The organism is Bacillus sp. YKCMOAS1 (assembly GCF_030268125.1).
In the GTDB taxonomy this organism is placed as follows: Bacteria; Bacillota; Bacilli; order Bacillales; family Bacillaceae; genus Bacillus; species Bacillus safensis.
Window position 1 is genome coordinate 1 of sequence record NZ_BSEI01000001.1, and the last position, 54,485, is coordinate 54,485.

Annotated in this window: 65 protein-coding genes, 1 tRNA gene, 1 rRNA gene, 2 pseudogenes and 1 riboswitch (1 of these 70 running past the window's edge); of the genes and pseudogenes, 10 read left to right on the forward strand and 59 right to left on the reverse strand. The window is 40.9% G+C overall.

The features are described from left to right. Positions 1–80 (reverse strand): 16S ribosomal RNA (locus QSJ46_RS00005); the annotation flags it as partial. A 436-nt stretch (positions 81–516) separates the two neighbouring features. After that, positions 517–618, forward strand: a riboswitch (TPP riboswitch). 96 nt (positions 619–714) lie between these two features. Here QSJ46_RS00005 and thiT point away from each other — a divergent pair. Beyond that, on the forward strand, positions 715–1,290 hold the full coding sequence (gene thiT, locus QSJ46_RS00010) for an energy-coupled thiamine transporter ThiT (protein ID WP_039180928.1): 576 nt from the start codon (positions 715–717) through the stop codon (positions 1,288–1,290). A 240-nt stretch (positions 1,291–1,530) separates the two neighbouring features. On the opposite strand, the gene QSJ46_RS00015 is transcribed toward thiT, so the two are convergent. The 3 genes from QSJ46_RS00015 to QSJ46_RS00025 form a co-directional block, all read right to left on the reverse strand. Further along, entirely contained in the window at positions 1,531–2,085 is a 555-nt protein-coding gene (locus QSJ46_RS00015; protein ID WP_047204081.1) for a GNAT family N-acetyltransferase, read from the reverse strand. A gap of 156 nt (positions 2,086–2,241) precedes the next feature. Further along, on the reverse strand, positions 2,242–3,789 hold the full coding sequence (locus QSJ46_RS00020) for a flotillin lipid rafts scaffold protein FloT (RefSeq protein WP_047204080.1): 1,548 nt from the start codon (positions 3,787–3,789) through the stop codon (positions 2,242–2,244). A gap of 11 nt (positions 3,790–3,800) precedes the next feature. Then, the gene (locus QSJ46_RS00025) at positions 3,801–4,331 is read right to left on the reverse strand and encodes an NfeD family membrane protein (RefSeq protein ID WP_047204079.1); all 531 of its coding nucleotides are present in this window, start codon (positions 4,329–4,331) and stop codon (positions 3,801–3,803) included. Positions 4,332–4,538: 207 nt separating this feature from the next. On the opposite strand from QSJ46_RS00025, the gene QSJ46_RS00030 reads away from it, so the two are divergent. Further along, positions 4,539–5,018 (forward strand): DinB family protein, encoded by a 480-nt coding sequence (locus QSJ46_RS00030; RefSeq protein ID WP_180272435.1) that lies wholly within the window; start codon positions 4,539–4,541, stop codon positions 5,016–5,018. Positions 5,019–5,058: 40 nt separating this feature from the next. On the opposite strand, the gene QSJ46_RS00035 is transcribed toward QSJ46_RS00030, so the two are convergent. Together QSJ46_RS00035 and betB are read right to left on the reverse strand one after the other, a co-directional pair. After that, positions 5,059–6,267, reverse strand: a complete 1,209-nt coding sequence (locus tag QSJ46_RS00035; RefSeq protein WP_285604113.1) for a choline dehydrogenase — start codon at positions 6,265–6,267, stop codon at positions 5,059–5,061. 27 nt (positions 6,268–6,294) lie between these two features. Further along, a complete protein-coding gene (betB, locus tag QSJ46_RS00040) occupies positions 6,295–7,764 on the reverse strand; it encodes a betaine-aldehyde dehydrogenase (RefSeq protein ID WP_285604114.1) in 1,470 nt (489 codons plus the stop codon). Positions 7,765–7,971: 207 nt separating this feature from the next. Here betB and cudC point away from each other — a divergent pair, with 207 nt between their 5' ends. After that, positions 7,972–8,529 carry a transcriptional regulator GbsR gene (gene cudC / locus QSJ46_RS00045; RefSeq protein WP_047204076.1) on the forward strand — a complete coding sequence of 186 codons (558 nt, stop codon included), beginning with the start codon at positions 7,972–7,974 and terminating at the stop codon, positions 8,527–8,529. Positions 8,530–8,601: 72 nt separating this feature from the next. Then, a tRNA-Ala gene (locus QSJ46_RS00050) sits at positions 8,602–8,674 on the forward strand. Between the two features lie 53 nt (positions 8,675–8,727). Here the strand turns inward: QSJ46_RS00050 and QSJ46_RS00055 are convergent. The 20 genes from QSJ46_RS00055 to QSJ46_RS00150 all read right to left on the reverse strand — a co-directional run bounded on the left by QSJ46_RS00055 (position 8,728) and on the right by QSJ46_RS00150 (position 22,993). Further along, complete coding sequence (locus QSJ46_RS00055) at positions 8,728–8,910, reverse strand: hypothetical protein (protein ID WP_285604115.1); 183 nt, start codon at positions 8,908–8,910, stop codon at positions 8,728–8,730. Positions 8,911–9,026: 116 nt separating this feature from the next. After that, positions 9,027–9,830, reverse strand: coding sequence for a peptidoglycan recognition protein family protein (locus QSJ46_RS00060; protein WP_047204001.1), 804 nt, complete (start codon positions 9,828–9,830; stop codon positions 9,027–9,029). A 19-nt stretch (positions 9,831–9,849) separates the two neighbouring features. Then, the gene (locus QSJ46_RS00065; protein WP_019743388.1) at positions 9,850–10,113 is read right to left on the reverse strand and encodes a phage holin; all 264 of its coding nucleotides are present in this window, start codon (positions 10,111–10,113) and stop codon (positions 9,850–9,852) included. 11 nt (positions 10,114–10,124) lie between these two features. Further along, on the reverse strand, positions 10,125–10,337 hold the full coding sequence (locus tag QSJ46_RS00070; protein WP_039180953.1) for a BhlA/UviB family holin-like peptide: 213 nt from the start codon (positions 10,335–10,337) through the stop codon (positions 10,125–10,127). A gap of 36 nt (positions 10,338–10,373) precedes the next feature. Then, positions 10,374–10,517, reverse strand: a complete 144-nt coding sequence (locus QSJ46_RS00075) for an XkdX family protein (protein WP_039180954.1) — start codon at positions 10,515–10,517, stop codon at positions 10,374–10,376. Next, positions 10,514–10,834: a hypothetical protein gene (locus QSJ46_RS00080; protein ID WP_285604116.1), complete on the reverse strand. Its 321-nt coding sequence runs from the start codon at positions 10,832–10,834 to the stop codon at positions 10,514–10,516. The genes QSJ46_RS00075 and QSJ46_RS00080 overlap by 4 nt, the downstream gene beginning before the upstream one ends. Positions 10,835–10,847: 13 nt before the next feature. Next, positions 10,848–11,963, reverse strand: a complete 1,116-nt coding sequence (locus QSJ46_RS00085) for a hypothetical protein (protein WP_285604117.1) — start codon at positions 11,961–11,963, stop codon at positions 10,848–10,850. 7 nt (positions 11,964–11,970) lie between these two features. Continuing rightward, positions 11,971–12,144, reverse strand: a complete 174-nt coding sequence (locus QSJ46_RS00090) for an XkdX family protein (RefSeq protein ID WP_285604118.1) — start codon at positions 12,142–12,144, stop codon at positions 11,971–11,973. Beyond that, entirely contained in the window at positions 12,141–12,470 is a 330-nt protein-coding gene (locus tag QSJ46_RS00095; protein WP_285604119.1) for an XkdW family protein, read from the reverse strand. The genes QSJ46_RS00090 and QSJ46_RS00095 overlap by 4 nt, the downstream gene beginning before the upstream one ends. A gap of 10 nt (positions 12,471–12,480) precedes the next feature. Beyond that, positions 12,481–13,359: a hypothetical protein gene (locus QSJ46_RS00100; protein WP_099663589.1), complete on the reverse strand. Its 879-nt coding sequence runs from the start codon at positions 13,357–13,359 to the stop codon at positions 12,481–12,483. 15 nt (positions 13,360–13,374) lie between these two features. Next, a complete protein-coding gene (locus QSJ46_RS00105; protein ID WP_047203992.1) occupies positions 13,375–13,758 on the reverse strand; it encodes a phage tail-collar fiber domain-containing protein in 384 nt (127 codons plus the stop codon). A gap of 11 nt (positions 13,759–13,769) precedes the next feature. Then, positions 13,770–14,693: a YmfQ family protein gene (locus QSJ46_RS00110; protein ID WP_285604120.1), complete on the reverse strand. Its 924-nt coding sequence runs from the start codon at positions 14,691–14,693 to the stop codon at positions 13,770–13,772. After that, positions 14,677–15,726, reverse strand: a complete 1,050-nt coding sequence (locus QSJ46_RS00115) for a baseplate J/gp47 family protein (protein WP_285604121.1) — start codon at positions 15,724–15,726, stop codon at positions 14,677–14,679. Before QSJ46_RS00115 ends, QSJ46_RS00110 begins: the two co-directional genes overlap by 17 nt. Further along, entirely contained in the window at positions 15,719–16,141 is a 423-nt protein-coding gene (locus QSJ46_RS00120; RefSeq protein WP_047203989.1) for a DUF2634 domain-containing protein, read from the reverse strand. Before QSJ46_RS00120 ends, QSJ46_RS00115 begins: the two co-directional genes overlap by 8 nt. 14 nt (positions 16,142–16,155) lie before the next feature. Beyond that, on the reverse strand, positions 16,156–16,422 hold the full coding sequence (locus tag QSJ46_RS00125; protein ID WP_047203988.1) for a DUF2577 family protein: 267 nt from the start codon (positions 16,420–16,422) through the stop codon (positions 16,156–16,158). Further along, entirely contained in the window at positions 16,419–17,429 is a 1,011-nt protein-coding gene (locus QSJ46_RS00130) for an XkdQ/YqbQ family protein (RefSeq protein ID WP_047203987.1), read from the reverse strand. The genes QSJ46_RS00125 and QSJ46_RS00130 overlap by 4 nt, the downstream gene beginning before the upstream one ends. An 11-nt stretch (positions 17,430–17,440) precedes the next feature. After that, complete coding sequence (locus QSJ46_RS00135; RefSeq protein ID WP_058838044.1) at positions 17,441–18,109, reverse strand: LysM peptidoglycan-binding domain-containing protein; 669 nt, start codon at positions 18,107–18,109, stop codon at positions 17,441–17,443. Beyond that, complete coding sequence (locus tag QSJ46_RS00140; protein WP_285604122.1) at positions 18,102–22,373, reverse strand: transglycosylase SLT domain-containing protein; 4,272 nt, start codon at positions 22,371–22,373, stop codon at positions 18,102–18,104. Before QSJ46_RS00140 ends, QSJ46_RS00135 begins: the two co-directional genes overlap by 8 nt. Further along, positions 22,374–22,511, reverse strand: coding sequence for a hypothetical protein (locus QSJ46_RS00145; RefSeq protein WP_095285871.1), 138 nt, complete (start codon positions 22,509–22,511; stop codon positions 22,374–22,376). A 41-nt stretch (positions 22,512–22,552) separates the two neighbouring features. Further along, positions 22,553–22,993 carry a phage tail assembly chaperone gene (locus tag QSJ46_RS00150; RefSeq protein ID WP_039180982.1) on the reverse strand — a complete coding sequence of 147 codons (441 nt, stop codon included), beginning with the start codon at positions 22,991–22,993 and terminating at the stop codon, positions 22,553–22,555. Positions 22,994–23,178: 185 nt separating this feature from the next. Here QSJ46_RS00150 and QSJ46_RS00155 point away from each other — a divergent pair, with 185 nt between their 5' ends. Then, a complete protein-coding gene (locus QSJ46_RS00155) occupies positions 23,179–23,235 on the forward strand; it encodes a putative holin-like toxin (RefSeq protein ID WP_231730857.1) in 57 nt (18 codons plus the stop codon). Between the two features lie 275 nt (positions 23,236–23,510). Here QSJ46_RS00155 and QSJ46_RS00160 read toward each other — a convergent pair whose 3' ends face one another. From QSJ46_RS00160 to QSJ46_RS00245, 18 genes are all read right to left on the reverse strand, one after another. After that, complete coding sequence (locus QSJ46_RS00160; RefSeq protein ID WP_024423257.1) at positions 23,511–23,954, reverse strand: phage tail tube protein; 444 nt, start codon at positions 23,952–23,954, stop codon at positions 23,511–23,513. A 1-nt stretch (position 23,955) separates the two neighbouring features. Beyond that, positions 23,956–25,302, reverse strand: a complete 1,347-nt coding sequence (locus QSJ46_RS00165) for a phage tail sheath family protein (RefSeq protein ID WP_285604123.1) — start codon at positions 25,300–25,302, stop codon at positions 23,956–23,958. A gap of 3 nt (positions 25,303–25,305) precedes the next feature. After that, positions 25,306–25,518: a YqzN/YkzM domain-containing protein gene (locus QSJ46_RS00170; protein WP_285604124.1), complete on the reverse strand. Its 213-nt coding sequence runs from the start codon at positions 25,516–25,518 to the stop codon at positions 25,306–25,308. Continuing rightward, on the reverse strand, positions 25,505–25,960 hold the full coding sequence (locus tag QSJ46_RS00175; RefSeq protein WP_285604125.1) for a phage tail terminator family protein: 456 nt from the start codon (positions 25,958–25,960) through the stop codon (positions 25,505–25,507). The genes QSJ46_RS00170 and QSJ46_RS00175 overlap by 14 nt, the downstream gene beginning before the upstream one ends. 4 nt (positions 25,961–25,964) lie before the next feature. Next, positions 25,965–26,462 (reverse strand): HK97 gp10 family phage protein, encoded by a 498-nt coding sequence (locus QSJ46_RS00180; RefSeq protein ID WP_285604126.1) that lies wholly within the window; start codon positions 26,460–26,462, stop codon positions 25,965–25,967. Next, positions 26,459–26,815, reverse strand: coding sequence for a YqbH/XkdH family protein (locus QSJ46_RS00185; RefSeq protein ID WP_285604127.1), 357 nt, complete (start codon positions 26,813–26,815; stop codon positions 26,459–26,461). The genes QSJ46_RS00180 and QSJ46_RS00185 overlap by 4 nt, the downstream gene beginning before the upstream one ends. Further along, a complete protein-coding gene (gene yqbG / locus QSJ46_RS00190; RefSeq protein ID WP_039181000.1) occupies positions 26,812–27,195 on the reverse strand; it encodes a protein YqbG in 384 nt (127 codons plus the stop codon). The genes QSJ46_RS00185 and yqbG overlap by 4 nt, the downstream gene beginning before the upstream one ends. Positions 27,196–27,208: 13 nt before the next feature. Next, positions 27,209–28,132: a phage major capsid protein gene (locus QSJ46_RS00195; protein WP_224929371.1), complete on the reverse strand. Its 924-nt coding sequence runs from the start codon at positions 28,130–28,132 to the stop codon at positions 27,209–27,211. 22 nt (positions 28,133–28,154) lie between these two features. Continuing rightward, positions 28,155–29,243, reverse strand: coding sequence for an XkdF-like putative serine protease domain-containing protein (locus QSJ46_RS00200; RefSeq protein ID WP_047203981.1), 1,089 nt, complete (start codon positions 29,241–29,243; stop codon positions 28,155–28,157). Positions 29,244–29,281: 38 nt separating this feature from the next. After that, a complete protein-coding gene (locus QSJ46_RS00205) occupies positions 29,282–30,739 on the reverse strand; it encodes a phage portal protein (protein ID WP_107163136.1) in 1,458 nt (485 codons plus the stop codon). Beyond that, positions 30,736–32,037: a PBSX family phage terminase large subunit gene (locus tag QSJ46_RS00210; protein ID WP_224929938.1), complete on the reverse strand. Its 1,302-nt coding sequence runs from the start codon at positions 32,035–32,037 to the stop codon at positions 30,736–30,738. The genes QSJ46_RS00205 and QSJ46_RS00210 overlap by 4 nt, the downstream gene beginning before the upstream one ends. An 8-nt stretch (positions 32,038–32,045) precedes the next feature. Then, on the reverse strand, positions 32,046–32,690 hold the full coding sequence (terS, locus tag QSJ46_RS00215) for a phage terminase small subunit (RefSeq protein ID WP_285604128.1): 645 nt from the start codon (positions 32,688–32,690) through the stop codon (positions 32,046–32,048). Between the two features lie 151 nt (positions 32,691–32,841). Next, a complete protein-coding gene (locus tag QSJ46_RS00220) occupies positions 32,842–33,360 on the reverse strand; it encodes a sigma-70 family RNA polymerase sigma factor (RefSeq protein WP_039181011.1) in 519 nt (172 codons plus the stop codon). 126 nt (positions 33,361–33,486) lie between these two features. Continuing rightward, positions 33,487–33,639: an XtrA/YqaO family protein gene (locus tag QSJ46_RS00225; RefSeq protein ID WP_371412189.1), complete on the reverse strand. Its 153-nt coding sequence runs from the start codon at positions 33,637–33,639 to the stop codon at positions 33,487–33,489. 50 nt (positions 33,640–33,689) lie between these two features. After that, complete coding sequence (locus QSJ46_RS00230) at positions 33,690–34,091, reverse strand: RusA family crossover junction endodeoxyribonuclease (RefSeq protein WP_041088550.1); 402 nt, start codon at positions 34,089–34,091, stop codon at positions 33,690–33,692. Between the two features lie 50 nt (positions 34,092–34,141). Next, complete coding sequence (locus QSJ46_RS00235; protein ID WP_107163135.1) at positions 34,142–34,381, reverse strand: hypothetical protein; 240 nt, start codon at positions 34,379–34,381, stop codon at positions 34,142–34,144. Beyond that, on the reverse strand, positions 34,359–34,511 hold the full coding sequence (locus QSJ46_RS00240) for a hypothetical protein (protein WP_181286102.1): 153 nt from the start codon (positions 34,509–34,511) through the stop codon (positions 34,359–34,361). Before QSJ46_RS00240 ends, QSJ46_RS00235 begins: the two co-directional genes overlap by 23 nt. Continuing rightward, on the reverse strand, positions 34,508–34,771 hold the full coding sequence (locus QSJ46_RS00245; protein WP_047203975.1) for a helix-turn-helix transcriptional regulator: 264 nt from the start codon (positions 34,769–34,771) through the stop codon (positions 34,508–34,510). Before QSJ46_RS00245 ends, QSJ46_RS00240 begins: the two co-directional genes overlap by 4 nt. A gap of 159 nt (positions 34,772–34,930) precedes the next feature. Between QSJ46_RS00245 and QSJ46_RS00250 the strand changes: the two genes are divergently transcribed. The 3 genes from QSJ46_RS00250 to bioB all read left to right on the forward strand — a co-directional run bounded on the left by QSJ46_RS00250 (position 34,931) and on the right by bioB (position 37,044). Then, positions 34,931–35,308, forward strand: coding sequence for a helix-turn-helix domain-containing protein (locus tag QSJ46_RS00250; RefSeq protein ID WP_269773574.1), 378 nt, complete (start codon positions 34,931–34,933; stop codon positions 35,306–35,308). 237 nt (positions 35,309–35,545) lie between these two features. After that, positions 35,546–35,896 (forward strand): hypothetical protein, encoded by a 351-nt coding sequence (locus tag QSJ46_RS00255; RefSeq protein WP_047203973.1) that lies wholly within the window; start codon positions 35,546–35,548, stop codon positions 35,894–35,896. 152 nt (positions 35,897–36,048) lie between these two features. Next, the gene (gene bioB, locus QSJ46_RS00260; protein ID WP_047203972.1) at positions 36,049–37,044 is read left to right on the forward strand and encodes a biotin synthase BioB; all 996 of its coding nucleotides are present in this window, start codon (positions 36,049–36,051) and stop codon (positions 37,042–37,044) included. A gap of 34 nt (positions 37,045–37,078) precedes the next feature. Here the strand turns inward: bioB and QSJ46_RS00265 are convergent, their stop codons facing one another. The 4 genes from QSJ46_RS00265 to QSJ46_RS00280 form a co-directional block, all read right to left on the reverse strand. Continuing rightward, complete coding sequence (locus QSJ46_RS00265) at positions 37,079–37,552, reverse strand: hypothetical protein (protein WP_024423274.1); 474 nt, start codon at positions 37,550–37,552, stop codon at positions 37,079–37,081. A 371-nt stretch (positions 37,553–37,923) separates the two neighbouring features. Next, on the reverse strand, positions 37,924–38,757 hold the full coding sequence (locus QSJ46_RS00270; RefSeq protein ID WP_039183288.1) for an undecaprenyl-diphosphate phosphatase: 834 nt from the start codon (positions 38,755–38,757) through the stop codon (positions 37,924–37,926). 127 nt (positions 38,758–38,884) lie between these two features. Next, complete coding sequence (locus tag QSJ46_RS00275) at positions 38,885–40,027, reverse strand: AI-2E family transporter (RefSeq protein WP_041088540.1); 1,143 nt, start codon at positions 40,025–40,027, stop codon at positions 38,885–38,887. Positions 40,028–40,100: 73 nt separating this feature from the next. Beyond that, positions 40,101–40,484, reverse strand: a complete 384-nt coding sequence (locus tag QSJ46_RS00280; protein WP_047203971.1) for a DoxX family protein — start codon at positions 40,482–40,484, stop codon at positions 40,101–40,103. A 197-nt stretch (positions 40,485–40,681) separates the two neighbouring features. Between QSJ46_RS00280 and QSJ46_RS00285 the strand changes: the two genes are divergently transcribed. Continuing rightward, entirely contained in the window at positions 40,682–41,674 is a 993-nt protein-coding gene (locus QSJ46_RS00285; RefSeq protein ID WP_285604129.1) for a Gfo/Idh/MocA family protein, read from the forward strand. 73 nt (positions 41,675–41,747) lie between these two features. On the opposite strand, the gene QSJ46_RS00290 is transcribed toward QSJ46_RS00285, so the two are convergent. The 7 genes and pseudogenes from QSJ46_RS00290 to QSJ46_RS19635 form a co-directional block, all read right to left on the reverse strand. Continuing rightward, complete coding sequence (locus QSJ46_RS00290) at positions 41,748–42,272, reverse strand: type 1 glutamine amidotransferase domain-containing protein (protein ID WP_285604130.1); 525 nt, start codon at positions 42,270–42,272, stop codon at positions 41,748–41,750. Between the two features lie 90 nt (positions 42,273–42,362). Then, entirely contained in the window at positions 42,363–44,351 is a 1,989-nt protein-coding gene (locus QSJ46_RS00295) for a methyl-accepting chemotaxis protein (RefSeq protein WP_285604131.1), read from the reverse strand. A gap of 164 nt (positions 44,352–44,515) precedes the next feature. Further along, positions 44,516–46,492 (reverse strand): methyl-accepting chemotaxis protein, encoded by a 1,977-nt coding sequence (locus QSJ46_RS00300; protein WP_224929383.1) that lies wholly within the window; start codon positions 46,490–46,492, stop codon positions 44,516–44,518. Between the two features lie 173 nt (positions 46,493–46,665). Further along, positions 46,666–47,616, reverse strand: coding sequence for a methyl-accepting chemotaxis protein (locus tag QSJ46_RS19620; RefSeq protein WP_390273529.1), 951 nt, complete (start codon positions 47,614–47,616; stop codon positions 46,666–46,668). Further along, positions 47,611–48,657 (reverse strand): annotated as a pseudogene (locus QSJ46_RS19625) (HAMP domain-containing protein); the annotation flags it as partial. The gene QSJ46_RS19620 and the pseudogene QSJ46_RS19625, both read right to left, overlap by 6 nt. 125 nt (positions 48,658–48,782) lie before the next feature. Next, positions 48,783–49,733: a methyl-accepting chemotaxis protein gene (locus QSJ46_RS19630; RefSeq protein ID WP_390892038.1), complete on the reverse strand. Its 951-nt coding sequence runs from the start codon at positions 49,731–49,733 to the stop codon at positions 48,783–48,785. Beyond that, a pseudogene (locus QSJ46_RS19635) lies at positions 49,725–50,855 on the reverse strand (cache domain-containing protein); the annotation flags it as partial. The gene QSJ46_RS19630 and the pseudogene QSJ46_RS19635, both read right to left, overlap by 9 nt. A gap of 100 nt (positions 50,856–50,955) precedes the next feature. Between QSJ46_RS19635 and QSJ46_RS00315 the strand changes: the two are divergent. After that, positions 50,956–51,696: a protein-glutamine gamma-glutamyltransferase gene (locus QSJ46_RS00315; RefSeq protein ID WP_034282523.1), complete on the forward strand. Its 741-nt coding sequence runs from the start codon at positions 50,956–50,958 to the stop codon at positions 51,694–51,696. A gap of 21 nt (positions 51,697–51,717) precedes the next feature. Here the strand turns inward: QSJ46_RS00315 and QSJ46_RS00320 are convergent, their stop codons facing one another. From QSJ46_RS00320 to QSJ46_RS00335, 4 genes are all read right to left on the reverse strand, one after another. Continuing rightward, a complete protein-coding gene (locus tag QSJ46_RS00320; protein WP_047203931.1) occupies positions 51,718–51,966 on the reverse strand; it encodes a hypothetical protein in 249 nt (82 codons plus the stop codon). Positions 51,967–51,990: 24 nt separating this feature from the next. After that, positions 51,991–53,022 (reverse strand): NAD(P)H-dependent flavin oxidoreductase, encoded by a 1,032-nt coding sequence (locus QSJ46_RS00325; protein ID WP_047203930.1) that lies wholly within the window; start codon positions 53,020–53,022, stop codon positions 51,991–51,993. Positions 53,023–53,038: 16 nt separating this feature from the next. After that, complete coding sequence (locus QSJ46_RS00330; RefSeq protein ID WP_039181060.1) at positions 53,039–53,440, reverse strand: secondary thiamine-phosphate synthase enzyme YjbQ; 402 nt, start codon at positions 53,438–53,440, stop codon at positions 53,039–53,041. Between the two features lie 112 nt (positions 53,441–53,552). Beyond that, positions 53,553–54,485 carry the 3' portion of a hemolysin family protein gene (locus QSJ46_RS00335; protein ID WP_285604132.1) on the reverse strand. 360 nt of this gene lie beyond the right edge of the window, so the window shows 933 of its 1,293 coding nt (coding positions 361–1,293); the start codon falls outside the window, past its right edge; the stop codon is at positions 53,553–53,555.

Below are 54,485 nucleotides of genomic sequence, written 5' to 3' on the forward strand. Positions count from 1 at the left end.
CTCCCTTCTGTCCGCTCGACTTGCATGTATTAGGCACGCCGCCAGCGTTCGTCCTGAGCCAGGATCAAACTCTCCGAGGTATGCAGGATGCATATCACACATGCGTTGCTACACGATGTAGCGAACTTAGCATGTGATCATTTCCTGCCTCGTCAGCGTTTGACTGACTACCTATGAAGTATCATAGGATTTTTTATAAAAACTCGAATTAACAGGTACGTTTTGTCTTGTTTAGTTTTCAAAGATCATCTTCGCCGTCTCTCAGAGGCGACTTTATTAATATAACATTCTATCAAGATAAAGTCAACAACTTTTTTCTTAATGTTATTTATCAACCGCGCTGTTTCAGCGGCGAATACAAATATAACACCTTTTGAGAGAAGAAACAAGTATTTTTTCTAAATAATTTATTTTTCCTTATCTCTTCCTATATATTGATACAAATGCTGCTCATCTCGGGAATTGTCTATTGTTGATCCTGCAGGTCTTTAGTATATTTATAATAGATTGAAACTAAATAACCGCAGGGGGAGCTTTGTGCTGAGAGTGAACATTCGTTGTTCTGACCCTTTGAACCTGTCAGTTAATACTGAAGTAGGAATGTGGAATCACTTGGATACATGGTGTATTCAAATCGATATGTTTTTCTATGAATAACATACTCATCCTTACACGGTCTCTCCTTGCTCAATTCATGAAAAAGGAGATTTTTTTATGCAGCAATCAAATCAATTGGTACGACTGATGGAAATCGCGATTATGACTTCACTTGCACTTGTATTAGATTACTTATCAGGTCTCTTTTTAAGAATGCCGAATGGCGGATCTCTTGCGCTGATTATGATTCCCGTCATTCTCATGTCTATTAGATGGGGGATATCTACCGGATTTATCATCGGTGTGTTAATCGCAGGTCTTCAGCTGATGAATAGCCCGATCATCGCTACACCTGTTCAAGGATTCCTCGATTACTTCGTTGCATCTGTTGTCATTTCTTTAAGCGGCTTGTTTTCTGGATTGATCAAAAAAGCTATTCAGGATCAAAAGCGAAAGCAGCAATTTTTCTATATTACCTTAGCTGTTTTTGTTGCTAGTTTCTTCAGGCTACTGACGTTCTTTATTTCTGGCGTCGTTTTCTTTTCTCAATATGCACCGAAAGGAACACCAGGATGGGTCTACTCTTTAATTTATAACAGCACATATATGGTTCCTTCATTTATTATTTGCAGTATTGTTCTTTGTATACTTATCCCAAGTGCATCCCGTTTGGTTTTTCCTCATCAAAAATAACCGGCTGATGACAGCTGGTTATTTTTTTATGCATAATTTGCTGCTCTATGGAATCTATTAATAATAGAAGATTTCATGCTGGAGGTACGACAATGAACCCTTACTCCATTATGCTTTGCTGTTATTTTCTCAGTCTTGCTTATTTTTTGGCAGGTTTCTATGAAGCTTTAAAAATAGCAGGCGTGAAAGGAAAAGTAGAAGCTTCACCGTTTATTTCTTATATGTTGCTTGCTGTACTTTTCACTTTTTTCTCTCATTATTACTGGAAGCTGACGATTTAATTCGTTTTACATGGTTATTCAATCTAGACAACTCCCATCCATACCCTATTTCATTATGGTTCTCGCCAGCCAGCTCGAACTGGCTGGTAACGACAAAACTAGGTTGAAGCTTTTGATAAAATTGTTTCGCCGAATTTTGTTCAAACACCCATAGCAGCATATTCTGATAACCCTTTTCTATTAAATATTCCACTCCTTTTTCCATTAGAGCAATACCCGCCCCTGATTTCTGTTTCTGTTGGAATAAATAGATGGCATATAGCTCTCCATCATATGTAGAATAGCGTTCGTCACGTTGTTTTCCAAAAGTGGCAAAACCAAATACGCCATCCTCATCTTCTGCGACAAACGTGCCTTCAAGCGATCTTTTTCTCCAGCTCTCTTCCCGATCTTCAATGGTTAAACCATCTAAATACTCCTGCGAAATAATCCCTTGATAGGTCGTCTGCCAGCTTTTCACATGAATCTCGGCGATTTTTGGAATATCTTGATGCACAGCATGTCTCACCTTCATCCGCTCCACTCCTTTTAGCTTTTTCCACCTTATCTTCATTATGATAAATTCCTATTACATAGAATTCAATGACAGCCTTTTGTCAGCACATCTTTCAATGGTTAAACCTTCTTCTATAAAAAAGTGACACCTTCTGGTGGAAGGTGTCTTTTGATTTTATTGTTCTATTTGATGATCAGCTTTTTCAATTTTCCTTGGTTGTTTGATTTCATTTGTCAGTTCTTGAATGCTTTGCTTCACATTGCCTTTGCCAGAAAAGTTCTCAATAATTTCTTTCACATCAATTCCAGAGGATGCTTTCAGACTCTCTTGAAGACTAGACATGAGATTTGTGGCATAGCCTGTAACTTTATTGGCACCGCTGCCTTCACCGTTACCGCCTGTATCCACAACAGTAATTTTATCAATGTTAGAAAGTGGTGCAGATACTTGCTTCGCATATTCAGGAAGCATTTTGACAATCATATCAAGGATCGCTGCCTGACCATACTGTTCGAATGCTTCCGCAATTTTCTCTTTCGCTTCGGCTTCTGCAAGTCCTTTTAGTCGAATGACTTCTGCTTCTGTTTCCCCTTTCGCACGATCCGCTTCCGCTTTGGCAAGCCCGTCAATACGAACTTTCTCAGCTTCTGCTTTTGCCATTGCTTCAATGCTATATTTCTTCGCATCTGCTTCAGCAAGACGTTTCGCTTTTTCTGCCGCAGCCGACTGCTCAACAGCATAACGGTCCGCATCTGCTTTCTTTTTCACTTCAGAATCGTATTGACGTTCACGACGCTGAATCTCTTTTTCTTCTAATTCAATTTGTTTCTGACGCTCAATGATTTTGACTTGCATTTCTTGTTCAGTTACGTGCTGACGGTTACGAGCTGTTTCTAAATCGTACGCTTGGTCAGCACTTGCTTTTGCCGTATCCTGTTCACGTCTGAATTCTGCTCTTTTCAGTTCATTAATCTTTTCTGCTTCAGCGATTTCAGTAGCGCGCTCAAGCTCAGATTTCTTCGCATCTTTATCTGCTTCGGCACGTTTGATCCGTGTTTCTTTATCTGCTTCAGCTGTTGCAATATCTGCATCTCGTTTTACTTGGGCAATTCTTGGTTTACCTAGAGATTCTAAATAGCCATTTTTATCACGAACATCTTTGATCGTAAACGAAACAATGACTAGACCCATTTTCGCTAAATCTTGAGAAGCAACTCGTTGTACTTCTTGTGAAAATTTCTCTCTATTTTTATAAATCTCTTCAACTGTCATTGACCCTAAGATGGAACGAAGGTGACCTTCTAATACTTCTCTCGCTTCGTTTTCACGGTCTTCTTTTGTTTTACCTAAAAATTGCTCTGCAGCAGTAGCAATTTCTTCAATCGATCCACCAATTTTTATGATGGCCGTTCCATCCGCCATGACCGGTACACCTTGTTCGGTATAGACTTCAGGGGTTGAAACATCTAGCTTGCTAGATAGTAAGCTGAGCGGCTCTGCTTGTTGAAAGACTGGAAGGACAAAGGTACCACCGCCTCTTACAATCTTAATCTTGTTTCCACCTTCGTCCACGTGGACATTTTTACTTCCTAGATAACTTCCTGTGACGATTAATGCTTCATCTGGACCTGCTGTCCGGTATTTAGAAACAAATACACCAATAAGTGCAATAAGAATGACAAGCACAATTCCAATGATCACTAAAATAGTTGTTCCTGGCATAGAATTCCCTCCTAAATTTCTTCATTTGGTATAACAGATAAGACGCCTTTGTTCACTTCGACAACTAGCACACGGGTTCCATATGGAATCTCCTCTTGGTCGAAACTGACAGCTGGCTTTGAGATTTTCCCGCTATTACTGATTAACAGCACTTCTCCAAACCCGTCTTTTGGAACAGATACAATGATCTCCCCAGTTCTTCCTTTTAAATCGGCCTCCGTATAAGAGAGAGATTCTTCAGCAGAGGAAAGCGGGACTAATACAAATACATTCAAACAGGTCACAAGGATCACTGCGAGGATGGCAGATAATAGTGCGCCAAGTCCACTTCCTACAATTGCTGTTTTTTCAGAGATAAACCCTCCAGCCGAGAAAAAGGTAAGAAATGCGAGGATCAATGTTGGTTGAAGGAATGGAACAGGGATCGCTTCAAACCATCCATCAAATACATCGCCGAAAAAGACGAAAACAAGTGTCAGGATTCCTGATATCATCAATATGTATAAATACAGCGTCTGAAGAGGCAGCCCAAACACATCCATCTTCCTCACCCTTTCTTCATGAAATAAACATCTTTTATTTCATTTAGACCACACTCACCTCCAATGTATTCCTTGTAACAGGTAATACGAACCACTTTTGTAAAGGTTTCATATTTCATCACAATTCTTCAAAGGGATTTTCGGATAGCTCAAGAATGATTGTCATGTACCCTTATGTTAAAATTTGATCTTGAGGTGATGAAGAAAATGAGTTTATTACATGAAGCAAGACAAGAATTGTGGCACGAGCTGCAAGGTTTGAGCGAAGAACAATTGAACCAAAAATTATCTGATGATACTTGGAGTATTCAAGAGGTAGCAGATCATTTAAAGAAAATGGACCTAGTTGCAGCAAAACATCTAGCTGCTGAGGGAAAAAAAGCACCGATCAAAGAATATGAACCAAAGCCGGTGGAAATGGCAGAGGACCGTTCGAAAAAAGCCACTGCGCCTAGTATTGTTGCGCCTGAGCACAAGCATGTGACACCTACACATTTAAAGGATGAGCTCGATACAGCTCGTGAGCAGCTCAATCAAATTTTATCAACATTTACTGAGGAAGATTTCAAACGCGTCATTGCACACCCTGTGTTTAAAGAGCTATCCCTTAAGCAATATCTTGATTTTATCGGCGCACATGAAAAACGCCATATTCATCAAATCAAAGAAATTAAAGAACAACTATAAAACATAAAAAGGACTCCCTTTAGGGAGCCTTTTTTCATTGTTACACTGTTTTAGGTGTTAACTCAAAGCAGCGCGCATAAATCCATTTGTACGCTTTTTCGTTTAGATCTCTTGGGTTTCCAACTGTTTGCGGATCTTTCATCGCTTCTTTAGATAAACGGTCAATCATATCTTTTGATACACCTTGTTCTTCTAATGAAGGAATTTCTAAATCTTCTACTAAATCATACATCCAGTTTACGGCTGCTTTGGCTGCTTCCTCTGTTGTCATTCTGCTTGTATCAATCCCAAACGCTTGTGCAATTCGTGCGAATTTTTCCGGATACCCTTTCCAGTTATACTCCATCACTGGTCCCATCATCGCTGCAACACACTGACCGTGCGCGACAGGAATAATGCCTCCGAGTGTTTGACTCATCGCATGTGCAGCGCCAGCTGATTCACTTCCATAAGAAAGCCCGGCAAGCATCGCAGCTTGTGCCATTCCATATCTGGCTTCTAAGTCCTCGCCATCAGCAAAAGCACGGCGAATATAATGAGCTGCATATTCAATTGCCATGAGCGCTACCGCATCTGTAATCGGCTGAGCAAATTTCATCGTATAGCATTCAATCGCGTGAGCAAGTGCGTCAATTCCAGTCATTGCTGTCACATGAGGCGGCATGGATACATGAAGCTCTGGGTCAATCACTGTAAGATGAGCTGCAATGAGAGGACCACCTGTATTGAATTTGAATTCTCTTTCTTCATCAGTAATGACTGCCCATTGTGTCACTTCTGAACCTGTACCAGCTGTTGTCGGAATAGTAGTTAAAGGCGGGATTCTGTTTTCAAGCGGTTTTTTCCCCTCTGCCGCTTCGTAATCAAGGACTGAACCTTCATGAGTCGCCTCTACTCCGATTGCCTTTGCTGTATCCATTGAGCTACCGCCGCCTACTGCGATTAATCCATTACAGCCTTCTTTTTCATATAAAGCAGATCCTTCGTTCACTAGACGGACTGGCGGATTTGGCTCTACTTTATTAAATAGAACAACATCAATTTGTGCTTCTTTTAATGAAGCAATTACGGGGTCCACCACGCCCGCTTGATAAATCCCGGGGTCTGTTACAAGTAATACCTTTGAAACGCCGTATGCTTTTACTTCTTCCCCGACATGTTTCACTGCACCAATGCCGTGTTTGATGACAGTCGGAATTTCAAATGTATGGAATTTCTGCATGCTTTCAATTTTCATATTTAGTGTCATATAGAATCTCCTCCAAATGCGTAATTTTTATTTAAACCAATGAACTGCTTCAGGTTTTGTATTTCGATATAAATGCTTCAGCTCGGTATATTCCTCAAGTCCCGTGCGTCCTAATTCACGCCCAATGCCTGATTGCTTATAGCCACCCCAAGGTGCTTGAGCGAAATAAGGATGGAAGTCATTGATCCAAACCGTGCCTAATCTTAATTGCCGAGCCACTCTTTCGGCTTTGCTGATATCAGAAGACCACACAGCTCCTGCTAATCCATAAATCGTATCATTTGCCAGCTTGATGACTTCTTCCTCTGTACGGAAGGACTCAACTGTCAGGACAGGTCCAAAGACTTCTTCCTGCACAATCCGCATATCTGACGTGCAGCCTGAGAAAATGGTCGGCAAGTAGAAGAACCCATTTTGCAGTTCCTCTGCGTCAGGTCTTTTTCCACCTGTCTCTAACTTAGCGCCTTCTTCTAAACCGATGCTGACGTATTTTTCTACTTTTTCTCGATGCTCAGCTGAGATGAGCGGCCCGCTCTGGGTGTCTTCATCAAAGCCGTTGCCTAGCTTGATTTTTTTCGTACGCTTCACCAGTTCTTCTAAAAATTCATCATGAATGGATTCTTCCACCAGCAAACGTGACCCTGCTGAACACACTTGCCCTGCATGGAAAAACACAGCATTCATTGCCTGGTCAACCGCTACGTCTAAATCAGCATCTTGAAACACAATATTCGGATTCTTTCCGCCAAGCTCAAGGGCTATTTTTTTCACATTAGCGCTGGCTCCCTGCATAATTTTCTTACCTGTTTCAATACCGCCTGTAAATGAAATCAGATCTACTTGATCATTCACAGCAAGCTCATCCCCAACCGTTGCCCCAGGTCCAAGCACTAGGTTTGCAACGCCTGCCGGAACACCCGCTTCTTCCATGAGTTTAAATACTTTAATTGTGGTGAGTGGTGTGATTTCACTTGGCTTTAAAACAATTGTATTTCCCCCCGCAAGAGCCGGCGCGATTTTCCAGCTTGCTTGAAGCAATGGATAGTTCCAAGGAGTGATTTGTCCGCATACACCGACAGGCTCTCTGATTAATTCACTTTTCGAGTTTGGAATTGGCGATGCAATGATTTCCCCGCCATCTTTATCAGCCAATCCTGCGTAATATTGGAACACGTTCGCAATATCATCCATATCTGCCTTGCTTTCCTCTAATGTTTTGCCTGTATCAAGTGATTCCAATTTGGCTAGTTCATCAAGATCACGTCTAATCAATTCAGCTATCTTAAACACAATATTTCCTCTTTCAAGTCCAGGAAGATTTGCCCAGTCCCCTTGATCGAAGGCTTTTCTCGCTGCTTTAATGGCTAGCTGCGCGTCATTTCTAGATCCTTCGCTGACTGTCGCGATCACTTCTTGATTGAACGGATTGATGATATCCCGCGTGTCGGTACTTTTAGCGCCAACCCATTGTCCGTCTATAAATAGTGTTTGACTCATAGAAGGAACCTCCTCTGATTCTCTTTGGTAAGTTTGTTAAATAAAAATTTAACGTTTTGAACATAATTAACTTATCATGTTCAAATTTTTCTGTCAAAGGGGAGATATGCTTCATTTATTTTGACTTTTTGTATTCTTTCGTTAACATATAGTCCATAAAGATTTTTTTGAACGGATTGAATTCTCTTAATAGAAAGCAGGGACAAAATGAAAAAGCAGGAACAGCCGCAAGCAGAAGATCGTATTTTAGCTGCTAAAGATCTAGTCATTGATTCCATAGCTGAAACGATGGATCTCTATGGCATTACACGAAGTGCAGGTATTCTATATGGGACGATGTATTTAAACGAGGAAATGACACTCGATGAAATGCGTGAAGAGCTGCAAATGAGTAAGCCGAGTATGAGTACGGGTGTGAAAAAGCTGCAAGACATGAATATTGTCAAAAAGACGTTTCACAGAGGCCGAAGAAAACACAGCTTTGTTGCGGAAAAAGACTTTTTTAAGTTTTTCACGAACTTCTTTCCTCAAAAATGGGAACGAGAGGTCGAGGTCAATTTAACGGCAATCGAAGAAGCGCAAGAGCAGCTTCAAGAGGTGGCGCATGATGATCAGCTGGAGGAACATGTAAGAGAGGAAGCGCAGCAGCTCATTGAGCAGCTTGAAAGCTCAAAAGCCTATTATGACTGGTTGAGACGATTAGCCCATTCTGTTCATTCTGGCGAAATTTTTGACTATATTCCGATTGAGCAGAAGGAAAATTAGACGTTGTGTTTACGTTTTACAGCTTGAATTTCACAGGAGGATTGATTATAATAAATTATGTCGTCATACCTCGGGGCATTAGCTCAGCTGGGAGAGCGCTACGCTGGCAGCGTAGAGGTCAGCGGTTCGATCCCGCTATGCTCCATACGAAAAACCATTCTTGAGAAATCAAGGATGGTTTTTTTATGTACATATCTCTTATGCTTGTTCTTTGTTTTTTCGTATTCTTAATAAAATTATGATGCGGTATGTAATCACAGAAAGATAAGTTAAGATGAGAATGATTGTATAGGACACAGGAAAACCGCTCGTCATTCCGTGATAAATGAAATAGATGAGTAGCACTGACAGCATGATGATCTGGAACAGTTCTTTTTTCATTTTTCCCTCCTCTCATGATAGTGATTTGGTTGATTATATCACATATGATGTGATTTTTTGTTAGCTATCAGCAAGGAAGCATTTCCTCACTTGCTGATAGCTCTTTTTAAAGATCGTCACTTCTTCAGCAATTGTTCGATTTTGTTCTTCGTCTTCGGTCCGTAAATTCCGTCTGCAGCTAAGCCGTTCATAAGCTGAAACCGTTTGACCGCATTTGCCGTTTTTGGTCCATAATAGCCGTCAATCCCGTTGTTTTTTGCCCCTTTGTCTGGGTAAAAATAGAGGGATGATAAGGCTTTTTGCACGGCAGTGACTTGAGGGCCTTTTGTTAAGGGCTTGGTTACTTTTAAAATGCCAGATGGCAGGTTTGACGATTTCTGTTTGGAAACGGGTGCTTTGTGGCTCAAGCTTTCTGCCTGAACTGGTTTTCTTGTGCTTTTGCTGCCGGTATGCGCTGTGGCTATGCCAGCTTTAAACTGATCCCATCGTCCGAGAAGTTTCCTTGGACACTCTTTCCCGCTCCAATGTTTATGAGGCACTACATTTGATAAAGGAATCCCCAAATCTCCTATCAGCTTGCGAATGAGCCATTGGGCATTTTCGACTGCTTGTTCAAAGTTACCGTCTGCATTTTCACAAATTTCAATTCCAATTGACTTCATATTGCCGGTGCCTCTGCCATCCCCTGCGTGCCAGCCGTTTTCGTTTAACGGTAAATGCTGATAAATCACCTGATCATCAACAGTGTAATGCCAGCTGACACCGGTACTTGAACGTGCAACAAACGCTGCATGACTGGCAGCATTAGCACCTTTTGCACTATTTGACGTATTATGCACTGTAATATAGAGCGGCTTCATTGTGTTTCCTGGTCTGTTGCGATGTTGTTTTGGGATCAATGCTTGAATGATTTTCACCATGTCGTTTCTCCTTCAAGTATTATTTTGTTAGCCCTCTTTGTTTCAGAGCATCTTTTTGTAATTGGCCTTTGTAGGTCACATAATTGTTTTTAAACCAAGCTATTACCGCTGTGACCATAGTGAAAATCGTAGAACCTGCCACATAAAGTGCTTCACCTGCGGTTTGTACTTGCTCCTCACTAATCGGTAGCACCGTTTGTCCAAACATGACAAGCGTTTGATTGATCAGAGCAATAAAAAGAAGCACTGTGCGAATTACAGTGCCTTTGTCGAATGTTTTCATGATTTTTCCTCCTATTTTAAATTTCGTTCTATTTTGTCGAGTTTGTCGATCACGACGTCATACTTTTCACTAAACTTTGCTAACACATCATTTTGTGCCTCGATTTGTGCATTGAGTTTATTTTCTCGTTCTTTTGTTGTGTTGAGAACATAAAACAGAATCCAGCAAAAGAGAACAGCAAATGGGCCTTGTGTCATTAAGTTTTGAATGACATCTACTTCCATTGGAATCACCTTCTTTCCGGCAAAAAAATAAAGCCATTAGGCTTCGTATATTTCTCCAGTTATATCTTGATAGTCGTCTGCCGAGATCCAGCCGATGCTTACATAAAATGCAATGTCCTCTGGGCCGTAACACTGCCAGTCCCAAAATTGTTTGATATCTGCTACAGTTGGAAACATCATTCTGATTCAGCTCCTTTAAAGATAGCAAATAGCTGTGTTAATTGTTTTGATAATAAAGCATTTTGTTTCTTTAAAAGTTCTATATCACTTGGCGGGAGAGGAGCTGATTTTAAGCTATCTATATACTCTTGTGTCGCTGATTCATACCATTGTTGTTTTTCCACATCAAAAGCTGCTTTATAAAAAGAAGGATTATTGGGTGGAGCGATTGTTGTGCATTGATCTGGAATGACATAATTACCTTCATCATCCCTTTCGAACACTTCGATAGGTCTGACCAATTCATTTTGATGATTGTATTCATAGGCTTGTATCATCTTTATCACTTCCTTAATTTAATGGGACGACTGTGTCTAAATAGTAGCCAGTTACTGCACTGTTATTCACTGCATGTAAACCGGTTAATTTTAGCTCTCCTGTCTTATATATATATAATTTACTATGACCCGTTGTACCTGATACTGGTACTGATACTACTATGCCTTTATCAGGCAATCCAGTAATTGGAATTTTCCCGCAGATAACTTCTCTATTTGCTACTAGATGACCTCTCAACAATAATAAGTTTCCCCATTTAGCATATTGAACCGGTCTGTCACCAATAGAAGAACCATTGTCTAATGTGACATTTAGCCACTGAACATTTTCAAAATCAGCATCAGATATTAATCTTCGCCAGCCCTGCCAGCCTAAATTTAAATCTAGATAATTTGTAAAGACGTTATTACGATAATCTACAGCAATCACCCATCCAAAAGTCCCTTTGTTATTATTATCGGCAGATGTAAAGTGATAAAAACCACGTGCCGATAAAGCTGAAGGATTGTCCTGTACCCCAGATGGAGAATAAAATGTGCCAAATGTTTTTCCAGTTTGAGTAATTTTATCGAACAAACTCTCTGTAGCTCCTACAGATACACGAACTCCACCCGTATCATTTGTAATTTTGATTAGCTGACTGCCATTCCATTTATTTAAATCTTCTTTACTCGGAAGTGGTGTCCAAGTAATAGTCGTATGACCAGAATTGTAATAAAAACTGTAAGCATTCCCTGCTATGTCTACCGCAAAGCCTGCCCCAATATTATTTTGACCTACTATTTGCATACCTCTCAGTGAAGTATTTGACGATGATGGAGAATCTTGGACTCCAGAAGCTGCGTAAAATGTACATGTTCCTTTATCCTTAATTGCATCAAATATTTTTGAATCTGGTGAAACATTGATAAGCTGCATACCGTTATCTGCAGTTATTTTATAGATTTGTGAGTCATTCCATTTTTTCTTTTCTTCTTCAGACGCATGTACTCTCCCATCATTTGTATGTTTTAAGAGCTGCTCTAATAGTCCAGTATCATTTTCAAGTAGTACTTTGACCATGTCATTAAACAGATCTGCATGCGCTTTATCATTCACTTCAAAAGCTTTTGGTTCTTTTATTTCCATTCGACTTTCACTCCCTTGCCTTGAAATTTGATTCAATCTCTTGCAGCTGCTCTAAAGTGAGTATCCTTTGCTCGTATCCTGCATTTAGATCTTCCATAGAACAATCACCTAATTCAACTGCTTCTTTGACCAATTCAGGTGTCACCCATTGGAAATATAATGCCATGACCCAATAATTCATGTTTCACCCTCTCCTTTACTGAAAAGGATCTCATTTTTTAGCGCTTCTAGTTCGTTTGTTAGAAGATCACATTTGTGTTCAAGCTGTTTCCTCATCAACTTTTCTTTTGCTACTTCTTGTGCTAGATAATCTAGTGGAAGAGGTGGTTGATACCTCGGATTGGCTTGTGATTCTTCCCACCATTTTTTTAATTCTTCTGCCGTTGGCTTTGGCACGTCTAGATGCCACTCACTTATATATGAACCGTCGCCGTCATTTCTCAGTTCAAAATCCTTTTGCGGATCCGCATCAGGGTATTTATACTTAATAGCTTCATATAAAATCATCAGAACCCTCCTATACTCTCGGGAAATTTCGGCCGCCTACTTCTGTAATGTCAAAATAGTTGTACCAGCCTGAGTTATCTGATATATAACGACTAACGTCTCCGTCATATCCTGCATACATATAAATTTCTAAATAATCCCCTTTATTAGCCGGTACATTGGCAGAACCATAAAGTCCCATACTAAAACTCAACGTATCAGATGGGCTTGTCGGACTTTGTCTTTGATGTGAAATATTTTTATATCTTTTTCCATTTAAATAGATCGATAATTCAAAGTTTGCATACCGTTGAAAGCTTTCAATATACACACCTGCATTCACTGAATACATTCCGTTTTCAGGACAGATGAAGCGATTATTTTTGATATCAAAATTGTTATGACTGTCTTTTATCTTTCGATTAAAAAGGACTTTTTGATACTCTCCTTTGGTTAATAACTGCTTCCCAGTTGTACCTATATTGGCATGACAGAACCCAGAGAGCTTATGCCAGTCGGTCCAACCGGATCCAGTCCACCAGTGACGACACCACGTACCTGTGCTATCAAAATAACTTCCTGCTTCGTTTCCAGTCCCATAGTAATATTGAATAAATCGAAAGTTACTATATTTTTCATTTTTCACAAAGCCGAATCTTGTAGGGTATCCCGTATCATTGGCTTGACCAATATCCATAAATGTAATCCCTATTGGATATTCCTCGCCGCTGATTGTCGCATCTTGAATGGCTTGATCCCCTGTTAGCTTGAAGAAGCTTTCATTTGTGATCCCTGCAATTTGTTTACTCAGCGCATGATCATTCTCTACAAGTGTGTCGACCATCTGGTTAAACAAGTTGGCATGGGCTTTGTCAGTGGTTTCAAACGGTAAAGGTGATTTTATGTCCACTTCATTTCCCCTCCATTAATAAATATCATCAATCTCAAAAACGAATTCAATGTCGCCGTCTTTTTGTTTGTCTGTCATAGTGCGGATGGCGGTGAATTTGCCGTCTTCGTCGACAAGTGCTAGTTCGTTGATCACTTCTCCTGCCAGTTCTCCTTCAGCGATCGTGCAGGTGTAGCGGATTTTTGCTGGCTCCATGAAGGTAAATGAATCAATATTTTTTTGGACTAGTTCCTTTTTAAGTGCTTGTTCGGTACCGTCGAGAGAGATCGGTTTTCCATCCTTCGTTCCCCCATTTCCAAATGCCATTTTGACGACTTTTGTGAGTTTTGTTCCTTCTGCTCTTGCCTTTGCCATTTGTTGTCGTGCATACAGTGTTGTTACGGTTAATTGATCAGCCATTGTGATCCTCCTTATAGCTCTATTTTTTTAGAAGTTGCTGCGAGCATTTTTGATCCATCCAGCGGAACAGATCCATCAAGAATCCAGTAACGATCCTTGATTAGTAAGCTTCCACCCTGCTCAGTTTGGACATGTACTGGCAGACGGAACGTCACCTTCTTTTTGGTTTGATGCTGAAGCTGATTTTTTGTGCGTAAAGTCAATGCCGTTCCTTGCTTCGTTTCATGTACCGCTCCAGTCATGACATAGTTCATGCGATGTGCTGTTTCTGACTGATGTTGAAGCCGCATTCTCATGTTTAATGAATGTCTAAAACGAGCAGGCACATCCGTTGTACCTCGTGTTCCACTGAGATAAAACGTACCATTTAAGACAAATTCACCATTGAGTAAAATCGGGATATGATCGAAAAAACCCACCCTGCTGCGCAGTGTGAGCCTCACGTGATGATCATTTTTTTCATGTACGTCAGTATGATGAAAAGCAGTGAACGTATAAGCCAAGTGAGCAGGCTTTAACGTTTCAAGAATTTCTACAATATATCTCGTGTTTTGCAGATCATCTAGATTCACACGTAAGGCGAAGTGATAACGATTGGTTGTGAGACGGATGACAGCACTTGGATTTTTGAGAAAGCGATTCACTGATTTCTCTAATGAAAGATACGTGATTGGCGGAATATTTGACATCATATTGAGTAAGCGTGCTCTGCGCAGTTCAATTGAATCATCTGATTCCCGCTGCACCTTCAGCATTCTTTCCCATCTGTTCAATCCCCATGTCGCTGTTAAAGGAAAGAACTGATCCGTTAAGTCGAAAATAGATTCGTCCAATTGCTCAAATTCCGGTGCCTCTGTCTTGAGCAGGTGATCCACTTCATAAATTTCTGTAAAATATGGCGGCAAATAGTTTTTCATTTCATCCTGTTTGCTCAATAACCTTCACCTGCCTAAGACGCGGAATCTCAATGTCCTGTAATACTAAGTTTTTCGACTCTCCATTCAATAACACATCTGCATAATCTGACACACTTTCTGAATGATACAGAATATCATTTAAGGCGGACATTCGAATGGTACTCTTTTCAAATGCGATTGATTTCAACAACGTCTTGACCTTTTCTTCTATTTCTTTCTGAGCTCCTTCAAGGGTCCAGTCCATTTGAAGTTCGACAGCCACTTCTATGTCGATATCCAGCCATTTGGCGCTTTCAACGGTTGCTTTTGAGCCTATAGGCGCTTGTCCTTCTCCTTCACCTGGCTCTGGGTCGATATATTCCTGTACCCTTTTGACAAGAAGGTCTGATGCAACATCTAGATTGCCATCTGTGATAACAATTTTGACCGTCCCTTCTCCGTTCCAAAGCGGGAACACCTTCGCTCTGCCAACACCGGCTACTTCCTCAGCCCATTTTTTATAATGCGCCCTGTTGGCACTGACAGCCTCTCGCCTCGCACGTATTAAATATCGATCGTATAATGAAGCGTCATCTTCCTCCTCTTGACCAGGTATGACCAGTTCTTTCATCGTAATCGATTCAAGTCCTGGAATTGTATCAAGTGACAGCAGCGGCTGATCTGTTAATTGAACATTGCCTGCTTTACCAGGTGTCTCACATTCTAGCGTGCCATCCTTCGAATACTGGAAATAAACGTCTTCAATAAAAAAACGTGAGCCATCTGGAATATTGATATTCTCTGGCTGAATGGCCGCTGACCAAACCGCTTTAGTGGCTGGTTTTCTTTCAATTCCTACTTCAGCAGCCCGCCGATCTAGAAACTCTCCTCGTGCTGTATCTGCAAAGACCAGCTCAAACACTTGATCAAGCCAAATATAGGATTGGGCCAGTTCAGCAGCAGCAGGTGCCAAGGCATTCCAAATCACGCTATTTTCTCTTTTATCTATATCATCTGGCAGTCTGTCCAGCATTCTTTCCATTAATGCTTCGTACGTCTGTTCCTCAAACATCGCCCTCCATCACCTCCTCTATTTCTATTGTTCCCTCATCTGTGACAATAGCTAATTTGACATGAAACGATTCATTTTGCTTTGTGACCTCTAACTCTTCAATATGATCAATCCGCTCGTCAACGAGCAGTGCCTCCTCTAGCAGCCTTGGAATCTCCATTTCTTTGTATTCATCCGTGGCTTCTGTATCCGTCAACAGCTCCTGAATTTCTGTTCCAATGTCGTGGCTGTAGATAGGATGTGCGTACCGCTCTGTCCTAAGTGTCATATAAATAAATTGCCGGATTGCTTCAATACCTGAAATGGTTTCGCCTGTCAGTCTGCCAGTTTCAAAATCTATTCGATACGTCGTCGAGGTTTCGACCTCTTCGTCTTCTTCTATTTCCTCGATTTCTTCCTCTGGTGAAAGTGCCACGTTCATCACCTCCCTTACAATTTGTCGATGATGTAAAAGGACTGCCCTCCTGCCATTGCAAGCACCATAATACTGTCTCCTCTTTTCAGCTCATCATCCTCACCCTTATTTAAGCGCTTCGGCCAAATCAGTAATTCTTCTGGAATGGTCAGCTTACGATTCTCATTTAATCGGATGCTCAGCGGGGAAACTGCCGTGACTTCTCCAATGACAAGATCGATTGGAGATTCTGCGTCTACTGCATTCACTGCCAATCGTTTAATTGCTTCACTTAATCTCACGCTTGATCACCCTTTGGCATTGAATTTTTCTCAACAACATCAATGGTCATGGTGTGTTTCACCCCACTAAATTCATGTTTGTCTTGATCGATCCAGTAAGTTTTTTTTACGTTGATTTCGGGAATTTTCAAATAGATTGGGAGACCGCTTTGCAGCTCAGGAATTCCTAGCGCTTGGATGCTTTTGACTTCTTGTTTGACGCCTTTTTTCTCTGCCAGCCGTACTTTGGCTCTTTTTTGCAGCTGCGGCTGGTTGATTTGCCCCGTGACTGTCTCAACATGCTGTAAAATACCATATTTATTCTGACCGGCTTTATCCTGTTCAATCACAACAATCTCGGATTTACTGCCTTTTTTCTTATTTTTCCCCTGTTCATCAGCAGACGTACGCATCTTGACACGAGTGGCTGTCTCTTCAATAGAGGTACTGTATTGATAGCTAATGAGATTGATGCCTGATTCAATGACCCATACGTCCTCTGGATCAGGCCAGGCTCTCAGCCCCATCTTGCCTTTAGCAGAATAGATTTGATAGTTTCTTCCCGTCTGCCGCTTCGTTTCTTTTAATGCTTTCAATATCATGTCATACAGGCTCGTATCATTTTTAAAGACTAGTGATTTGATGACATGTCCTGTATTGGCGATGGAGGTCATTGGAATTTGAAAGTCAGCTCCAATCCGCCTTAAGATTTGATCTGCTCTTTGATTTGAAAAAACATAGACATCTTGGTTTTTCACCAAATATTGAAGCATATCGTATGCGGTAAAGGTCATCTTCCCTTCAACAGGTGTCCGGGAAAAAACGATGCCTCTAAAAAGCTCTTTTCCTTTCCATTTAAAAAGAACCGTGTCCCCTTCCGAGACACGGTAATAAGTTTGACTGCCTTGCTTTGTGATAATATTTGCCTGAATTGAGCGAGGGGCTTGATACCTTTGCCCCTGAAGTGTCACACTCTCTGTGACAAGCTCATACATGGTGCCGCTTCTGATGGCAAAAAGCTCGATCAATGCCAGCCCCCCTATTGTGGTATTTTTAACCTTTGTCCAGGGAAAATCCAATGCCCCGGCTGCTTAATATTACGTCTGCTACGTTTAATCATCGCTAATTTATTGGCATTCCAAATACGCCGCCATTTTGTACTGTCGCCATAAAACCTGCCAGAAATGGCCCATAGCGTATCCCCTTTTTTGACGGTGTACATTTTTGGTGGTGTTTTTGAAGGCCGTTTCTTTTTCGTTTGTTTTGCTTTTTTCTTTCGTTTGATTTTCCTAGGCGATGCGGTTTTATATTCTTTTAACTCGATCGTAAATTCACGATCTCCAATATCATATGACCCTTCCTTGTGGGTGAAGCTTTCAATGCTGCACGTCATGTTGATTTTTGTCCCAGTTACAATCAATCGCACGGATTTCTTAGAACGCATCATTCGTTCAATTTTCGCAATTGCATTCTCTGGTGATGGAATGCCTTTATATTCAGCAATCGGCGAATATTTCTTAGGAAATAATGAGGTGAATGATACTTGTTTAGCCGATGGTACGTCAATAAAAGTCAGTTCTCCAAAAGAGGCAACCTTCACTGTTTCATTTTGTACGTTATTTGTGATTTCGAGTTCGGATGGAAGGACAGGGAATCGCAACTTGTCCTTTCCTTGGGAAATCCACAATTGATATACTGATTTACCCATCGATCACGACCCCCTTCGTTCCTGTATGAAGCTCTACTTCCAGTTCATCTACAAGCATTTGTTTAATTTTTTCGACTAGCGATTGCTGATCTTGTCCATTATGGAAATGCTGATCGCCATTGAATTGAATTGTAATTTGTTTATTACCTGACGATGTTGTACTGCCAGCAGACTGAGCTGAGGTGACTTGCTGCATCTGTGCTTCTGGTAAAGGAGCAGATGCATTTGATGGATCATATACTTGCATCCCAAGTGCCTTGGCTGCCTGAGTCAATAAATACCTTCCGCGAATGCCTCTTTCCTCGGGAATAATCCATTCACGTTTATTTCCTTCACCGACTCTAGCCACTTGCTCTTGAGTAATCAATCCACCATTTGCGTAGCCTTTATAAGGACCGCCTCTTCTCATACTTCGTAATCCCGGCGTATTGAAGACTGTTCCATATCTGCCCTTAATGTAGTTAATGGCTGCTACGGCATTATGAATTGGGTTCCAAATGTCATTCATGCCCTTGCCTTTATTGGCGTTAAACGTCGTTCCAATGGTTTGCATTAAGCCTTTAGAAGGTGTTCCCTTTTTGGCGTTGGAATCCCATAAGTTGATCGCTCTCGGATTTCCACGTGACTCATGCTGCGCGATGGTCATCAGACCTGGAAGCCAGCTCATAGATGTGCCAGTTGCCATGATGGCCGCCATGAGCCATTGTTTAATATTAAGCCCTGAAGCTCCCATACCGCTGAAGGCACCGATTAATGAACCAGCCTGATTTTCAGCAAACTTTTTCACATCAACTGAGTCGAGCCCTTTGACGACACCAATTGATGCAAATTTCCCAAGACTCATCATGACGCGTGAAGGGGAATGAATGTCTAATTCCTCTCTAAACGCCTGTTCTACTTTCTTCGCCATTTCTTTGGCCGCTTGCGTGACTTCGCTTCCTTTGGAACGCATACCGCTGTTAAAGGCGTCAATCATTCCAGATCCCCAGCCTGGTGATTCTTGTTTTGCTTGCAGGAATGGTTGTTTGATGTGTTGATCTACGTATTGGCTCGTGCCAATTGATGTGGCATTTTGGCCTGCTGCAAAACCACTAACCGTTCCAGAACCCCAAGTTGGTGATGCGGTCATGACTTGTTGGTATGGTGTTTTTACACGACTTTGCAAGAAGCTGGCTGTACCTGTTGGTGTCATCTGCTGACCATTTGCAAAGGCTGAAACCGATTGTTGACCATACTTTCCTGAGTCTGATGTCAATTGACCAAAAGGCTGCTGAATATTCTTTTGTTTCCATTGATCAAGGGAGATTACTTTACGATTTAACCCTTGTTCAAAATCGTCATTAAATTGCTCGCCAATGCTAGAGGCCTGAATGTCCCCAGTCATCGAGACCGATCCGTCTATTGAACCGACAGAAGATGATGCAGCTACTGCTGTAGGAGCAGGGGAGCTTGACACTGAATTTCCTGCCGCTCCGCTCGGTACAACAGACATTCCAAATTGAGAAGCGGCCTGTGCCAGCAGCATCTTTCCGCGTCCTCGGTTATTTTGAGTTGGAATAACAAATTCGTTACCTGCTTCACCGACCCATGATAAGGTTGGCTGGGTGATATAGCCGCCTGTGGCGTTATTTGCTGCTTTCTCAGACGATTTCAAACCTGTTTTTTCTTCACCTTTTTTAATAAAGATATTAAGAAGATTCCCACCAATATTTTTAGCCGTATCAAATACATTTCCTACAACGCCAAAGATACCTTCCCATGTTTTCTTTAAAGTATCAGCATGCTTTTTCAAAGGATTAAATACTTTCTCTTGGAACCATGAACTCACTTTTTTCCAGATACCCTTGATCGTTTCCCATGCTTCATTAAATTTTTCCCAAACGAATTCAATTGCTGGCTTGGCATATTTTTGATAGGGTTGCCATACATTTTCATCAAACCAAGTTGAAACTTTCTCCCAGGTAGTTTTAATCCAGTTCCATGTATTTTGAAACAAATTCCACACAAATGTAATGGCTGGCAGGGCATATGTCTTAAACGGCGTCCAAACGTATTCATTAAACCACTCAGAGAATGCCCCCCATTTCTCTTGAATCCAGTTCCATGTATTTTGAAACAGATTCCATATAAACATAATTGCAGGTATTGCATATGTTTTAAAGGGCGTCCAAACGTATTCATTAAACCACTCAGAAAAAACACCCCATGTCTCCTGAATCCAGTTCCATGTTTCAACAAATTTATTCCATACCCAGCCAATTGCTTCAATCGCATATTGACCGAATGGGTCCCAAACATTTGTTAAAAACCATTCAGAGAATACACCCCATGTTTCCTGAATCCAATTCCATGTGTCAACAAGTTTATTCCATACCCAGCCAATTGCTTCTACTGCATATTGGCCAAATGGTTCCCAAACATAATCCATGAACCATTTAGATGCTACTGCCCAAATATTTTTGATAATTGTCCAAGCAACATCAAATACACCAACTACAAAATTGATAATCGGGACTGAAAAATTATAAATAGGCAGCCAAACTTTTTCCATGAACCAAGAAGAAAGCTGTCCCCATTTTTCAGTGATCCAATTCCATGTCTCACCGAAGAACGATGTAATAGGAATTAAAACATTATTATTGATCCAGCTCGAAACTTTGTTCCAGATATCTTTAATCCACTTAACTGCATTTTCAGCACCTTTGACAATGTCATCCCATTTTTTCTTCAAGGTTCCATCATCAAACATTTTACCGATCCATTTCCCTAAGCTTTCGCCTAAAATACTACCTAAGATTCCACCAATTGCTGTGCCAATACCTGGTGCAATCATTGTTCCTATCGCGGCACCACCCATACCACCAGCGACGCCCCCGCCGAATCCTCCTACTTTTTCGCCTACATTTTCTTTTGTTGTGCCGATTAATTCTGTTGCACTAAGCAAAGGCCCAAGTATGGGTACTTTTTTTAATAGCTTACCTGCTCCTTTACCTAAATTTTTAAATGTATCTCCTAAGCCTTTTAACTTATCGGTATCTTTGAACATCCCAGCGAGTCCGGCGATAGCCATAACACCTGGAATTTTTTTGGTTAGACCACCTAATTTAGTTGGAGGCTTTCTATTCTTTTCCACCCTTGAAGTTCCTGTTGGATTATTCGGTTGGTTTTTGGGTCCATTTCTATTATCTGTTCGGGCAGTTCCCGTTGGATTTAAACCTTTTGCACAGCAAGAACAGCAGCTTACTCTAAATAGACCTTTTTCATTTTGCGTTTGGTCTGAGTTCTGGTTACCCGGTTGCCCTGATGATGAAGCATTATCATTAGATCCACCCGAGTCATTCGTTTGATTTTTTGGACCAAGGACCCAATCTAATCCTTTGTTAACCCATTTATCTAAATACTCCTCAGGATTGATTTTAATCTTCTCACTAATTCGTCCGATCACTTCTTGCTTGTATTCGTCGATTTTTGTTTCAATCCAAGGTAGCGCCTTCTCATCCCAAAATTTTCTAGGACTCAATTTTTCCTTCAGTTTATCGGTAACGTCACCTGCATATTTTTCAATTTCTTTTATTGCTTTGTTTTTCAAATTTCCCAACCAGCTCTGTTTGTTTTCATTCGTTTTTGTAGCAGCTATTTCATTAGGTTGCTTTTTTACTTTCTTTTCTTTCACAACAGACTCTGCCTGATCTCGTTTTTTCAACTTACTTTTTGCATTGTCTTGAACAGACACTCTGATTTCGTGTTTGGACATCGTCAAGCTTTTGAGTGTCTTTTTGATTCGTTGAATTGCTGCGGTGGCTTGGTCAACCATGTTTAATCTCATATAGTACGTTCTGTTGATGAGCTGAAGGATTGATTTTTTGATTGATGATATTTTACCTGATAATTGATCGTTCAATTTAAACGTCATCATAATGGGACTTCTCCCCACTTGTCTCAAACGATCTATGCTGGTTTTAATGACATCCAGTCCCTTTGCTTGAATGGATATGACCATATGATTCGGTAACATATTTAACTGATTTTTCAATAATTTTAGATCACGATAGATTCCCTGATCCAGCGTCATGGAAACAGCTGAAATTTTCCGGAGCGATAAAGTGAGATTTCTCAGCTTCTTTTCATCCATTTCTAGGCTTATTTTCATCGGTTTTCTAAATGGTTTGAGCTGCTTCTCAAACGTTTGAAACCGTTTTTGAATGCGTAATAGCTTTTTCGACACCCGGTCTTCTAATTCAAATCGCGCTGTAAGTTTCGCCATTTACTTACCTCCTTTCTTTGCTTCTTTTTCTAACATGTCTAGTTTGTAGCTGATCAGTCCGAAAAGGAACGCTTTGAATGGTCTTGGTGATTCGTATAAATCAAGGAGTTCAGATGGGGAGTAGTGAAGTTCGTGCATCGCGTAATATAAAAACACGGCTTCTTTATCCCCATCTTTTATTAGTTTTTTGCTGCTTCTTCTAAATCTTCAATTTCATCTTCGAATCCGTTGATTTCGATTGCTTTGTTTAACCAGTTCGCATATTCACCGCCGACTGACAGGACACGTTTTGCTACTTCAACTGGATCTTGTGTGCTGTAGGCTTCTCTTAATTCCTTTGAACGGAAATCTGGGTAAATCGTCGATTCAATTGCAATACGTGCGTAGAAGCGCTGGCTGTCTAAGTCTTTCACACGTCCTCTGCCTTTGATATTTTTGAAGGTTGTGTTTTCTTTTTCCAGTTCATCAATACGTTCAGTTGTAATAGCTTTAAAGACAAAAGGAATGACATTCCCTTTTTTATCAACAAAACGCTTAGAAATCGGTACTTTGACTTCTTCCGCTTCTACTGTTTGTCCTGGCATAAAAAATGAAAGATCAAATGTTTGTTTTTCACTCATGTTTAAAAACTCCCTTTGTTATGTTTTTTTGAATGCAAAAAAGCACATCCATTTTTTGAATGTGCTTTCCAATCTTTTCATGTATAATTTTAATTGTACAATTGAATGGCTTGCTCAAGGGCGTCTGGCTCATCCCCGATAGGAAGGGGGTGATGCATATGTCAACATTTGAAGCGATTTCCCTCATGTTTTTATTCGGGATGTTTATCCTTACTTTGTTGACGTATATAAACAAAAAATAGACTCCCCTTGAGCTTTGGACGGTTAAAGGGAAGTCTATCCTAAAAACTATCTAAATTGATTAGCCAGCCCCTTTGAGGGCCTCATTGTACATTGCCGGGATGTTAGAGCATCCTGGCTTTTTTTATTGTATGCAAATGGCTTTGCATGTAAACATATTTTAATGAATCGAATACAAGACGTTACCAGACGAAATTAAGACGGCTGTATTACAACTGCATTATAGCATATTCAGTTTTTATTTTGCTAATTAATTAGCTGATTTCCTCCACTTTTCTTAGAAAGTATTCTTCAGCTTCTCAGGAAGATCAAAGTCTTCAAACGTGAAAGGAACTTCTTCTTCAAGCGCCTCTGAATCAACATCCAATCCAGCGATTTTAGCTGAATCAAAGTTGACATCAAATAATGTCACACGCTCAGTGCCACGGCCTGATGATTTATCGTCAATGACAGCTTGAAGAGTGAAATATGGATCTTCTCCTTTTTTCACGTAATTGAGCATCAATTGAACGAAACGGGACGTAACTTTATAGAAGGTTGCCGTTCCTGTTCCGTTTGCTCCCGTTGTTTTATGACCAGTCATTCGGCGGCCCATGACGTTCACTTCTGATTTGTTTTTCTCCACGTTTGCTTCGAAGGTTTTGATAAATGCAAGCTCCTCACCTTCTAAGAAAAGACGACCTTCTTTACCTGAAATAGTATTTTGTGCTTTAAAAGCCATCTTACTTCACCTCCACATTGAAATAGAATTTTTCTGCTGCATCTACTGGTTGAACCGCTAAATCGATGATAAATCCATCACGATCTTCATTGAGGCCGATCACGATATCTGTTTCTGAGTTAAAGCCTGTAATGCCGCTGCCATCTTGAAGCTGTGTGAGATACTGGGTAATCAGTGTTTTCACAAGCTGCACACCATCATCTGATGCTGGAATGTCATTGCCATTGGCTTTGCGTAATTTGATCAGATTTTTTAATTCGAAAGTTAAATCATTGTTGATCGCATCAAGCACACGAATGATTTTGTTTTTCGCCATTTGCTGGTTCTTTTCAGTTGTGAAGCTTGTCAAGGAGTTAATATCTTTTTCAACACTCACAGTACGATCTCTCGCATCAAAGGTGAAAATAAACTCCCCTTGTGATAATCGGTATTCTACTTGATCATTGTCAAGGCGTTCTAATGTATCGACTGCTCCTTCGTATTCAACAAAGGTGAGTGACTGATTGAAGTTTGCTCCGGCACTTGCACCTGCGACCCATGCTGTTGTTTGAGCAGGTGTTATTTCTGTTCCATCTTCGAGTACAACACCGCTTGTCACATTGATGATTCCTTCTTGGTCAGCTGCGTAATTAGCCACAACCCCTTGCACCTTACGTCCTTGCTTATCACGTAAACGCTCGATAAATGAAGCGAAGGTTGCTTTTAATTGCTCACTATTATCGACTGGAAGGGCAATGACATCGAAGTATTCTGTTTCTGCTGCTTCTAGGAAAGCTGTATAATCTGCAACACTTGCTACGCCGTTTTTCCCGCCGCTTAGTGCCACACCAGCTGTGATGACTGCTTCACCTTCACCAGAAAATTGAACGAAATTGTTTTTCACAAGGTCTTTGACATCGGTAACGACCTGTTTATCCACAATATCTGTTCCAAGATAAGTGATAACATCGCGTTTTGTGCTATCAAGTACATTTTCTGCAACTTGTACTGTAATCTCATTTCCTTTTTGGCCGCCATAATTTGCTGTGACCACAAAGTTTTCAGCAATTTCAGCTTTAGCCGGCTCCCCTTCATTTAAGCGGTAAAGCAAAACCGTTTGCGCTTTTTTCTTCGCTTCACGGAAAAGAAGAAGTGACTTATCATCAATGTTAAGTCCAACCTTCTTATTTAAGTCTTCCATATTGGAAACGGAAATAAAGGTTTTTGGTTCTCCCCAGCTCATCACAAGAGGAAGTGCCACCGTACCTCGGTCACCTAAAGTAATTCGCTGCTCTGCTGTTGTTTTAAAATTAAAGTAAATGCCAGGACGCTTTTTCTCTGTACCTGGTGTAAATGTGCCTCCGTTCATCCTTTAAACCTCCTTGGACAAAAAAGCATCAATGCGCTTTTTCGCTTCTGTTTTTGTAATTGGTTGATGTTTGATATAAAAAAGAGCACCTTCAAGGATTTCTGGTTTGACCCCAAAAAGATCCTTGCTGTGCTCCTTTAAGGCTTCAAATGAAAAGCCAAATTCTTTTTCTTCGCCTGCTGTTTGAGCGGGCTGAGCATTTTTAGTCTTGCTCACGTTTGATCACCCCATCTGAAAAGTTGATATCTTCAAGGCTTGCCTGTTTGTCCCGGTTGTACCAATAGCTACTATCCCATGTCAGGACAATCGCTGCTACGCCTTGATCTATCTTTCTTGTTTCCACTCTTTTTATGCGGACATAATCATCAAGCACCTCTCCGTCTTCACTCATCATCTGAATGATTTGACGATCAGCAAGCAATGCATCAACGATTGTTTCTGCCGCATCATGTGCTTTTTCTGTATCAATATGAAAGACTTTCACTTGCAGCGAATAAGATTTCATAAAGGTAGAAACCGTATCTGGACCACTGATCACTGTAACAGGCGGCACATAAACGGATGGCACTTGAAAGCGTTCTGGCAAAAGACGATCATACATTGTCACAGGAAAGTGTGTGTAGATATAATGCATGATTGCCCCGACTTCTTGATTCATTCCATCACCTCCCAAAATGTCGATCGAACCAGCTTTGCAGCTTTCGATCCAGCGACTGTTCAAACATTTGCTCATAGAGCATGACAGCATGATCCCAGTAGCCATTGCCTTCAACCCATTGAGAGGCAAGCATCATTCCTGTACTTGCATTCGGATCATATTCAAAGCGGCTGCCAGTCCATCTGCCAGGCACCCATCTTCGCTCTCCACTTGAAGAAGTGGCATGTCCGTCATTAACATAGGAGGCATATTCAAGCTGCGTTCCCACTTCAAGTGTGAGGCCGCCTTTTGAAATGAGAAAATGATTCTCCTTGTCGCCTTGTGTAAAGGATCTTAGAAGCCGTCCTGTATCAACAGCATTCTCCTTGATTAATTCATCCTGAATGATGTCTAAAAACTGCAGGCCCATGTCGTCCAGCCAATCTTGATATTCTGCCTTTAAACCGCCACCACACGCTGTCTGCAGTTGTGAAATCAGCCGGTCAAGTCCATCAATTTTCATAGATTTTCCTCCCTGACTGCCATCACTTCGATGTGATGATTTTTCACTTTTTTAGGCTGCTGTAATTTGAGTGACACGCCATTCCACACCATTTTGTCATGCAAGCGAATATCACTTCCTAAAGGAAAATGGACAAGATAGGATTGATAAATGACTGTATTCGGCTCTTCTTGCACAAGTGACTGGTTCTTTTCTATGACATAACAAGCTAGATCGGTCAGGCTGGGAGCGTCGGGATAGGAAAGTGTCATTTGTAAATCATCAGCTGGAATTCCAAATTTCCCGCGGGCAGACTCCTTCTGTTCAAGGTGAAAAAGATCACAGCGATCTGTTAATAGAGATTGATAGCTCATAATGATCTCACCTTTAGTTTGGCACTGCCGGCAGTTAATGTTGGTTCAATGTAATCTACTAGCAGGGCATATACATAGGGTCTGCCTTTCACTTGATCAGCTGCCTTCGCATATGAATAATCACCCATTTTCTCTGACGTAAAGCCTTTCATCATAGATTCGTCATCATTCAGCATGGCAAAATATTGGGCCATTTTTAATAATGCGATTCTTGCTTTTTCAGGGAGGGGCTGATATTTTTCGCTTGAGAAATCGTGACCTACGATCTGAAACACCGCAGCTTCTGCTTCGATAATATCTGCTGTCAGTCTTTCTACAGATCGATTTTTCACACGATCAAATACAGAATAGGCCTGCAGTTCTTCAGCAGAAATGATCATGGTCTGCCGTCACCTACTCTTTCACTTTCATCACTTTTGCTACAGCATCCTCTTCCTCAAATTTGCTGTCTAGCTTCGCTGTGAGGACAATAATAAATTTACGGCTGCGAATATCTTTTTCTACTTCAATTCGAATATTTCGAGAGAAACCTACGATAATATTTTTAGGATGTGTCAGCAAAATATCTGATACATCTGTTCCCGCTTCGTCATATGGCTGCATATTGGCAAGACCTTTGACCGGCACACCGAATGCAGAAGAAAGTCCGCCTTGAATAGCCGCATCTCCAAGGCCCGTCTGACGGTTTGCTACTTGATCCTTCCATTCAACTTCTAAGCTTGGGGATGTGTAGAAACGGAAATCCTGAGGTACACGTAAATATTTTGACGGCATTGCTTTATAAGCTTGCTTAAACAATTGGCGGCTAATTTCCGACCCATTTGCGTCTACAATATGAGATACCGCTTGTTTTCTCACACCATCCATTTGAGCTAGAAATGGATCTGCTGAAGTCGTATCGCCATTGACGATGAGCTCTTCAATGTCAACGGCTGCTCGTTCAGCGAGCATTTGCATAATCGTCTGCTGAATGCCGTCTTTCTCAATATTGTTTTCAATGCTGTCGTAGGTCATGTGGATCTCTGCGATGACCTCTTTCGCATTTAGCTGGACAGTGCTTGTCGCTGGGACAACACGGTCTTTCGCATCAAGCGCTTTGCCTTCTTCTGCTGGGCGCAAAATACGCTGGCCAAAGCCGATTTTTTCGATTTTTTGTGAATCACTTTCCATTGGAATGATACGTGCATCATTTAAAACGGTTGGTGTATTTTGCATCATTCTAATGAATGTGTTGGATTGGGTTGCGTTCATGAGACCGCCGGTTTTTAAGCTGGCAAGTGTCATTTCGGCCTTGCGAATCAAATCTTGATTTCTCACACTGTTTCCTCCTTATTTAGGCTTATAGTAAGCCATCCCATATGGGCTTTGTACTGTCGTTTTGTGTATCGTGGATTGTTTGTTTTGACATGCCGCGCGCTTTTTCAAGCATGTGAATCCGCTCTGAAATAGGCAAAAGCTGCTGCTGAAGTACTTGCTCAAGCGCTGCTTTTTCTCTGCTGGCTGATTTCTCTAAAGAAGAAAGCTGATGACGAATCGGTGCAACGACTTGCTCAAGCACCTTTTGGACAGGTTCCTCCCCAGTTTGATCTGTTTCCTGCTGTTCAGCATGCTGTAAGACGTTTTCGATGGCCATTTTTGCTTTTTCAAGCTCTCGTACTTGCTCCGTCGTCAAAGCGGTGTCTTGTTTTTGTACGGAGGCTGGCCTTTCACCAATCGTTTGAATCACATCTTCTGTCTTCAAAATCTCCTGCACGATTGGCAGCAATTGCTCAAGCGCTGCTCTTACCCCCGCCTCATCACCATCACTTGACTGTAAGGTTTCCAGCAGATGGTCTAAAACGCTCCAAAATTGTTGTGACATGTTTGCACCTTCCTCTTTCAAAAAGAAATTTTTCAGCAAAGAAAAAAGCCCTCTCTCATTCGTGCTTTGAGATAGGAGCTGATCTTGTTCTTCGATTGCTACGATGTCCGCCGTTCCTGCCATTGAATATCCTGTAATGTGGCCTTTCTGAATTTGATCCCAAATCTCTTGAGAAGCCTTTGTTACAAGCACCCAAGATCCTTTTCGAATCAGCTCACCGCCTACTTCAAAATCAGCTGGTGCAATGTATGATTCAACCACTTCGCCAACACCATGTTGAAAATCATGCTGCTTGTCAATGTGACGGGCATCTTTCATAAAACCATGTGCTGCTCTTTCAATTTCTTTGGCAGACATAAAGTCTTGGTGTGCATCAGGTGTATTCGGTTCATACACGACACCATACACAAGGCGATGAGCATCTTCTGCCTTTGTCAGCACACTCACCTCTTTTTGAAAGTCAGGCTGGCTTTTCTTTGCCTTCATCAAAAAGAATTTCTTTTTGTTTGCGGCTCTGTCCACGTAGGAAACATGCGTAATTTTTGCGTTTTTTAATTCTCTTGGCATATGTTCACCCCCTTTCAAAAAAGCACACGCGCTTCGGTTTATTCTTTCAACTGATCTGGCTCTCGTTGAGGCTGTTGTTCAGCTGATGTCATGCTGCTTTCTAAAGGTCTGTGATAGAGATCCTCCGGCCATTCCTCTAACGTTTTCCCAAGGATACGTCCCGCGAGATCTCGCAAATCGTTTGGTGACACTGCCCCAGCCTGAATAAATGGTGTCAGAACCTTGGCAATCTCTAATGGGTCTCTAAAGTCAGGACCATTTAATAGGAAACGGACATGCCAAATATCAAGATCCGGCAGGAAAAGGGTATTGAGTTTCCCTGTGATGAGATGCCGTTCAGGCTGAAATACCTGTTCTTCTGTTGTTTTCCGCGCCGTATCGGCTGTCGCTTTGTTATAGTCTTGAGACTCACCTGTGTAAATAGGCGGCAATCGAAAAGCAGAGCGGATTTTGTTTCTTGTTTTTTCATCGTATTCTAAAAAGAGGGCATCTTCTTGCAAGATCTCTGCTAGGGATTTGAAGTTCACTTTGACATTTGAGACATCTTCTTCTCCAGTTAATCCTTTTTCCGTCGGGAGACCTTCGACTTCAAGCAATAGAAACTTATGTGCATGATCAGAGCCTTCAATATCGTCCATATAATCTTGAAGCTGCTGATAGGAAGACTCAGACAGCATTCCATTTTCGACAATGAGGGCACCAGGTACATGCCGCCCTTGTTTAAAATAAAGGTAGTTCAGCTCTTCTGCCTTGCGTGCCCCATACATATTGACGATGTTGCCAATCCAGCGGGGAATCCCATACGTTCCACTGCCGATTTTAAAATGAATCACTTCTGTTGCGCGAAGCGGCTCTGGGGTGGTGTCATCGTATTTGCCTGTTTCACAATGTAAAATGCGCGGATCGCCGTACTCCTTGAAGAAGACTTTCTTTTCATTGATCACCTGCACATATTTACGGAATCGCTTCTTTCGATTCATTGTTTTCAATTCGCCGTTTTCTGTATACCGAAATTCGACGTCGACTGGCTCACTCAGCTTGCAAATGCGGATATGGAGCGCATCTAAATACTCAATTCCTGCCGGCTTTCCCTGGCCATCTCGGAGAACTTCTAAAAAACCATTCCCCGTTTTCTCCCGGTCTTCGATGACATAGCCAAGCACCACATCAGCAGACTCATCATAGTTCATGTATTTCGTAAACTCTTCAAGTCTTGTCCATTCCTTCTCTGCCGCCTTCTTTTTTGCCGGTTTCACGCCTTCTGCATTAAAGTCAAAGGCATATTCTATACCAAATCCAAAGCCTAAAATATTGGTCTTATACGCATCAATACATTGCTGAAGAATGGTTGAATATTCTGCCATGCTTTTTAATTCATTGATATTGTAAGGCGGGGGAACAATGTCATCCTTTTCGTAGGAAAATTCATCTGCATACATTTGTTTTGTATGATCAGACATGTTTGCCTTCATAATGGTTGCTTTCAATTGTTTCATTGTATGGACCTCCTCTCTCTGTTTGGACGGACACGCTCCGAGGCAGTCTGTTTCAAATCTGTCACTTCATAATCATCCAGCGCATACCAGATGGCTGATAATGTGTGTGGATCGATTTGAAATTCATCTTCCTCTAGACGTCCATCCTTATCTGCCTTATAGGTTAGTGATTGAAGTTCATAGATGGTATATGGACATGCATCAGAACAAATAATTTTCTTAAACCGTTTGATCTTTTTTGTATACTGTAAACGTGAGCCTTGGAACTTATGTGCCGCCACCATTTGAAAGCCGCGCTGCCGAAAATAGTGAATGGTTTTAGGTTCGGCTGCATCGGCTTTAATCAGTTCTTTTGATTCAGTGAACTCTTTCAAGTCAAGGGCTGTTTCATCATCTGTTTTCCCGCGGTCGTAATATTCCCAATAAATATATAAGTACTTTTTTTCATGATCGACAGCTAGTCGAATGAGCGCATTGTATGATTCAACAAATCCAAAATCCATGCCTGCTCGTTTCAGCGGTCTGTCAATCTGCTGAATGGCTTCTAATACATCAGAATGGCTTCTCACCTCAAACTGAGGAAAAACCTTTGTGCCATTAATGCCGAAATATCCCTTCCTCGCAATGCGATAAAGGTCTGGGTCATACTCTTTCAGCTCATCCAGCTGCTTCACGTAGCTTTTAGGAAGGAATAGATTATCTTCTGCCGTGGAGTGATGATAGTACGTATCCTTGATAACAACAGTTCGCTTTTTGTATAAGGTTTCATCATCTAAAACAAAACGCTTCAGCTGTTCATCTCGAAAAAAATGTCGGTACGTCCAATTATCCTGACCAACAGGATTGGTCGATAACATCATATAAAGCGGTAAGGATGGATGCCTTAGCCTTCCAAGTAGCTCTTTAAAGCCTTCATAAGAAACCTCTGAACATTCCTCAATCCAAATGATCGAGATGTTGTTGATTGATTTCAATTTTTCAGGTTTGTCCAGCCCTTTAAATAAGATGCTGCTGCCGTTTCGAAACGTCAGTGCAAGCGGCGAACTTCGGCACTTCACCACATGGTCGATGCCGAGGTCGCTGACGATCTCTTGTAATAAAGAAAAGGTTGATTCGCGGTGCGTATCATACACTTCTCGAATGACAAGTGCTGTCCGCTTTTCTTCCAGCAGCTTTAAGACGAGTTTTAAAGCAATGTGATAGCTTTTAGAGGAGCCATAGCCTCCAACTAAAAATTGAAACTTTTGATTCCAATCGAATAGAAAGTGTTCAAAGTGAGGATTGACTTCTTTTTCAATCAATGGCGTCATGAGTCGTCCTCTTTTCGCTTGATCATGATTTGAAGATCTTCCTCTTTTTCTTCACGCACTGCTTTTTTTGTTTTTTCGATCGTCAGTTCAATTTGTTTCAGCCTTAATCTTCGTTCATCCTTCGCATGTGCGAGCTCTTCAAACTGTTTTATTAAACGCCTGAGTTCACCCATAGCACGGGATTGTGCATTTAAAAACGTCGCATGCCGATCCCATGAAAATTGAAACGAATATTCTTCTGAGGTGATGTCTAGTTCTGGCTGAATGCCTTCTCCTGTTTCTTCTAATGAAGAAGGCATGTATGCCGCCTTTTTCAACTCTTTGATCATGTCCTCTTGATCTGCTACATACATGATTCGTTGCGCCCGAATAATGGCTGCATATTGAATTTGAATTTGATCCCAGATTAAATCAAGCGATGTGCGTCCATCCATTCTCTCCATGATCTCAATCGTTTCATCTGAAAGAAATTGATTGAAGATCGAGTGTGCTTGCTTTGACGAAGTTTTTTGTCTTTGCCATCCGTATCGCCTTTTCCACGATTTGACGGTATGGATCGAGACATTGTAATGATCAGCAATTTGCTGGTACGTCATCCCCTTCATATAATCCCGCTTGGCCTCTATCCGTTTATCTTTCATTTACATTCACCTGCCGCCTCCTTTTAATTCGAATGATTCCCTTTGAAGGAATCATTTGTGTAGGGCTAGCAAACATTCGTTTGGTCTTTCTAACTATAGGTGGCAACTGTAAGACAAGCTTTAGCTGATTTATTTTGGATAGAAAAAACGCCTATTCAGCAGCTCTGAATAGGCGTTCTTGTACTTTTTTGGACATCTTCGTCCGCGCTCTTTCCATATGTTTTTGCACAGTTCCTTTTTTGACATCCAGCATGACCGCAATCTCGCTAAACGATAATCCTTGTGTTGTGTGCATAAAGAATACGTCCTTTTCTCGATCTGTTAAAACAGACAAAGCTTCATCAATTCGTTTTTTGTCTCTCTCACTGACTTCTCTTTCTTTCTCTTGAATAAGGGTATATTCATGTGATAAAGCCTCTAACACTTCTGGATTTGCAAGAATGGTGCGCTGATAGACTGAACGTCTGTCTAACCCTCTGCGCGCACCTGGCTCTCTTCCGATTTGTAGCCATTCTACTACGTATTCTAGATCGCTCACCATACTGGCGATCATTTTTTTATCATGCTTGTCTTGAACGGACAGCTGATGTTCTTCTTTTTCTTTAAATGGTTCATATTGTTTTCTAGCATTTTTTAATGCTCTTTTATATTCAATGAGTAAATCTTGCATAATGGCTCTCTCCCTTTTTTAAGAAAATAAAAAACGGACACCAATCAGGTCCCCTTTAGCAGGGTCTTGATCAGTGTCCGCAGGCTTTCCGTCTTGGACGTATTATGATTTGATGTGTTTAGTCTGTTAGCTGATTTTAAAACCAATCTCGTGGTCTACTCTTGCAAAATGACCTTTTGCCGTTTGAATAATGGTTTTTCCATGTTCAGGTACATCCATTTGATAAGCCGTTCCTACATTTCCATCTAACACGATGACTTGAATTTTTCCTTTTTCCATCTCACCGACAAATGTTTGGTTATCTTGAATGAATAGTTGTTTTGGCTCGTTCATATGCTTGTCTCCTTTTTTGGTGATGGCCTCGTGCCACCACCTACCGTATTGATAATGATTTCAACTCTTTCACACATACTATAAAACTGGGAAACTCTTAAATCGACAATCTGCAGAGGGACTTGATCGGCTATAGAATGAAGTGCTTCTTGAATATGCTGTAGACTTGGCTGTAAGATGCTGACGTGTATCGGGCGTATCAACCCTTTTTCTGCGTATGTACGCTTTTTTTGGCAGTCAGCAATGTCAAGCGGCATGTGATCAAATAAACGAATTTCAAGTGATAGTGCGCCTTCTAATTTTTGCGGGCATTGTACTTTTGCAGCTGATCGTATTCTTTTCATCAATGTCTCTTTTGTTAACAAATGTTCATGTTCAATGATTAAATGGATGACCATGTTATGATCTCCCGTCATCCTCTGCCCACTGGCGGATGTCTTGTTCGTTTTTACTCGCTTTGAGCAAGCATTTCAAAAATGTCATGATTTGCTTCCATCGTTTCACGTCGCCCTGATTCCTCCTTTTTTGTCATCGACTTAGCTTTCAGGAGGGTCATATATGTCTCTTTCTCTTCTGCTGTGGCAAAAACAAACATCGGTTTCTGTTGATAAAAGGCGATCCAGCCGCCAGCTTGGTCTAAACAAAGCTGCGCTTCTTTTCTAGCATCAAACATCAACTGATGTCTCATCTTCTTCAGATCCCTCCAAACTGTCCTCAATTTCTGTTTGGTATCCATATCGTTTCATGTCATATGACCAGTAGCTTTTTGGATAACCAAAGTCACTCATCTGTGTCACCATTGGATGTTCAATATTCATTCTGCTCGTCTCCCCTTTTCTAAGAACTGATCTCCTTCTAGAGAATTACTCTTTTTGTGTAACTTTTGACCAAAAAAAAGCTCTTGAACACCGGTATTCAGCAGATCTGCAATATGCTTTGCTATTTCTAAGCTTGGCTTCGTTCTGCCCATTTCTATATTCGCATAGCCACTTGTGTACTTATAACCTAATTTTTTCGCCATATAGGTTTGTGTTTTTCCTTGCAACATGCGCTCTTCTCGTAAATTTTCAAGTTTCATCTTTCCACCTCTTACTCAATATGTGTAAGTTATATTCATTATGATAATATACACAAAACGAGTAAGTCAACCACATTTTTATTCTTTTTGTGTATTTATTTATCTTTTCCGTGTAATTCATGATAAAATTTACTCATAACATGAAAAAAGGTGTTTCTGATGGATAATTTGACTGGGAAGATTTTAACTGAATTAAGAGAGAAGCATGGATGGAGCAAGTCAACAGTTGCTAAAAAACTCGGATTAAAGGCGATGTCCACTTATGCAAACTGGGAATATGGCTTGAGAAAGCCCGACGGTGAAATGATTGTGAAAATTGCTGAGTTATATGGGGTCTCAACCGATTATCTTCTCACAGGTAAGGACAAAGGCAGACACGATGATGATCTTGCAGACGATCCTGATTTGCAAATTGCGTTTAAAGCCGCCTCAGATTTTTCCGAAGAAGCACGAAGACAAACCATCGATTTTATTAACTACATTAGAGAGAAAGAGAAGAAAAATGGCCGTCAGCCAAAACAGCAAGACGACCATTGATCACTCTTTCATCTGCTTTACATTGCTGGGGTAAACCCAGCTTTTTTTATACCTCTTTTTTCCCTTAAAAAAGAAAGAGCATATGAATAAAAAATCATGTGTTTTTTTTATATCATGTCTTTCCCGACATAATATGTGACAATTTTCACCATAATTACTCTTTTTCCACATATTTAAATTGACATATAATTCTATTAATATTAATATATGTATATACCAAAAAAAGGAGTGTTACCGATGAAAAAATTCATGAAAATCTGTACATTGTCTTTAGCTGCTTTAGGTGCTCTTACGTTCTCTCAAACTGAAGGTGCTCATGCAGCTGCACAGCCAAAAGAACCAGTCATAGCAAAAGCTCCTATTATGAATAAAGTAATTACAGTGAACCGTACGCTTTCTGTAGGTTCTTCAATCGCCGTCTCTCTTCCAGCCAGCCAAATTTCTGTGTCGGGTGCAACGTATGCGATTCAATTGGATCAAACGGCTCCAAACTTCACTTGGATTCGTGCCGTACAACGCGGTTCAGTAACCGTTTCTTACTATAATTCACAAGGTGAGCTTGTCATTAACTATATTACGGTTCGATAAGTAATCTAGCTTTACATATCTGAAGGCGATGACATGGAGTCATCGCCTTTTGGTGTTTAAAGTTGATTTCATCTGATTCGTGATTGCCAATACCTCTCTAATATGTTAACTTTTAATGAAAATAAGTTAACATATTAAAGGAGGCATTAATGATGAAAGAGCAACTGTCTTTGTCTTGGGCAGCTATAGCGGAGAAGGCCATGAAAAATGAACCGATCACGGTGCAAGAGGGTTTAGACATTCTTGAAGCTGACGATAGTGAATTGTTACCTATTATGCATGCAGCCTATCAAGTACGATTTCATTTTTTTCAAAAAAAGGTGAAATTAAATATGATTTTTAACGCAAAAAGTGGATATTGCCCTGAGAACTGTGGATATTGTTCACAGTCGATGATTTCAAAAGCACCGGTTGAAAGATATACAATGCTTGATCAAAAAACCATTGTGGCAGGGGCGCGTGAGGCTCTCAAAAGAAAAGCCGGGACTTATTGTATTGTGGCAAGCGGGAGAGCGCCTTCTCATAGGGAATTAGATGAAGTTACAGCAGCAGTAAAGGAAATCACTGAAACGATGCCTTTGAAGGTGTGTGCCTGTCTTGGGTTATTAAATCAAGACAAAGCGAAGCGGCTGAAGGAAGCAGGTGTTCATCGGTATAATCACAATATCAATACACATCATGAACATCATGCTCACATTACGACAACCCATACATACGATGACCGCGTGTCGACCATTGAGCAGGTCAAACAGTCTGGCATGTCACCATGCTCAGGGGTCATTATTGGAATGGGTGAAACCAATCAGCAAATCGTTGAAATGGCTTTTGCGCTTAGAGCACTAGATGCGGACTCAATTCCAGTCAACTTTCTTCATGCCATTGAAGGAACACCGCTTGAGCATCAAGAACGGACACATCCGATCAAAGCATTGAAAGTGCTGGCAATGATGAGATTTGTCAATCCAACAAAGGAAATTCGGGTATCCGGAGGCAGAGAGTTTAATTTACGGACACTCCAGCCACTCGCACTTTATGCGGCAAATTCGATTTTCGTTGGTGATTATTTAACAACAAAAGGCCAGCAAGTTCAAACGGATCATCACATCATTGAAGATTTAGGGTTTGAAATAGAAGAATGTGCGTTATAAAAAAGTCTGCCGATTCACCGGCAGACTTCTAAGATTAGAATCTTTTATGAAAATCGACAGTTCCGCTTCCATCTTCTCGGTCAAAGCTGCCAACAAACGTCCAGTTAATATATCCACCGTCACCATTGTTGACAAACGTACCATCTTCAAATACCCAAATACCAAACGTAATACCGTCATATTCAACACTATCATAGTAGACAACATTGTTCAGACCGCTAAAGTCGTGATCTTGGCTTAAATTTTGGACAACTACGTTGTAGTTTTGACCTGCTTCATAGAACGCACTGTATGCCGCGTTTTTTACGAATCCATCACGATTTTGAGATGATTTTACTGCTTGTTCAATTTTATCGGCAATGGCTACTGGATCAATTGAGACACTTCCATCAACACCTGTTGTTGTAGCAGCTTCAGCCGTTTGACCAAAAGTCGTAAGAGATAGAGGGGCAGCAATCATTGACGTAGCGATGACAGAACCAACAAACATTTTACTTGTTTTTCTCATTATTTCTAACTCCTCCTTTAATTGGTATGTTTATGTACTACCCCTTTCTCTATCTCTTAAACACTAATTTATGAAAAAAATTCTTATTCTACCAATTAAGAGGGTGTTTTTACTGTTTAATTAGGCGAAATAACAAAAAACTACTCTTTATAAAAGAGTAGTTTCAGATTGTTGACAAAGGGCGAAAATGATCTTAATTTTAGCCCTTTGTCTTCTTTTCAGCGTGATAGAAAACCTTTGCAGTCTAGGAGGGACGAGCACCGGAGCGGAGCGAATTTGACATTCGTGAGCACCGGAGCGCAGACCTGACAACGAATGCGAGGGTTTGTCTACACGCTGAAACTACTCTTATAAAAGAGTAGTTTACAGTATTACATGAACAGGATAAATAAAATCACACCTAGGATAATTCGGTATATCGCAAAAGGCACCAGTTTGATTTTATTGATCAGTTTTAGGAAGAATCGAACAACAAAGAGAGCCACAACAAACGCACTCACAAAGCCGACGATAAAGAATGGCAGCATGTCTGTTGTTAAATATTCGGCATTTTTCACAAGGGTTAACAAGCTTGCTCCCGCCATAATCGGCATCGCCATGATAAATGTAAAGTCTGCCGCAGCACGGTGATTCAAACCAAGAATAACCCCGCCTGCGATCGTCGAACCTGAGCGCGAGAAGCCTGGCCATAATGCCAAACATTGAAACAGTCCAATATAAAGCGCCTGTCTGTACGTCATGTTATCGACAGAGCTTGTTTCTGTTTTCCGTTTATTGATCCAGTCAGCGACAAGCATCAGCACTGCCCCTAAAATCAAACCGACAGCGACCGTTCTGACGTCAAATAAGTATTTATCAATATAATCTTCAAATAAGAATCCTAAAATGACGGCTGGAACAAGTCCAACAGCAATTTGGGCGATGGTCAGCTTATGCCCGCTACGCTTTTGTTCTTCGGTGATATTTTTCTTTAACCCCAATAAGTTTAAAATACGATCTTTAAACACGATCATGACCGCTAAAATAGAGCCTAACTGAATCACGACTTTAAATGTGTTAGCCGCTTCTGGTGTAATAATTTCCTTTGATTTTAGCCAAAGATCATCGACAATGATCATGTGACCTGTAGATGAAACAGGTGCGTACTCTGTTAATCCTTCGACAATTCCTAAAACCAGTGCCACGAATAAATCCCATAGATTCATGATTTTCTTTCCTTTCAATTCTGATCTTTTGAACACGCCAAACATCTATGTCCACATAAAGACAAGCTTCCTTTATCGAAAGCTCGTCTTTATGATACTATATTTTTTTCAAAAAAAGATTATGACATCAAACCTTTTCTTCTTTATACAAATTGGATCGCATTTTGAACCAATCAAACAAGTGGGTTGTGATAACCTTCAGAACGGCATACGTCGGAATAGCGACAATAATGCCGATTACGCTGAATAATTTACCAGCTGTTAATAGAACAAAAATAATCGTAATTGGGTGAATATGAAGGTTTTTTCCCATCACCTGAGGAGAAATAAATTTCCCTTCAATGAGCTGAACAACTGTCCAAACAATGATAAGTTTTAACAGCATCACTGGAGATGTCACAAGGGCAATCACAATCGCTGGTGTAATCGCAATTGTTGGACCAAGGTAAGGCACTACGCTTGTACATGCCGCAATGATAGCGAGCAGCAGCGCATAGTCAAGTCCAATGATCATATAACCGATTAACAGAAGAACACCGATGCAGAAGCTGACAATAATCTGTCCGCGAATATACGAGCTCAGACGGTGGTTCATTTCGTGAAGCACGATATGTGTATGTTCTCTCATTTTATTTGGAATGAATTTCAAGAAATAGTCAGGCAGCTTTTTGCCGTCTTTTAATAGATAAAACAGAATGAACGGCACCGTCACGATCGAGATGATAACTTCTGTGAGCGCCCCTAAGAATGTTCCTACACCAGTAAAGGTGCTTTCCAAAATCTTCGTCGCTTGACTAGATGCTTTACTTACCAATTCAGACACGTTAAAGTTCATCGTTTTTTGCACTTGATTAATAAAGTTACTTCCTGTTAATTGTCTAATTTGATCTTCTACCGTATCGACGTATTTCGGAAGATTATGAAATAGACTCATGGTTTGAGCTTGTAAAAAAGGAATAATAGACACGATGGTCACTGTAATAATCCCAATAATGACAATATATAAAAGCAAAATGGAATAGATCCGCTTGATTCTTGCTTTCTCTAACAAGTTGACAATTGGATTTAATAAATAATACACAACCCCCGTTAAAATAATCGGTAAGGCAATGGTTTTGACGAGTACAATGAGCGGTGTGAAAATAAATGATGTTTTCATGAAAACAAGGATATTCAATCCGATTAATAACAGGACGAGTAAAAAGAGAACAAACTTGTTATCAAGAAAAAATTTTCTAAATCGACTGCTCCACATTTGCATAGAATTCATATTGTTCCTCCAAACACGGGCTATTTTATGAGTAAATTGTACACTACTTGATCATGATATGGTGGTTATTGTTTCAGCTTTTTTCCCATTTTGCAATAGACATCGCCCATACAATGAGAATCGGCTGTCCAATAAGTCTTATCCATAGCAAAGCTTGTTCTGTCTTTTCTTGACCTGGAAATGGTATTCCCTCACGTGCAGCAAATAAGTTTGCCGGGAAAATGAGTACAAGATAGACAGCAATGGATTTTGCCGCTGCAATCCTGACATTTGGCAAAAGCAGCAGCACGGCCAGCAGCCATTCAATACATGCAGTCACATAGACCATTACATATGGAAATGGCCAGCCTGGCATCATGCGAGCAAAGCCGCCTGGCTCTATTACATGAAAAATACCAGCCGCTATGAATAAAAGCGCAAAGGTGTATGTACTTCCTATATGCAGGACGCGCTTCATGTTTCCTCCTCTCCCTTCTATCCTGAGTATTACCCGAAGAAGGAAGAAACTACCCACTTTTCGTACATTTATATCCTTTATGTAAGACGCATCAGCCTATATAAAGGTTTCATCCGCTTTTCAATAAAAAGAATATTCTTTCATACAAACGCTTTCAAAGCATGTATAATCAGAGGAAAGCAGAAGGAGGGAATAACATGATTCGATTTGCTGTCATCGGAACGAACTGGATTACAGATCGGTTCTTACAAGCTGGTGAAGGAATCGCTGATTTTACATGTACAGCCGTCTATTCACGATCCGCTGAAAAAGGACAGGCCTTTGCCGAAAAATACGGAATTGAGACGGTTTTTACGAACTTACAACAAATGGCGGAAAGTGATGCGTTCGATGCCGTGTATATTGCGAGTCCAAATGCCCTTCATAAAGAGCAAGCCATGTTGATGATGGAGCATCAAAAGCATGTTTTATGCGAAAAACCATTCGCCTCTCATCGAAAAGAAGTGGAAGAAATGATTGCCGCAGCGAAAAAACATCAAGTGTGTTTGATGGAAGCGATGAAAACGACATTTCTGCCAAACTTTCTGCAAATCAAACAGCACCTTGATCAGCTTGGACCTATCAGGCAAGTGGTCGCGCATTACTGTAAATATTCCTCAAGATACGATGCCTATCGAAATGGCGAGCTTCCAAATGCCTTTAAGCCGGAGTTATCCAATGGTTCTTTAATGGATATCGGGGTGTACCTCGTTTACCCAGTCATATCCTTATTTGGTCTGCCGAATCAAATCACCGCGAGAGGCTATAAGCTTCCTTCTGGTGTGGATGGGAATGGTTCAGTCCTTTTACAGTATGACGGGCATCAAGCACTTCTTTTTCATTCTAAAATTTCAACGTCTCATTTATCGGCTGAAATTCAAGGCGAGGATGCCACGATGGTGATTGATCAATTCCACCGGCCTTCACGAATCACGATACATGACCGTGACGGACATCAAACTGACATCTCACTCAAAGATGATCAGCCAGCTATGTCTTATGAAATCAATCATTTTATTGAATGTATTCAGCAGGGAATGGGGCAGTCGCCAGTCAATACATTTGCGCTATCTGTTCAAACCATGTCCGTCATGGACGAAGCGAGAAGACAAATGAGCGTAATGTATCCTGCCGACAGACAAAATGTATAGGGAATGAAATGATGAAAAAAGGGCGAATTATTTTTGGATTCGCCCTTTGTTTTTTACGTTTCATGTCAGGCGCTTATTTTGCCGCTAACACATCCGCAAATGCTTTCACATACGGCGGAAGATCTGGTGGACGTCTGCTGGAGATGAGGTGGCCATCTGTGACCACTGCCTCATCGAACCAGTCCGCACCAGCATTTGTCATATCATCTTTAATACCAGGTGTACTTGTCACTTGTCTGCCTTTCAAGATTCCTGCTGAAATCAGCACCCAGCCGGCATGGCAAATCTGCCCGATTGGTTTTTCCTTCGCATCAAATGTACGGACGATCTCTAATACTTCTGGATAGCGGCGCAGTTTATCAGGCGCCCATCCGCCAGGGACTAGCACAGCATCATAATCATCAGCTTGGATGGAATAAAAATCTGCATCAGATACCGCCGGCACACCATACTTCCCGATGTACTCATGATTTGCTTTTTCACCTACAAGATGGACAGTCGCCCCTTCTTCTCTTAAACGCAGAACCGGATACCATAGCTCTAAATCTTCAAAATCATCACTGACAAACGCAATGACCTTCTTATCTAATAAACGCATACTATCTCTCCTCTTTTTTCAATTTCCTCTATTGTACGAGATGATCTCTTAAAAAGAAAAGCGGTTCCCCTCGAGGAGAACCACTTGACCTTATTCACTGATCTTGAATTTTTTAATTAAATCGCGTAATTCTTCCGCCATTTGGGAAAGAGTCGTGGATGAAGAACTAATCTCCTCCATCGAAGCAAGCTGTTCTTCTGCTGAAGCTGCGATATCTTGGATGCTTGCTGAACTCTCTCTTGATACATCTGCAATTTCATTTACTGCTTTAGAAATTTGCTCAGAACCTTTCGACAGGTCGCGCACTGTTGTATTCATTTCATTCATTCTTGCTGCAATTTCCGCTGTTTGCTCATTTATTTGTGAGAAGCTTTCTTTCGTTTGATCTGTAATAGTAAGACCGTTCTTTACTTCTTCATTCACTGCTTTGAACATATTTTGAGATGTTTCAATTTCAGAGACGATTTCATTCACAAGCTTTTCAATCTCTTTTGCTGAATCTGATGATTGAACCGCTAGTTTACGCACTTCTTCCGCAACAACAGAGAAGCCTCTGCCTGACTCGCCTGCACGTGCTGCTTCAATAGCGGCGTTTAGTGCAAGTAAATTCGTTTGATCCGCTATGCCGTTAATCACGCCTAGGATGTTTGTGATATCTTTTGATTTATGCTCTAGTCCGTTGATCACGCCTTCAGCTTCTTTCACTGAATGGTCAATCGTCTTCATTTGGCCGACAGTTTGCTCCACAAGCTGACCGCCTGTTTCTGCAACTGTTTTTGATTGAACAGATGACGATGTGATGACATCAGACGTTTCGGCAACTTCGTTCAGTCCTTCATTCATTTGTTTTAAATGAACTGCGCTTTGCTCCACCATTTCACTTTGATTTTCATTGCCGTTTGAGAATGTTTCAATAGACGATGTAATATGTTCGGTTGCTTTTGTTGTTTGACCTGCACTTGCCGTCAATTCTTCAGATGATGAAGCGACATTTTCAACAGATGTTTGTACAGCTTGAATGACATCTCTTAGAGACTCACTCATTTCATTAAAGCTTGTGCCAAGCTGTCCAATTTCATCTTGTGATCGGACATCAATTTTTTCTGTCAAATCTCCCTGACTGATCTTCTTCGAAGAAGAGACAAGAGTGGAAAGTGGTTTTGTAATGGAACGGATGATAAAGAAGATCAGAATTCCGCCAATAATAAGCGCGCCGGCTAAAATGATGGCGGCCATATTAAAGACTGGCTGTGCCGCATCTTCTACTTCACTGACAAACATCGTCCCGACAATCTTCCAGCCAGTCGCCTTGTTTGTCGTGAACTCCATTTGCTTTTCTTTCCCTTCAAACATATAACTCATAGATCCGTTATCTTGTGAGTACATTTTTTCTAACCATTCACCAGATAATTTCGTTCCTGCTTTTTTCTTTGGATGTGCCACATATGTGCGGTCCGGACTTCCAATAAAGGCATAGCCTTGTTTCCCAATATTAATGCTATTGGACTCTTTTACTAGATTCGCAATGTCTAGGTTCATCGCAATAACGCCTGATCCATCCTCTAGTTTTTTAGAGATTGTGACCACAAGCGTACCGGTCGAAGCCGTTGCATATGGTGCTGAAACAGACAGCTCACCGTTTTTCGCCCAGCCGTCTTTATACCAATCCCGCTCAGTTGCGACATAACCTGCAGGCATTTTTTGATTAGGATATCTTGAAAACACTTTGCCGTCACTTGAAGCGACAAAAATGCCTTCTGTGTCATCATTCATACTCATAAACTGCTCAAAGCGTCCTTGAATTTCGGTCGTTCCTTTTTGCTTGAGCTTTTTCTCCGTGATCCATTTGCTAAAGAAATCGGCTGCGTCTGTTTTCACTTTTACAACCTTCGTAATATTTTTATCTAGCTGCTCTACATTTTCCTTTGCGCTTTGCATAATTTGATCATTTAAGGAGGTGCTTGCCGTATGATATGAAGAGAATGCCAATACGATGATTGGGCATAAAAGAATAAATAAGAAAGAGAATACGAGCTTTTTTGATATAGATGGCTTTCTGAAATACTGTATGAATTTCATAAAAAAGAAAACTCCTTTTACTAAGATAGTATATATATCGGAAGTACTACTAGGTTCTTTACTTTTTTAACTTATTAAAGTCTAATTAAGTCCAAATTACCCAATTTATATGCATTGAATGGAAAAACACCTGACGTTTTGGCGTCAGGTGTTTCGCTACTCTCTTACATTTTAAATTGTTTAATGAGCTCTCTTAGTTCTTCTGCCATCTGAGATAAAGTGGCAGAGGAAGAACTGATCTCTTCCATAGATGCAAGCTGTTCTTCTGCTGAAGCTGCGATATCTTGGAAGCCTGCTGAGCTTTCTCTTGAGAGCTCTTTGATTTGATTCACCGCATGAGAAATATCATTTGAGCCATGCGATAGCTCTTTGGCTGATCCGTTCATTTGTTTCATTTGTTCTGTCATTTCTGATGTTTTATCAGTGATTTTCTCAAAACTCACTTTTGTTTCATCTGTAATGTTTAATCCAGACTGTACTTCACCTGCTACTTGTTTAAACATTTTCTGCGATTTTTCTATTTCCTCCACAATTTCGTTCGTCAGGCTTTCAATTTCTTTTGAAGAGCTTCCTGACTGCTCTGCCAGCTTGCGGACTTCTTCTGCGACAACAGAGAAACCTCTGCCTGCTTCACCTGCTCGTGCAGCTTCGATCGCAGCATTTAAAGCAAGGAGATTCGTTTGATCCGCAATACCGTTGATGACCCCCAGAATATTTGTAATATCCTTTGATTTCTGCTCTAAACCTGCAATGACAAGCTCTGCTTCTTTTACTGCCTGCTCAATGGTTTGCATTTGACCTGCTGTTTTTTGAACGAGTTCTCCTCCAGCCTGAGCGGTTTTGCTCGATTCGATCGACGATTCCATCATATGAGAGGTCGTGTCGACCATATGCGATAGGCTGCGATCCATTTCGTTTAACTGGACTGAGCTTTTTTCGATCATATCATTTTGATGTTCAGTGCTGTTTGAGAACTGTTCAATAGAGGATGTGATATGCTCGGTCGCTTGAGCTGTCTGTCCTGCACTTGCCGTTAACTCTTCAGACGAAGCAGCCACATTTTCAATCGAATTTTGAACAGCTTGAATGACTTGTTTCAGCTTTGCTGACATGTCGTTAAAGCTTTGTGCTAGTTTACCAATTTCATCGTGCGTACGAACTTCAATATGCTGGGTCAAATCACCTTGACTGATTTTCTCAGCCGATTCAGAGAGCTCTATCAGTGGCTTTCGAATCGATTTAATAATAAAATAAACCGCGATTCCGCCAATGACAATCGCAGCCGCAAGGATGATCATTGTTAAGTCGAGCACTGGCTGTGCGGCTTCTTTTACTTCATTCACATACATCGTTCCAGCAAGCTTCCAGCCTGTTGCTTCATTTGTGTCAAAAAACATTTGCTTCGGCTGGCCATTGTATTCATATTCAAAGCTGCCTTGTTTTTTATCATACAATTTCGAGATAAAGTCACCAGTCAGCTTTGTCCCAGCCTTATCGGTTTTATGGGCAACATAACGCTGATCTGAGGTGGCGATAAACGCATAGCCTTCTTGGCCAATTTTGATGCTGTTTGTATCTTTTATAACCGTATTTAATCGTACATTTACCCCGATCACACCAGATCCATCTGCTAATTGTTCTGATATTGTGATGAGCAGGTCATCAGATGACTTACTTGTAAAAGGATCTGAAATAATGAGTTTCTTATCTCCCATCGATTGCTGAAACCATGGTTCATTTTTTGCGCTCTTTGCATTATCTTTGTGTATCTCGGAATATTCAGTTAGTTTACCATTTTGATCTGCAACAAATACTTCTACTACATCGTCATCTGTTTCCGATAATTGCTCTAATTTCACTTTGAGTAAATCTTTGTTTTTAGCAGCCAATTCACTCTTTTTGACCGATTTGGATAAGTATGAAACAATGTCAATTTTAGGCTGTATATCTTTATTAATGAGTTCGTTTAATTGTTGAACACCATTTGCAGCGCTAGACATAATCTCATCATTGAGAGACTTTGATGCCACTTCATAAGAAAATGCGGCCAATACGAGGATTGGCACTAGGAGAATCGCTAAGAATGCAGTAATTAATTTCTTCGACATCGTAAAGTGCTTAAAAAAGTTGATTTTTTTCATTTCTCTACTCCTTTTGATTTATGATTTGTGGTCTTTCTCTTCTATTCTTAGGTAATATGAATTATTTTTCAAGGAATAATGTTCAAAAAACCCAAAAAATAAGTACAATTACCCGTTTCTTTTGATTCATTCAATGAAAAAGAGCCTCTAACTGGAGGCTCTTTTCTTCATGTCTATTCAACCTTAAATTTGCTAATTAAATCGCGTAATTCTTCTGCCATCGAAGAGAGTGTGGCAGAGGATGAGCTGATTTCTTCCATTGATGCCAGCTGTTCTTCTGCTGAAGCAGCAATGTCTTGAATATTTGCTGAGCTTTCACGTGATACGTCTGCGATCTCACGAACAGCCTCCGACACATGTGCAGAGCCTTTTGAAAGCTGGACAACGGTTTGATTCATTGTTTGAAGCTGGTTAGAAATTTCTTTTGTCATTTCGAAAATATTGTGGAAGCTTACTCTCGTTTGTTCGGTGAAGCTTAGGCCTGATTGAACTTCTCGATTCACCGTAGTGAATACTTCCTGGGATACGTCGATGTCTTGCACGATTTCTTTGATCAAATTCTCAATTTCTTTTGCCGAGTTGGCAGATTGAACCGCCAGTTTTCTTACTTCTTCTGCTACAACGGAGAATCCTCTGCCAGATTCACCAGCTCTTGCTGCCTCAATTGCTGCATTTAGTGCAAGTAAATTCGTTTGATCAGCAATTCCATTGATGACACCGAGAATTTGGGTAATGTCTTTAGATTTATTTTCAAGCGCACTGATGACGTTCTCTGCTTTTTTCACGGACTGATCAATGACATTCATTTGAGAAGCCGTTTTTTCAACAAGCTGGCCGCCTTCTCCTGCGATATCTGTTGATTTGATCGATGAAGCCGTAATAGATTCAGCCGATTCATTCATATTTTGAAGACCACGGTTCATCTCCTCTAACTCGACTGAGCTCAATTCGACTTTATCATTTTGGCTTTCATTTCCGCTGGAGAATTGTTCAATGGCTAGTGTAATATGCTCAGTTGCTTTACTTGTCTGTCCTGCACTGGCAGTCAGTTCTTCTGATGAAGATGCGACATTTTCGACTGAAGTTTGAACGGCTCCAATGAGGGATCTCAATGAATCAATCATCGTATTAAAGCCTTTACCAACTTGTCCAATTTCGTCATCTGACTGGATCTGAAGTTTATCGCGCAAATCACCATCGCTGACTTTTTTCGAGAAGCGGGCAAGATTGGATAATCTTTTTGAAATAGAGCGGACGATAAAGAAAATGAGGGTTCCTGCTACAACGAGTGTGATACTGAATACGATAATGGCTGTATTGAAAACGGGCTTTGCCGCTTCTTCTACTTCAGATACGAGCATCGTTCCACCAATTTTCCAGCCGGTTAATTCATTGGTGACATATGCAACCTTTTTATCTGTTCCTTTGAGGGTATAGCTGCCGCTTCCTTCTTTGTTTTTATAAATAATACTGGCCAGATTCTCATTGACCTGACTTCCTGACTTTTGGGTTGGATCTGCTAAAACCGTTTGATCTTTCTCCATCATGAAAGCATAGCCTTTTTGCCCAATTTTGATTTCTTTTAGTTTTTGGAGCAGGCTGTCAATTTCCATATCAAGACCAATGACACCTGAACCATCTTTCGTTTTTTGGGCAATTGTGATCACCATTTTGCCTGTGGATGCTGCTACATATGGTTTTGTGATGACTTGTTTGCCGTTTTCTGCTTTCAATGCCTCTTGATACCAAGGACGTTCTCTTGGATCGTAGCCATCCGGCATCTTTTGAACTGGGTACTGCATAAACAATCCCTTTTCAGAGCCTGCATAGATCGCAGAAACATCTTTTTCATTAATTTTTCCAAATTGCTGTAGTTCTTTAATGGTCGCATTTCTATTTTTTTCTTGAAGATTAGACGCTTTGAGTGAATCTGAGAACAGTGTCACAGCATCTGATTTGTTTCCAATATTCTCATTGATTAAGGTATCAAATGCATTGACCTGACTCATCGCACTGCCCATAATCTGTTTGTCTAGCTCTGTCTTTGATGTAAAAAACGCACTAATTGTCAGTGCCACGGTCGGCAGGATAAGGACTACCAAGAAGGCAATGATTAATTTTTTTGAAATGGATGGTTTTTTGAACCATTGGATCATTTTTCCCATTTTAACTTTCCCCCTTTACTTCTCTAAAGTTAATATCGGATGAAAGGTGTATTTTTAGAGACTGGAAATGACGTTTAAAAATAAAAAAAATACCCAGACAATTCTGGATATTTTTTCATCACTATTTAATTAATTTTAAATTGACTTGTGAGCTCTTTCAGCTCCTCTGCCATGTTGGCAAGTGTTACAGAAGAAGACGTGATTTCTTCCATAGATGCTAGCTGCTCTTCTGCTGAAGCCGCAATGTCCTGAATGTTTGCTGCGCTTTCTCTTGAGACTTGGCGCATTTCCTGCATCGCTTGTGAAACAAGCTTTGAACCGCTCGATAGGTCAATGGCTGTATCGTTTAATTGCGACAGTTTTTTCGACATTCCTTCTGCCGCCTCATAAATGTGCTGGAAGCTTTCTTTAGCTTCTTCTGTCATACCGAGCCCTGCGTTTACTTCTCGATTGACTGCTTTGAACATATCTTGAGATTTAGCAATTTCTAACACAATTTCTTGGATAAGCTTCTCAATTTCTTTCGCTGAATCTGCGGATTGGACAGCTAGTTTTCGCACTTCTTCGGCAACGACGGAGAAGCCGCGTCCTGATTCACCTGCTCTTGCTGCTTCAATTGCTGCATTAAGCGCAAGTAAGTTTGTTTGATCCGCAATGCCATTAATGACATTTAAAATACTCGTAATATCTTTAGACTTGTATTCTAATTCTTTCATGACCTGTTCTGCTTCTTGTACGGATGTATCAATATGTTTCATTTGGCTCGCTGTGCTTTCAACAATTCGCCCGCCTTGACCAGCCGCCTCTGTTGATTGAAGTGAGACAGCAGCCACTTCAGATGAGGTTTGTGACATATCTTGTAATCCTTCGTTCATTGCCACAAGCTGATTCGTACTAGATTCGACTTTCTCGTTTTGTGCTTCATTTCCATTTGAAAATTGTTCAATCGACATCGTGATATGCTCTGTTGCTTGACTCGTTTGGCTCGCACTTGCCGTCAGCTCTTCTGAAGCCGAAGCCACATTGTCGACAGACTGCTGTACAGCACGAATGACTTCACGAAGAGATTCACTCATTTTGCTAAAGCTTCTTGTGAGGTCTCCTATCTCATCCTTCGATTTCGTTTCGAGGGTTTCTGTTAAATCCCCATCGCTCACCTTTTCTGAGAAATCAACAAGCCTTCTCAGTCCAATTGTGATCGAGCGAACGATAAAGAAGATAGCGACACCGCCAAGGATAAATGAAGAAATTAAAAGAATAATGGCAGAATTCCAAACTGGCTGTGCTGCTTCTTCTGTTTCTGAGACAAACATCGTTCCAGCAATTTTCCAACCTGTTAAATCATTCGTAACAAAAACGAGACGCTTTTGTTCTCCTTTATTCTCATAAGTTGATGTTCCTTCTTTGCCGCTGTAAAGGATAGATGAAATATTTTCTGTGACCTTAGATCCTGATTTTTCTTCTGGATGGGCTACAATTTGTTTGTTTTTATTTGCAATAATTGGATATCCTTCTCGTCCAATTTTAATATCTTTTATTTTATTTACAATGTCTTGCACATCAATATCGATTCCGATGACTCCCGACCCATCCTTCAGGCGCTGAGCAATCGTGACAACCATGCCGTTTGTTTTGGAAGAGCCCTTTCCGTTTGTTGTGGCAGAAATGTATGGATTGGAGACAACAGGCTCACCTTTTTCATCCTGCATCGCTAGTTGATACCAATCACGTGTTGTTGGATCATAGCCTTTTGGTATGTCTACTTTAGGAAACTGAATGAAATCACGATTTTTACTTGCTGCATAAAAACCTACTACATCATCTTCATTGATTTTGCTGTATATCTCAAAATGCTCATACAGTTCGTCCTGGTTTTTCTTTTTAAAGTCTGCAGCAGTAGATGTTTCAGCAAAGAGTTTCACCGCTTTTTCCTTATTCGAAAGCTTTTGCTCGATCATGTCATTCAGTTCATTAACTCTTGCATTTGCTCCGTACATGATTTCATGATCTAGTTCTTCTTTGGCAATCTGATATGAAATCGTACTGAGTGTAATAATGGGCAAGACGAGAACAAGTGTGAATGAAATAATCAATCTTTTAGAAATCGATGGTTTTTTCAACCATTTTATTACACTTTTCATGTTTTTCCTCCTTTTAAACGTTATTTTATATATCGGACGGCTTGATATTATTTTCATGTTTTTCAAATAAAAAGGATGACTTTTTGTTTATTTTCACAAATTGATTCCTTGCCCAAGCACCCTGCATACGCTAATACTAAAGGGGGGCGCTTTTCATATGATTATCCTTTCAGGACAGCCAGTGACAAATGAGCAGCTGGCATCGTTTCAGCTAGAAGGACAAAAGCGGATCATTTTGATGCAGTTACAGGCCTCAAATGATACGTTCCGCTATAGGCAAGCATCTGATTTGTTATTTGAGGTCACTTTAAGATCGAACATTATGAATGCTGCAAGAGATTTGAATAAGAGTGGTGCCTCATTTGCCATCTTTCAAAGGTCTCGTGCAAATGATGCGTTTTGGCGTGTATCGGAAGCAGGAGCACTAGAGCTGCGCTATCAAGTGGAGCCATCTAGAGGCATTAAAGACATTTTTGAAAATGGTTCAAAATATGCATTTGAATGTGCAACGGCGATTGTCATTGTGTTTTATATGGGAGTCTTGCAAACAGTAGGCGAGGAGAAGTTTAATCGAAGACTTCGCAGTTTAACACTGTATGACTGGCACTATGATACTTTGTCAATTTATACAGAGCGCGGAAATGATTTTATCTATGGGGATTGCTTATATTTCGAAAATCCAGAGTTTAGCTATCAGCAGTCGCAATGGCGCGGGGAAAATGTGATTTACTTAGGAGAAGATCAATATTACGGTCATGGGCTTGGAATTTTAACAGCAGCAGAAATTATCGACAAACTGAATAAGAGAAGACGGCCAGGTGCAGTTCAATCCGCTTATTTATTACCGCAGACTACCCGGATGGATGTGATTTATCTCAGGCAAATGTTTGGCAGCTGAAAAAAGCCTCTTGTCTATTGGTTATGACAAGGGGCTTTTGTATGCCTTGCGTTTACGATAATTTGGGAGTGTGCCAAGCAACGTGTTCGCAAGGATCTCCATTTCTTCTAAATCTTTTCTTGTGACCGGTGGATCGTGCCTGCTCCACTTCACGTATCGAACAAAATAGTAGTGACGAATGGGCGTAAGGACGGCAGGAGAATGAGGGAAATCATCAAACCAGAATTCAATCTGACCTTTTTTTCGGTAGGAATGTTTTAAGATGTCCATCCTGTCACACCACCCGTCATGATTTTATATCTGCGTCAGTTCGTGCATGATGTCTTCAACGGTTAAAATCGAGTGAATACGTCCAACGCCCTGTCCTGCCCACAGAGCCATTTGTTCAGGGTTACCGCCGGCAGCGGCTGCTTTTCGCATCGGTGTTGTCCATACATGCTGAACCGGATAAGGAAGAACCCTATCTTCATGCAGGCTTTCATCCTCCATCCACTGATTCACAATGCCTCTCGCTCTTTTCCCAGAAAAAAGCCTTGTCACCCTTGTTTCACTGCCTTCTGCCTGTAAAATGGCCTTCTTGTATACCTCTGCCGCAGCACTTTCCTGGCTGGCTAAAAACCTTGTGCCGATTTGAACCGCATCTGCTCCAAGCGCCAGCACTGCTTTCACACCTGCTCGGTCCGTGATACCTCCGGCGGCAATCAATGGCACGCGGCAGAGCGGTTTGACATCAGAGATCAGACTGATCAGTCCCAGCAGTGCGTCTCCTTTTGCATGTAAAAATGTGCCGCGATGCCCCCCTGCTTCACTTCCTTGCAGAACAATAGCATCCATTCCTTTTTCCTCTAAAAGCAGTGCTTCCTCTTTTGTTGTGGCCGTTCCGATTAAAAAGATTCCCTTTTGTTTTAAGCGGTGAATCGTTTGTTCTTTTGGACAGGCAAATGTAAAGGAAACAATCGGAACGTCTTCTTCCAGAAGAATGTTGATTTTTTGTTCAAAATCATCCCACAATTCTTCTTCGCTTGGCATCCTATCTGCTGACGGGCGTGCAGGCAGTCTCTTTTCCCAAAATGCCACATCCTCTTTTTTCACTTCTGGAATTGACTCTGGTACAAACACATTGACCTGAAACAGGCGAGATGTCAGTTGTTTGACCTGTCTAATCTGCTGTCTTAAATGGTCAGGCTGCACATATCCACTTGCCAGGCTGCCAAGCCCTCCGTATTCCGAAACAGCGGCTGCCAGCTGCGGTGTCACAGCTCCTCCTGCCATTGGCGCTTGGATGATTCCATGTTCAATCTGCAGTAACTTTTTGATATCCCCCATTTACTTCCCCCATCTCTTACTCGTTTGACGACACTTGTACATAAAAATGACGATGTCTCGGCCCATCAAACTCACAGAAATAGATTCCCTGCCAAGTGCCAAGTACAAGATCTCCATCATGAATGAGAACATGCTGAGACGCCCCCATATAACTCGCTTTCATATGTGCTGCCGTATTTCCTTCCATATGGCGGTCCTTTGGATGTTCCCACGGGAAGACTTCATCAAGCCGGCGAAGCATATCCCGTTTCACATCTGGATCCGCATTTTCATTAATGGTGATCCCTGCTGTTGTATGTGGACAATAGACGATGACAGTTCCGTTTTGTATGCCTGTTTCCCTGACATATTGGAGAACCTCGTGTGTGACATCGATCATGTCATCGCGTCTGTCTGTTTGTACATTGATTTTTTTCATATGAGCTGCCCCTTTTTGACGTTTCTATAAATTCATACCCTTTTTATGTGAAACAAATCTTCTTACCTAAAGTTTACCAAGCAAAAAAACCTCGTCAAGCAATACGAGGTTTTTAAGAAAAGTGGACCTTTTTGACTTCAATGGTTCGAATATAGTGGTCTTCAGCATCAATGATCGTAAATTCACAGCCTTCTGCTTCAATCGTATCTCCAATGTCAAAATCAAATTTATGCGTCATCATCCAGCCTGCAATTGTATCAACATCATCATTCTCAATGGCTAAATCCAATAAATCATTTACTTCGTCAATTAACGCTTTCCCATCCATCACATAATGGAAATCACCTTTTTTCACGATGTGAGGTGTTTCATCCTGATCATATTCATCTCGAATCTCTCCGACAATTTCCTCTAATATGTCCTCTACTGTGACTAGTCCCGCTGTACCTCCGTATTCGTCTACGAGCACTGACATATGGATTCGTTCCTTTTGCATCAAAATGAGCAATTCTTGAACAGGGGTGCTTTCAATGACTCGGATCACCGGACGCATTAAGTCTTCAATAGATACATCTTGATTTAGGAAGCTCGCTTTAAATACATCTTTGCTATTGATAACTCCAATCACATGATCTTTGTCTTCTTTAATAACAGGGTAGCGTGTGTACCTTTCGTTCAGCATATAATGAGTCACATCATCCAGAGTCTGTTCAATCTCTATAGCTGAAATTTCTGTACGCGGGATCATGATCTCTCTCGCCACTCGGTTATCAAATTCAAAAATTTTATTCACATATTTGTACTCAGATTGGTTAATCTCACCCTTCTCATAGCTTTCAGATAAAATGAGTCGCAATTCTTCCTCACTAATCGCCACCTCATGTTCTTTGACAGAATGATAACCAAATAATTTCACGATGCTTCGTGCAGCTCCATTTAATGCTTTAATAAACGGGTACATGACTTTATAGAAAAAGATGAGTGGTTTTGCTGTCACAAGGCTGACGGCCTCTGCCTTTTGAATGGCAATTGTTTTAGGCGCGAG

What these genes read in the sequence shown, in the direction of transcription:
- QSJ46_RS00285 (WP_285604129.1), top strand. Translation starts at nt 40,682, where the DNA reads ATGATTCGATTTGCTGTCATCGGAACGAACTGGATTACAGATCGGTTC.
- QSJ46_RS00265 (WP_024423274.1), bottom strand. Translation starts at nt 37,552, where the DNA reads ATGAGAAAAACAAGTAAAATGTTTGTTGGTTCTGTCATCGCTACGTCA.
- QSJ46_RS00135 (WP_058838044.1), bottom strand. Translation starts at nt 18,109, where the DNA reads ATGGGTAAATCAGTATATCAATTGTGGATTTCCCAAGGAAAGGACAAG.
- QSJ46_RS00205 (WP_107163136.1), bottom strand. Translation starts at nt 30,739, where the DNA reads ATGAAACAATTGAAAGCAACCATTATGAAGGCAAACATGTCTGATCAT.
- QSJ46_RS00220 (WP_039181011.1), bottom strand. Translation starts at nt 33,360, where the DNA reads ATGCAAGATTTACTCATTGAATATAAAAGAGCATTAAAAAATGCTAGA.
- QSJ46_RS00225 (WP_371412189.1), bottom strand. Translation starts at nt 33,639, where the DNA reads ATGGAAAAAGGAAAAATTCAAGTCATCGTGTTAGATGGAAATGTAGGA.
- QSJ46_RS00085 (WP_285604117.1), bottom strand. Translation starts at nt 11,963, where the DNA reads ATGGAAATAAAAGAACCAAAAGCTTTTGAAGTGAATGATAAAGCGCAT.
- QSJ46_RS00320 (WP_047203931.1), bottom strand. Translation starts at nt 51,966, where the DNA reads ATGGACATCTTAAAACATTCCTACCGAAAAAAAGGTCAGATTGAATTC.
- QSJ46_RS00185 (WP_285604127.1), bottom strand. Translation starts at nt 26,815, where the DNA reads ATGAGCTATCAATCTCTATTAACAGATCGCTGTGATCTTTTTCACCTT.
- QSJ46_RS00175 (WP_285604125.1), bottom strand. Translation starts at nt 25,960, where the DNA reads ATGAATCAAGAAGTCGGGGCAATCATGCATTATATCTACACACACTTT.
- QSJ46_RS00015 (WP_047204081.1), bottom strand. Translation starts at nt 2,085, where the DNA reads ATGAAGGTGAGACATGCTGTGCATCAAGATATTCCAAAAATCGCCGAG.
- QSJ46_RS00325 (WP_047203930.1), bottom strand. Translation starts at nt 53,022, where the DNA reads ATGGGGGATATCAAAAAGTTACTGCAGATTGAACATGGAATCATCCAA.
- QSJ46_RS00080 (WP_285604116.1), bottom strand. Translation starts at nt 10,834, where the DNA reads ATGATACAAGCCTATGAATACAATCATCAAAATGAATTGGTCAGACCT.
- QSJ46_RS00180 (WP_285604126.1), bottom strand. Translation starts at nt 26,462, where the DNA reads ATGAAAATTGATGGACTTGACCGGCTGATTTCACAACTGCAGACAGCG.
- QSJ46_RS19630 (WP_390892038.1), bottom strand. Translation starts at nt 49,733, where the DNA reads ATGAGTGAATCTCTTCGTGAAGTCATTCGTGCTGTACAGCAGTCTGTC.
- QSJ46_RS00255 (WP_047203973.1), top strand. Translation starts at nt 35,546, where the DNA reads ATGAAAAAATTCATGAAAATCTGTACATTGTCTTTAGCTGCTTTAGGT.
- terS (WP_285604128.1), bottom strand. Translation starts at nt 32,690, where the DNA reads ATGAAAGATAAACGGATAGAGGCCAAGCGGGATTATATGAAGGGGATG.
- QSJ46_RS00115 (WP_285604121.1), bottom strand. Translation starts at nt 15,726, where the DNA reads ATGTTTGAGGAACAGACGTACGAAGCATTAATGGAAAGAATGCTGGAC.
- QSJ46_RS00230 (WP_041088550.1), bottom strand. Translation starts at nt 34,091, where the DNA reads ATGGTCATCCATTTAATCATTGAACATGAACATTTGTTAACAAAAGAG.
- QSJ46_RS00245 (WP_047203975.1), bottom strand. Translation starts at nt 34,771, where the DNA reads ATGAAACTTGAAAATTTACGAGAAGAGCGCATGTTGCAAGGAAAAACA.
- QSJ46_RS00200 (WP_047203981.1), bottom strand. Translation starts at nt 29,243, where the DNA reads ATGCCAAGAGAATTAAAAAACGCAAAAATTACGCATGTTTCCTACGTG.
- QSJ46_RS00315 (WP_034282523.1), top strand. Translation starts at nt 50,956, where the DNA reads ATGATTATCCTTTCAGGACAGCCAGTGACAAATGAGCAGCTGGCATCG.
- yqbG (WP_039181000.1), bottom strand. Translation starts at nt 27,195, where the DNA reads ATGATCATTTCTGCTGAAGAACTGCAGGCCTATTCTGTATTTGATCGT.
- QSJ46_RS00145 (WP_095285871.1), bottom strand. Translation starts at nt 22,511, where the DNA reads ATGCACGAACTTCACTACTCCCCATCTGAACTCCTTGATTTATACGAA.
- QSJ46_RS00060 (WP_047204001.1), bottom strand. Translation starts at nt 9,830, where the DNA reads ATGGTGAAAATCATTCAAGCATTGATCCCAAAACAACATCGCAACAGA.
- QSJ46_RS00295 (WP_285604131.1), bottom strand. Translation starts at nt 44,351, where the DNA reads ATGAAATTCATACAGTATTTCAGAAAGCCATCTATATCAAAAAAGCTC.
- QSJ46_RS00025 (WP_047204079.1), bottom strand. Translation starts at nt 4,331, where the DNA reads ATGGATGTGTTTGGGCTGCCTCTTCAGACGCTGTATTTATACATATTG.
- QSJ46_RS00270 (WP_039183288.1), bottom strand. Translation starts at nt 38,757, where the DNA reads ATGAATCTATGGGATTTATTCGTGGCACTGGTTTTAGGAATTGTCGAA.
- QSJ46_RS00240 (WP_181286102.1), bottom strand. Translation starts at nt 34,511, where the DNA reads ATGAATATTGAACATCCAATGGTGACACAGATGAGTGACTTTGGTTAT.
- QSJ46_RS19620 (WP_390273529.1), bottom strand. Translation starts at nt 47,616, where the DNA reads ATGATTGATTCATTGAGATCCCTCATTGGAGCCGTTCAAACTTCAGTC.
- QSJ46_RS00280 (WP_047203971.1), bottom strand. Translation starts at nt 40,484, where the DNA reads ATGAAGCGCGTCCTGCATATAGGAAGTACATACACCTTTGCGCTTTTA.
- QSJ46_RS00075 (WP_039180954.1), bottom strand. Translation starts at nt 10,517, where the DNA reads ATGATGTTTCCAACTGTAGCAGATATCAAACAATTTTGGGACTGGCAG.
- QSJ46_RS00140 (WP_285604122.1), bottom strand. Translation starts at nt 22,373, where the DNA reads ATGGCGAAACTTACAGCGCGATTTGAATTAGAAGACCGGGTGTCGAAA.
- QSJ46_RS00105 (WP_047203992.1), bottom strand. Translation starts at nt 13,758, where the DNA reads ATGGCTGATCAATTAACCGTAACAACACTGTATGCACGACAACAAATG.
- QSJ46_RS00250 (WP_269773574.1), top strand. Translation starts at nt 34,931, where the DNA reads ATGGATAATTTGACTGGGAAGATTTTAACTGAATTAAGAGAGAAGCAT.
- thiT (WP_039180928.1), top strand. Translation starts at nt 715, where the DNA reads ATGCAGCAATCAAATCAATTGGTACGACTGATGGAAATCGCGATTATG.
- QSJ46_RS00275 (WP_041088540.1), bottom strand. Translation starts at nt 40,027, where the DNA reads ATGAATTCTATGCAAATGTGGAGCAGTCGATTTAGAAAATTTTTTCTT.
- QSJ46_RS00055 (WP_285604115.1), bottom strand. Translation starts at nt 8,910, where the DNA reads ATGAAAAAAGAACTGTTCCAGATCATCATGCTGTCAGTGCTACTCATC.
- QSJ46_RS00165 (WP_285604123.1), bottom strand. Translation starts at nt 25,302, where the DNA reads ATGAACGGAGGCACATTTACACCAGGTACAGAGAAAAAGCGTCCTGGC.
- QSJ46_RS00300 (WP_224929383.1), bottom strand. Translation starts at nt 46,492, where the DNA reads ATGAAAAAAATCAACTTTTTTAAGCACTTTACGATGTCGAAGAAATTA.
- QSJ46_RS00030 (WP_180272435.1), top strand. Translation starts at nt 4,539, where the DNA reads ATGAGTTTATTACATGAAGCAAGACAAGAATTGTGGCACGAGCTGCAA.
- QSJ46_RS00070 (WP_039180953.1), bottom strand. Translation starts at nt 10,337, where the DNA reads ATGGAAGTAGATGTCATTCAAAACTTAATGACACAAGGCCCATTTGCT.
- QSJ46_RS00235 (WP_107163135.1), bottom strand. Translation starts at nt 34,381, where the DNA reads ATGAGACATCAGTTGATGTTTGATGCTAGAAAAGAAGCGCAGCTTTGT.
- QSJ46_RS00160 (WP_024423257.1), bottom strand. Translation starts at nt 23,954, where the DNA reads ATGGCTTTTAAAGCACAAAATACTATTTCAGGTAAAGAAGGTCGTCTT.
- QSJ46_RS00065 (WP_019743388.1), bottom strand. Translation starts at nt 10,113, where the DNA reads ATGAAAACATTCGACAAAGGCACTGTAATTCGCACAGTGCTTCTTTTT.
- QSJ46_RS00150 (WP_039180982.1), bottom strand. Translation starts at nt 22,993, where the DNA reads ATGAGTGAAAAACAAACATTTGATCTTTCATTTTTTATGCCAGGACAA.
- QSJ46_RS00020 (WP_047204080.1), bottom strand. Translation starts at nt 3,789, where the DNA reads ATGCCAGGAACAACTATTTTAGTGATCATTGGAATTGTGCTTGTCATT.
- cudC (WP_047204076.1), top strand. Translation starts at nt 7,972, where the DNA reads ATGAAAAAGCAGGAACAGCCGCAAGCAGAAGATCGTATTTTAGCTGCT.
- bioB (WP_047203972.1), top strand. Translation starts at nt 36,049, where the DNA reads ATGAAAGAGCAACTGTCTTTGTCTTGGGCAGCTATAGCGGAGAAGGCC.
- QSJ46_RS00090 (WP_285604118.1), bottom strand. Translation starts at nt 12,144, where the DNA reads ATGAATTATTGGGTCATGGCATTATATTTCCAATGGGTGACACCTGAA.
- QSJ46_RS00290 (WP_285604130.1), bottom strand. Translation starts at nt 42,272, where the DNA reads ATGCGTTTATTAGATAAGAAGGTCATTGCGTTTGTCAGTGATGATTTT.
- QSJ46_RS00035 (WP_285604113.1), bottom strand. Translation starts at nt 6,267, where the DNA reads ATGACACTAAATATGAAAATTGAAAGCATGCAGAAATTCCATACATTT.
- QSJ46_RS00095 (WP_285604119.1), bottom strand. Translation starts at nt 12,470, where the DNA reads ATGATTTTATATGAAGCTATTAAGTATAAATACCCTGATGCGGATCCG.
- QSJ46_RS00330 (WP_039181060.1), bottom strand. Translation starts at nt 53,440, where the DNA reads ATGAAAAAAATCAATGTACAAACAGACAGACGCGATGACATGATCGAT.
- betB (WP_285604114.1), bottom strand. Translation starts at nt 7,764, where the DNA reads ATGAGTCAAACACTATTTATAGACGGACAATGGGTTGGCGCTAAAAGT.